General features: G+C 45.6%; 41 protein-coding genes (2 of these 41 cut by a window edge). 16 read left to right on the top strand and 25 right to left on the bottom strand.

Annotated features, from left to right (window positions below; genetic code table 11):
- The 8 genes from ACKI5J_RS05765 to ACKI5J_RS05730 form a co-directional block, all read left to right on the top strand.
- Window positions 1–80, top strand: the end of a protein-coding gene (locus ACKI5J_RS05765; RefSeq protein WP_407427430.1) for a family 78 glycoside hydrolase catalytic domain. 2,692 nt of this gene lie to the left of the window's left edge; only the last 80 of its 2,772 coding nucleotides appear in the window; the start codon falls outside the window, past its left edge; the stop codon is at window positions 78–80.
- Between the two features lie 14 nt (window positions 81–94).
- The gene (locus ACKI5J_RS05760) at window positions 95–1,210 is read left to right on the top strand and encodes a glycosylase (RefSeq protein ID WP_407427428.1); all 1,116 of its coding nucleotides are present in this window, start codon (window positions 95–97) and stop codon (window positions 1,208–1,210) included.
- An 85-nt stretch (window positions 1,211–1,295) separates the two neighbouring features.
- Window positions 1,296–3,476 (top strand): alpha-L-rhamnosidase C-terminal domain-containing protein, encoded by a 2,181-nt coding sequence (locus ACKI5J_RS05755; protein ID WP_407427426.1) that lies wholly within the window; start codon window positions 1,296–1,298, stop codon window positions 3,474–3,476.
- A gap of 1 nt (window position 3,477) precedes the next feature.
- On the top strand, window positions 3,478–6,777 hold the full coding sequence (locus tag ACKI5J_RS05750; RefSeq protein WP_407427424.1) for a glycoside hydrolase family 2 TIM barrel-domain containing protein: 3,300 nt from the start codon (window positions 3,478–3,480) through the stop codon (window positions 6,775–6,777).
- A 13-nt stretch (window positions 6,778–6,790) separates the two neighbouring features.
- Window positions 6,791–10,222 (top strand): glycosyl hydrolase, encoded by a 3,432-nt coding sequence (locus ACKI5J_RS05745; RefSeq protein WP_407427422.1) that lies wholly within the window; start codon window positions 6,791–6,793, stop codon window positions 10,220–10,222.
- An 11-nt stretch (window positions 10,223–10,233) separates the two neighbouring features.
- Window positions 10,234–12,270, top strand: coding sequence for a glycoside hydrolase family 127 protein (locus tag ACKI5J_RS05740; protein ID WP_407427420.1), 2,037 nt, complete (start codon window positions 10,234–10,236; stop codon window positions 12,268–12,270).
- A 7-nt stretch (window positions 12,271–12,277) separates the two neighbouring features.
- Complete coding sequence (locus ACKI5J_RS05735) at window positions 12,278–13,699, top strand: sialate O-acetylesterase (protein ID WP_407427418.1); 1,422 nt, start codon at window positions 12,278–12,280, stop codon at window positions 13,697–13,699.
- Between the two features lie 2 nt (window positions 13,700–13,701).
- Complete coding sequence (locus tag ACKI5J_RS05730) at window positions 13,702–16,005, top strand: DUF5703 domain-containing protein (protein WP_407427416.1); 2,304 nt, start codon at window positions 13,702–13,704, stop codon at window positions 16,003–16,005.
- Here ACKI5J_RS05730 and ACKI5J_RS05725 read toward each other — a convergent pair.
- The 17 genes from ACKI5J_RS05725 to ACKI5J_RS05645 all read right to left on the bottom strand — a co-directional run bounded on the left by ACKI5J_RS05725 (window position 15,998) and on the right by ACKI5J_RS05645 (window position 42,027).
- Entirely contained in the window at window positions 15,998–17,743 is a 1,746-nt protein-coding gene (locus ACKI5J_RS05725; RefSeq protein ID WP_407427414.1) for a glycoside hydrolase family 9 protein, read from the bottom strand. The two genes, ACKI5J_RS05730 and ACKI5J_RS05725, sit on opposite strands and share 8 nt — an antisense overlap.
- A gap of 26 nt (window positions 17,744–17,769) precedes the next feature.
- Window positions 17,770–18,249: an ankyrin repeat domain-containing protein gene (locus tag ACKI5J_RS05720; protein WP_407427412.1), complete on the bottom strand. Its 480-nt coding sequence runs from the start codon at window positions 18,247–18,249 to the stop codon at window positions 17,770–17,772.
- Window positions 18,250–18,320: 71 nt separating this feature from the next.
- Window positions 18,321–19,919, bottom strand: a complete 1,599-nt coding sequence (locus ACKI5J_RS05715) for a catalase (protein ID WP_407427410.1) — start codon at window positions 19,917–19,919, stop codon at window positions 18,321–18,323.
- Window positions 19,920–19,988: 69 nt separating this feature from the next.
- Complete coding sequence (locus ACKI5J_RS05710) at window positions 19,989–21,704, bottom strand: hypothetical protein (RefSeq protein WP_407427408.1); 1,716 nt, start codon at window positions 21,702–21,704, stop codon at window positions 19,989–19,991.
- A complete protein-coding gene (locus tag ACKI5J_RS05705; RefSeq protein WP_407427406.1) occupies window positions 21,697–22,962 on the bottom strand; it encodes an MFS transporter in 1,266 nt (421 codons plus the stop codon). The genes ACKI5J_RS05710 and ACKI5J_RS05705 overlap by 8 nt, the downstream gene beginning before the upstream one ends.
- Window positions 22,952–24,010, bottom strand: a complete 1,059-nt coding sequence (locus ACKI5J_RS05700; RefSeq protein WP_407427404.1) for a glycoside hydrolase family 130 protein — start codon at window positions 24,008–24,010, stop codon at window positions 22,952–22,954. The genes ACKI5J_RS05705 and ACKI5J_RS05700 overlap by 11 nt, the downstream gene beginning before the upstream one ends.
- 28 nt (window positions 24,011–24,038) lie before the next feature.
- Window positions 24,039–25,526, bottom strand: coding sequence for a RagB/SusD family nutrient uptake outer membrane protein (locus tag ACKI5J_RS05695; RefSeq protein ID WP_407427402.1), 1,488 nt, complete (start codon window positions 25,524–25,526; stop codon window positions 24,039–24,041).
- A gap of 10 nt (window positions 25,527–25,536) precedes the next feature.
- On the bottom strand, window positions 25,537–28,617 hold the full coding sequence (locus ACKI5J_RS05690) for a SusC/RagA family TonB-linked outer membrane protein (RefSeq protein ID WP_407427400.1): 3,081 nt from the start codon (window positions 28,615–28,617) through the stop codon (window positions 25,537–25,539).
- A 98-nt stretch (window positions 28,618–28,715) separates the two neighbouring features.
- Window positions 28,716–32,816: a response regulator gene (locus ACKI5J_RS05685; RefSeq protein ID WP_407427398.1), complete on the bottom strand. Its 4,101-nt coding sequence runs from the start codon at window positions 32,814–32,816 to the stop codon at window positions 28,716–28,718.
- A gap of 99 nt (window positions 32,817–32,915) precedes the next feature.
- Window positions 32,916–34,295, bottom strand: coding sequence for an aspartate kinase (locus ACKI5J_RS05680; RefSeq protein ID WP_407427396.1), 1,380 nt, complete (start codon window positions 34,293–34,295; stop codon window positions 32,916–32,918).
- A gap of 164 nt (window positions 34,296–34,459) precedes the next feature.
- Window positions 34,460–35,608 (bottom strand): PepSY-associated TM helix domain-containing protein, encoded by a 1,149-nt coding sequence (locus ACKI5J_RS05675; RefSeq protein ID WP_407427394.1) that lies wholly within the window; start codon window positions 35,606–35,608, stop codon window positions 34,460–34,462.
- Window positions 35,609–35,613: 5 nt separating this feature from the next.
- Entirely contained in the window at window positions 35,614–38,007 is a 2,394-nt protein-coding gene (locus ACKI5J_RS05670; RefSeq protein WP_407427392.1) for a TonB-dependent receptor, read from the bottom strand.
- A gap of 87 nt (window positions 38,008–38,094) precedes the next feature.
- A complete protein-coding gene (locus ACKI5J_RS05665) occupies window positions 38,095–38,406 on the bottom strand; it encodes a PLDc N-terminal domain-containing protein (RefSeq protein ID WP_407427390.1) in 312 nt (103 codons plus the stop codon).
- Between the two features lie 4 nt (window positions 38,407–38,410).
- Window positions 38,411–38,872 carry a hypothetical protein gene (locus ACKI5J_RS05660; protein ID WP_407427388.1) on the bottom strand — a complete coding sequence of 154 codons (462 nt, stop codon included), beginning with the start codon at window positions 38,870–38,872 and terminating at the stop codon, window positions 38,411–38,413.
- Window positions 38,873–38,918: 46 nt separating this feature from the next.
- Window positions 38,919–39,773, bottom strand: coding sequence for an ATP-grasp fold amidoligase family protein (locus tag ACKI5J_RS05655; RefSeq protein ID WP_407427386.1), 855 nt, complete (start codon window positions 39,771–39,773; stop codon window positions 38,919–38,921).
- A 116-nt stretch (window positions 39,774–39,889) separates the two neighbouring features.
- Window positions 39,890–40,888, bottom strand: a complete 999-nt coding sequence (locus tag ACKI5J_RS05650; protein WP_407427384.1) for an SMP-30/gluconolactonase/LRE family protein — start codon at window positions 40,886–40,888, stop codon at window positions 39,890–39,892.
- The gene (locus ACKI5J_RS05645; protein ID WP_407427382.1) at window positions 40,885–42,027 is read right to left on the bottom strand and encodes a Gfo/Idh/MocA family protein; all 1,143 of its coding nucleotides are present in this window, start codon (window positions 42,025–42,027) and stop codon (window positions 40,885–40,887) included. Before ACKI5J_RS05645 ends, ACKI5J_RS05650 begins: the two co-directional genes overlap by 4 nt.
- Before the next feature lie 202 nt (window positions 42,028–42,229).
- Here ACKI5J_RS05645 and ACKI5J_RS05640 point away from each other — a divergent pair, with 202 nt between their 5' ends.
- Window positions 42,230–42,640 carry an EVE domain-containing protein gene (locus ACKI5J_RS05640; protein ID WP_407427380.1) on the top strand — a complete coding sequence of 137 codons (411 nt, stop codon included), beginning with the start codon at window positions 42,230–42,232 and terminating at the stop codon, window positions 42,638–42,640.
- A 67-nt stretch (window positions 42,641–42,707) separates the two neighbouring features.
- Here the strand turns inward: ACKI5J_RS05640 and ACKI5J_RS05635 are convergent, their stop codons facing one another.
- From ACKI5J_RS05635 to ACKI5J_RS05605, 7 genes are all read right to left on the bottom strand, one after another.
- Window positions 42,708–43,232, bottom strand: coding sequence for an acyl-CoA thioesterase (locus tag ACKI5J_RS05635; RefSeq protein ID WP_407427378.1), 525 nt, complete (start codon window positions 43,230–43,232; stop codon window positions 42,708–42,710).
- A gap of 11 nt (window positions 43,233–43,243) precedes the next feature.
- Entirely contained in the window at window positions 43,244–44,542 is a 1,299-nt protein-coding gene (locus ACKI5J_RS05630) for a DUF5103 domain-containing protein (RefSeq protein WP_407427376.1), read from the bottom strand.
- Window positions 44,535–46,442 (bottom strand): ABC-F family ATP-binding cassette domain-containing protein, encoded by a 1,908-nt coding sequence (locus ACKI5J_RS05625; protein WP_407427374.1) that lies wholly within the window; start codon window positions 46,440–46,442, stop codon window positions 44,535–44,537. The genes ACKI5J_RS05630 and ACKI5J_RS05625 overlap by 8 nt, the downstream gene beginning before the upstream one ends.
- Before the next feature lie 295 nt (window positions 46,443–46,737).
- Window positions 46,738–47,940: a Na+/H+ antiporter NhaA gene (gene nhaA, locus ACKI5J_RS05620; RefSeq protein WP_407427372.1), complete on the bottom strand. Its 1,203-nt coding sequence runs from the start codon at window positions 47,938–47,940 to the stop codon at window positions 46,738–46,740.
- Window positions 47,941–47,996: 56 nt separating this feature from the next.
- A complete protein-coding gene (locus ACKI5J_RS05615) occupies window positions 47,997–48,617 on the bottom strand; it encodes an L-threonylcarbamoyladenylate synthase (protein WP_407427370.1) in 621 nt (206 codons plus the stop codon).
- 65 nt (window positions 48,618–48,682) lie between these two features.
- Window positions 48,683–50,128 (bottom strand): asparagine--tRNA ligase, encoded by a 1,446-nt coding sequence (gene asnS / locus ACKI5J_RS05610; protein ID WP_407427368.1) that lies wholly within the window; start codon window positions 50,126–50,128, stop codon window positions 48,683–48,685.
- Window positions 50,129–50,515: 387 nt separating this feature from the next.
- Window positions 50,516–50,815 (bottom strand): hypothetical protein, encoded by a 300-nt coding sequence (locus ACKI5J_RS05605; protein ID WP_407427366.1) that lies wholly within the window; start codon window positions 50,813–50,815, stop codon window positions 50,516–50,518.
- 15 nt (window positions 50,816–50,830) lie between these two features.
- On the opposite strand from ACKI5J_RS05605, the gene ACKI5J_RS05600 reads away from it, so the two are divergent.
- From ACKI5J_RS05600 to ACKI5J_RS05570, 7 genes are all read left to right on the top strand, one after another.
- Window positions 50,831–52,264: an alpha-L-fucosidase gene (locus ACKI5J_RS05600; RefSeq protein ID WP_407427364.1), complete on the top strand. Its 1,434-nt coding sequence runs from the start codon at window positions 50,831–50,833 to the stop codon at window positions 52,262–52,264.
- A 25-nt stretch (window positions 52,265–52,289) separates the two neighbouring features.
- Window positions 52,290–53,816, top strand: a complete 1,527-nt coding sequence (locus ACKI5J_RS05595) for a DUF4955 domain-containing protein (protein ID WP_407427362.1) — start codon at window positions 52,290–52,292, stop codon at window positions 53,814–53,816.
- A gap of 22 nt (window positions 53,817–53,838) precedes the next feature.
- Window positions 53,839–54,168 carry an L-rhamnose mutarotase gene (locus ACKI5J_RS05590; RefSeq protein WP_407427360.1) on the top strand — a complete coding sequence of 110 codons (330 nt, stop codon included), beginning with the start codon at window positions 53,839–53,841 and terminating at the stop codon, window positions 54,166–54,168.
- A 47-nt stretch (window positions 54,169–54,215) separates the two neighbouring features.
- The gene (locus ACKI5J_RS05585; protein WP_407427358.1) at window positions 54,216–55,469 is read left to right on the top strand and encodes a tagaturonate epimerase family protein; all 1,254 of its coding nucleotides are present in this window, start codon (window positions 54,216–54,218) and stop codon (window positions 55,467–55,469) included.
- Between the two features lie 22 nt (window positions 55,470–55,491).
- Window positions 55,492–55,728 carry a hypothetical protein gene (locus ACKI5J_RS05580; protein WP_407427356.1) on the top strand — a complete coding sequence of 79 codons (237 nt, stop codon included), beginning with the start codon at window positions 55,492–55,494 and terminating at the stop codon, window positions 55,726–55,728.
- A 111-nt stretch (window positions 55,729–55,839) separates the two neighbouring features.
- Window positions 55,840–56,160 carry a GNAT family N-acetyltransferase gene (locus ACKI5J_RS05575; RefSeq protein WP_407427354.1) on the top strand — a complete coding sequence of 107 codons (321 nt, stop codon included), beginning with the start codon at window positions 55,840–55,842 and terminating at the stop codon, window positions 56,158–56,160.
- A complete protein-coding gene (locus tag ACKI5J_RS05570) occupies window positions 56,063–56,320 on the top strand; it encodes a GNAT family N-acetyltransferase (RefSeq protein WP_407427352.1) in 258 nt (85 codons plus the stop codon). Before ACKI5J_RS05575 ends, ACKI5J_RS05570 begins: the two co-directional genes overlap by 98 nt.
- Before the next feature lie 24 nt (window positions 56,321–56,344).
- On the opposite strand, the gene ACKI5J_RS05565 is transcribed toward ACKI5J_RS05570, so the two are convergent.
- On the bottom strand, window positions 56,345–57,671 hold the 3' portion of the coding sequence (locus ACKI5J_RS05565) for a cation:proton antiporter (RefSeq protein WP_407427350.1). It continues 950 nt past the right edge of the window; only the last 1,327 of its 2,277 coding nucleotides appear in the window; the start codon falls outside the window, past its right edge; it ends in the stop codon at window positions 56,345–56,347.

Below are 57,671 nucleotides of genomic sequence, written 5' to 3'. Positions count from 1 at the left end.
AATTTCGTAATATAAGGTTTGAAAAGAACAGAGCAGCGATTTCAGTAGGCTCAGGGTCTTATTTGTTTAGTGTTCAATAATTTAGATGATATTCATGAATATTAGAAACGTATTGCTTGTTTCTCTCTGTGCATTAGGATTTACAGGTGTAGCAAATGCTCAAGGGGACAAGAAAGTCGTGTCGGATGAGCAGATGCGTGCAGTTTATAATGAAATTAAGACGCCCCATAAATACGGCCTGGTAATGGTTCCGCCGGATGATTCGGAAAAGATGGATTGCCCGAGTGTATTTAAGAAAGGAAATAAGTGGTATATGACTTATCTGATCTACGGTGGACGGGGATATGAAACCTGGCTCGCAGAAAGCAAGAATTTGCTGGATTGGAAAGTCAAAGGTAGAATAATGTCTTTTTCTGATAGTACAGACTGGGATGTGAACCAGAAGGCAGGCTATGTAGCCTTGCAAGATCCGAAGTGGGGAGGAAATTATAAATGGAAATCATTTAAAGGCAAGCACTGGATGTCTTACTTTGGTGGAAATTCCAAGGGATATGAAGCAGGTGTGCTTTCCATTGGAATAGCACATACTAAGAAAGACCCAACAACTGTTCATGAGTGGGAACGGTTGGATAAACCAGTTTTGACGCCACATGATAAGGACGTGAGATGGTGGGAGAACAGCACCATGTATAAGACTTCGGTTTTGTATGATAAATCAAAAAGTACAGGTGCTCCATTTGTTATGTATTACAATGCAAGGGGGGACAGCTTGAAGCCTCACCGGGGCAGTGAGCGTATCGGAATGGCTTTGTCTGATGATATGATCAACTGGAGACGTTTTCAAAAAGACCCCGTATTAGGGAAGTTCAATAAAGGCATCACTGGTGACGCGGTTGTTCAGAAGATGGGCGACTTGTGGGTGATGTTTTACTTCGGAGCATTTTGGGAAGGCACAAAAGGAGCGTTCAATCGCTTTGCCTGCTCGTATGATCTGGTGAACTGGACAGATTGGAAAGGCGAAAACCTGATTGAGCCATCTACGCCATATGACGAACTGTTTGCTCATAAATCGTTTGTCGTAAAACACAAAGGCGTGGTATATCACTTCTATTGCGCCGTGAATAAGAAGGACCAGCGGGGTATAGCGGTAGCAACATCCGTAGACAAGGGACTTAGCAAGTTAAATTTCGTCCAGTCTCCCAAACAATAAACGATAAGTACTTGCAGGTAGCCCTTGAGTAGCTTCATTGAAACGAACAAACCATTATATAACGCTTAATTTATTTGAATAGGTTATGAACAAATACAGAAACATCAGCAAGGCATTTTTAGTCTTCTGTTTATTCTCGTTATTATCCACAGGGAGCTTTGCTCAAAACAAGGCGACCTGGATTTGGTATCCGGGAGACTTTGAGATATGGCTGAGCAATGATATGCAGAACCGCCGTACGGAGAGGGGAACATTCTTTCCTCCTTTCTGGAGACAGGATAGTCATTACGTGCTTATAGACTTTCATAAGGTTTTTGACCTAAAAGAAGCTGAAGAGGTAGAGATCAGGGCTGAAGGACAATATAATGTAAAACTTGACGGGAAGATGATCAGCGGTTATCCGAAGAAAATTACTATTCCTGCCGGTAAGCATAAATTAAACTTAAAAGTTCATAACCAGCAGAAGGTACCTTCTATCTATGTAAAGGGGAAGACAGTTGTATCTGACTCCAGCTGGTTGGTAACGTTTGAAGACAAGGAATGGATAGATGAAACCGGAAAAGCATCCGACCAGTCGGGCACTACCTGGTTACAGGCGGGGTCATGGAATTTTGATGATTCGGCACTTCCTCCTTCTACTTTTAAGTTGAACACCCGGCCACAGTATGCTGTGTCATCAAAAAGGACAGGAAACAACCTGTTGATCGATTTCGGAAAAGAGACGTTCGGCTTCGTTAAGCTTCATGGTCTAAAGGGCAAGGGTAAAGCGAATCTTTATTACGGTGAGTCCAAAGAAGAGGCTCTGGCTACCGAGACTTGTGAAACAATGGATAACCTTGATATTAATAAGTCTGTAGCTGGGGATTCACTTATCAACCTGTCGAAAGCATTCCGTTTCGTGAATATACAACTCGATCAGGGTGTGAGTATCGACTCTGCGTCTATGCTCTATGAGTATCTTCCGGTAGCTGACCGGGGTAAGTTTAGATCTTCGGACGCGCAGTTGAACAAGATCTGGGATATATCCAAATACACCATGGAGCTGACCACGCGTGAGTTTTTTATTGATGGTATTAAGCGCGACAGATGGATATGGTCAGGGGACGCTTATCAAAGCTACCTGATGAATTATTACCTGGCATTTGATTCACGGTCTGTGACGCGTACGACCCTGGCTCTGAGAGGCAAGGAACCCGTCAGTAGCCATATTAATACCATCATGGACTATACGTTCTATTGGTTCCTGGGTGTGCATGACTATTATAAGTATACAGGGGATAAGGAGTTTGTGACTCAGCTTTATCCGCGAATGAAAAGCCTTATCGACTATTGTCTTTCACGCAGAAATGCTAATGGCATGATGGAGGGTTTAGCAGGCGACTGGGTATTCATTGACTGGGCGGAGAAATTGAGCAAGCAGGGTGAGGTAAGTTTCGAGCAGCTGTTATTCTGCAGGAGTCTGGAAACAATGGCGCTATGTGCAGATCTTGCGGATGATGCCTCAGGAGCGGCTAACTATCGGAAGATGGCAGCAGACCTGAAGACCAAAATTTTTGATGCGTACTGGAGCGACGAAAAGAAAGCGCTCGTGCACAGCCGGGTGAATGGTGTCCAATCAGATAATGTGACGCGTTATGCGAATATGTTCGGGATCTTCTTCGATTACTTCAATGAAGAGCAGAAGCAGCAGGTGAAGCAAAGTGTTCTCTTGAATGATAAAGTTCAGAAAATTGTGACGCCTTATATGCGTTTCTATGAGTTGGAAGCATTATGTGCGATGGGCGAGCAGGATTACGTATTGAAGGAGATAAAAGATTATTGGGGAGGAATGCTTGATCTGGGAGCTACCTCGTTTTGGGAGGAATATAACCCTGACAAGAAGGGTGCAGAGCATTATGCTATGTACGGACGCGAGTTCGGAAAGAGTTTATGCCATGCCTGGGGCGCAAGTCCGATTTACCTGATGGGTAAGTATTACTTAGGCGTACAACCCTTGACAGCAGGTTATGAAACTTACTCTATCCAACCCGTCTTAGGTGGGTTGAAGTGGATGGAGGGATCAGTGCCGACTCCTGGAGGCGATATCAAGATCTATTGCAGTACTAATGAGATAAAAGTAAATTCTCCTGTAGGAACAGGGGTTCTAAAGATAAAAAGCCGTACCAAACCTGTGTGTAAAAATGCAGCTGTGGTATCAAAAGGAAATGGACTTTATGAGATAACTCTCAAAAAAGGCCAGGATTATAAAATTGCGTATAAACTTTAACATGGATATTAAGAGTCTTCGTTCCTATTTTCTGACATTGGCATGTATGTTTGCAGGCGCCGCTTCTGCACAAACAGTGGATGGTTTGCCCGCAGTTGTTCCCCCTGTACCGGGAATATTTAGCCTGGAACCCTGGGAGGATCAGACGGTAACCAGTATTAACAGGGAGCCGGCAAGAGCTACAGGATATTCGTTCAAGTCGGAAAAAGAAGCCTTAGTTGGTGACCGGGATAAAAGCGGCAGAATACTTATGCTGAACGGTGATTGGGATTTTTCATTCGCATTCAAGCCGGATGATGCCCCTAAAGATTTCTATAAATCCAGGGTTTCCGGCTGGAAGAAGCTCGAAGTGCCATCAAGCTGGGAAATGAAAGGATACGATATTCCGATCTATAAGAGTGCGGTATATCCGTTTCAGCCTGTGGATCCTCCACGTGTACCGAAAGACTATAATGCGGTGGGATCCTTTCAAAAGGTGTTTAATCTGCCTGCCGACTGGAAGAATATGAACGTGACACTCCATTTTGGAGGTGTAAGCTCGGGCTTCAAAGTATGGTTGAACGGCAAGTTCCTTGGTTATGGTGAAGATAGCTGTCTGCCTTCAGAGTTTAATATCACGCCTTATCTTCAGGCAGGGGAGAACATTGTGTCTGTTCAGGTTATTCGCTGGAGTGACGGCGCCTATCTGGAAGATCAGGACCACTGGCGGATGAGCGGTATTCACCGGGAGGTGTTGCTGATGGCAGAACCTAAGGTGCGTATAGCAGATTTTCACTGGCAGGCCAAGTTAGATAAGGACTACAAAGATGCGGTATTCAGTATTCGTCCGCGTATTGATAATTTTAGTGGCAAAGCCATCCCGGGCTATAGCCTGAAGGCCCAGTTATATGACAAACAAGGCAAGCCCGTTTTGAGTAAGCCACTGGAACGTTCTGCGGAGTCGATAGTGAATGAGATCTACCCAAGGCTGGACAACGTCAAATTCGGACTTCTGGAAACGACGATAAAGAATCCGGATAAATGGAGTGACGAAACTCCGAACCTGTATACTTTGGTGCTGACATTGACCGACTCATTGGGTAATGTACAGGAATCCAAGAGCTGTAAAGTTGGCTTCCGTTCAATTGAGTTTTCAAAGGAAAACGGGAAGCTGCTCATCAATGGAAAAGTAACGTACTTATATGGCGTAAATCGTCACGATCAGCATCCTTCAAAGGGAAAAGCTTTGTCACGGGAAGACATCCGCAAAGATGTGGAGATGATCAAGCAGTTTAATTTCAACTGTATCCGCACAAGTCACTATCCGAACGATCCGTATTTTTATGATTTGTGTGATGAGTATGGCATCCTGGTAATGAATGAGGCTAATCATGAAACACATGGGTTGGGTGGTAAGTTAAGCAACGATCCGACATGGACGCACGCTTTTATGGAACGGGTCACGAGGATGGCCATGCGCGACAAGAACCATCCGAGTGTGATCATCTGGAGTCTTGGAAATGAGGCAGGGCGCGGTCCGAACCATGCAGCAATGGCGGAATGGTTACGCGACTTTGATATTACCCGTCCCATTCACTATGAGCCGGCCCAGGGCAATCACCGTGCGGAAGGCTACATGGACCCTTCTGATCCACGCTATCTGAAGTCAAACGATCACTCGCACCGTATTGGCAACATGACCGATCAGCCGTATGTAGATATGATCAGCCGGTTTTACCCAGGCGTTTTTACTCCGAAGCTGTTGCTTGATCAAAAAAACAACGATAACAGGCCGATCATCTTTGTGGAATACTCTCATGCGATGGGGAACTCCAATGGTAATATGAAGGAGTTCTGGGATATATTCCGTTCCAATCCGCGCATGATCGGCGGCTGTATCTGGGAGTTCAGAGATCACGGACTCATTAAAAGAGATTCGACAGGGAAAGAATTCTTTGCTTACGGGGGTGATTTCGGTGAAAAGAGACATGATTCGAACTTTTGTATAGATGGTATTGTATCTTCGGATGGCCGTCCTAAAGCAGCGATGTATGAATGCAAACGGGTTTATCAACCTGTTGAGACAACGATGAGACCTGGCAATATTCTTCATGTTGAAAACAGGCATGCTGCGAAATCATTGAGCGGCTATGAGGTTACACTTATTATCCGCGAAGACGGAAAACCAGTTATAACTAAGGTACTTCCGCGTATTCACCTGGCGGCAGGGAAGGACACTTTGATCAATATCAGTCGCTATCTCCCAAAACTGAAGAGTGGATCTGAATATCTGGCGGATATTCACTTTACACTTCCTCAGGCTGAACCTTGGGCACCTAAAGGTCATGAAATTGCATCCAATCAATTTGCTGTTACGGGAGTGGCTGAAAAAAACAACGTCACAGGGAAATATGCAAATATTCAGTTAGACGAAACGCCAAACGCTTTCAATCTAAGCGGACCGTCTTTTAAGGTTAGAATCAGCAAGGAAAACGGAGCCCTGGTATCGTATGTGAACGCAGGAGAAGAACAGGTATTCAGTCCGCTTTTACCTCATTTCACCAGGCCTCAGACCGATAATGACAGAAGAGGATGGAAGCCGAACAGGAAATTGAAAGAGTGGTATGAAGCGAAGCTGACACTAACAGATGTGAAGGCAGAAAAGGTTGGCACGGGAGTGGTCCGCATAAGTAGTAACTACTCGCTGATAGAAGGGAAGGCGACAGCGAAAGTTGTGTATACGCTAAACGGGGATGGTGTGTTGAAAGTGGACTATTCCTTGAGCCCTTCTACTGACCTGCCCAATATACCTAAGGTTGGTATGCAAATGGGGATCCGCAGAAATTATGAGCAGATATCGTGGTATGGCAGAGGTCCGGTTGAAAACTACCTCGACAAGCGCTATGGTTTCGATGCGGCGATTTACTCACAACCTATCCAGAGCTTTATGGAGCCCTACGTTTATCCACAGGAAAACGGTAACCGTACGGATGTGAGATGGATGCAGCTGGCCGATGCAAAAAATGGCAAAGGTTTGCTGGTAGCAGCTGATAGCCTGTTAAGCATGAGTGCATGGCCGTATACCGAAGAGGAAATAGTAAGAGCGAAGCACTGGCACCTGTTGAAGGATGCAGGATATCTAACGCTGAATATTGACCTGATTCAAATGGGTATTGGAGGGAATGATACCTGGACAGACGTGTCTGCACCGATCGAGAAGTATCAGATTCCATCAAAGCCATACCAGTATACGTTCTACATGTTGCCGGTAAAGTCCAGACAGACAGACCCAGGGGCTATTGCCAAAAAAATAAGATTTTAATCGGGAAGGATAAATGATGATCAAGCGATATTTCATGCTGCTGACAGCACTACTATGTACTTTTACAAATGCCGTAGCGCAGCCGGACAAACACCTGGCAGAGCCTGCAAAGCCCTGGGTGTTGTGGTATTGGATGCACTCCAGTTCTTCGAAGGAAGGAATAACAAAAGACCTGGAGGCGATGAAAGAAGCTGGCATCGCCGGTGCATATATTGCGACCATCAAAGGGACGACAAATCCCCCTCTGTTCCGGCCTGTAACCGAACAGCTGACTCCGGAATGGTGGGAAATGATCAGGTTTGCCATAGAGGAGGCAGACCGTATGGGACTTAAAATTGGCTTGTTGCCTGGTGATGGTTTTGCGACGGCAGCCGGGCCATGGATAACGCCTGAACTGTCCATGCAAAAGGTGGTTTGGAGCAAGACAGAGATAAGAGGAGGGAAGCTTTTTAATGATACTCTGAGCCGTCCTCCTTCTTACAAGGGCTATTATAAAGAACTTGCTGTCGTGGCGTACCCAACGCCTGGCGGTTTTGTGCAGAATACGTATAACACGATTCCGAAAATAACGACAAGTATTCCGGAAAAGGATGCGTCTTTCCTTATAAAAAAGGGAAATAAGGTAAACTTTTCCAGTAATGATCCCTGCTGGATTCAATATGAATTCAGTAAGCCTTTTACCGCCAGAAATGTTACTATTCATGTCAATAATTTTAACACACAGTCTCAACGTTTAGCTATCGAAGTAAGTGATAACGGCAGAGATTTTCGGCGAATAACACAAATGCAAGCGCCACGTTCAGGATGGCTCGACTGGGATTCTGATGTAACGCACGCGATTCCGCCAGTTACCGCCCGTTATTTTCGGTTTGTGTACAACCGCGAAGGTTCTGAACCGGGTGGAGAAGATCTGGATGGTGCCAAATGGAAACAAAGCCTGAAGATTGCCGGTATTGAGCTTTCTTCAGAGGCGAAGATTCATCAGTTCGAAGGCAAGACCGGGGAGGTATGGCGAGTAAGTCCGCGTACCACCAGGGAACAGCTTGCTGACGAACTTTGCGTACCTCTCCGCAAAATTCAGGACATCACCAGATATGTTGATTCTAATGGGAAGCTGAAATGGAAACCAACGGCAGGAAACTGGACCGTTTTGCGGATTGGACATACTTCAACGGGACATATGAATGAAACGGCAGGAGCGGGCAAAGGCCTAGAGTCTGATAAGCTTAATCCGGAGGCTGTAACGCTGCAATTTAACAGCTGGTTTGGCAAAGCGGTGCGCACAGCGGGACCGGAGCTTGCTAACCGTGCTTTGAAAGTTTTTTACATTGATAGCTGGGAATGCGGCAGTCAGAACTGGACTCCTGCATTTCAGAAGGAATTCAAAACCCGCAGGGGATATGACATGAAACCATATCTACTGGTTATGGCCGGTGTCCCGGTTGAGAGTGCCGATGTATCGGAGCGGTTTCTTTACGATGTGCGTTTAACCCTTGCGGAATTGTTGAATGACAATTTCTACAAAGTGACGAGAGACCTGGCCCACAGGAGCAATGCTCAGTTTGGATCGGAGACAACGGCACCTGTGATACTCTCCGATGGACTCCTGCATTACAAAGAGGTTGACATTCCTATGGGCGAATTCTGGTTAAGAAGCCCGTCTCATGATAAGCCGAATGACATGGTCGACGCGATCAGTGGAGCGCATATATACGGAAAACCCATTATTCAGGCAGAGGCATTCACGCAGTTAAGAATGGCTTGGGATGAACATCCGGGGATGCTAAAATCGTTACAGGATAGAAATTATGCCATGGGAGTTAACAGGCTCGTCTACCATGTGTTTACACACAATCCCTGGGTAGACCGGAAGCCGGGGATGACGCTGGATGGAGTTGGTTTACTGTTTCAAAGAGACCAAACCTGGTGGAAACCGGGAAAAGCTTGGGTTGATTACGCAGAAAGAGCTCAACAGCAGCTGCAGAAAGGTACTTTCGTAGCAGATATCGCAGTATTTACCGGGGAAGAGATTCCGAGGAGGGCAATTCTGCCTGACCGCCTGGTTCATACACTTCCTGGGATTTTTGGCAGGGAACGCGTTGAAAACGAAAAAGCGAGGGTAGAGAATAAAGGATTGCCCATGAAACAAATGCCCGAAGGTGTTAATGTTTCTGCTAATTTGTATGAGCCGGAAAATTGGAACGATCCGCTAAGAGGTTATGCCTATGACTCTTTCAATCCGGATGCTCTATTGAGACTGGCCCGTGTCGAGAATGGGCGGGTGACTTTTCCTGGAGGGGCAAGCTATGGAGTCATGGTCTTCCCTGGCAAACATCAGATGCAGCCTAATAGCCGGATTATGTCTGTTGATGTTGCGGAAAAAATTCTTCAATTAACAAAGGAGGGTGCAACAGTTCTCCTTTCCGAACGGCCTATAAGTACTCCCGGACTCGCCCGGGCAAGTGAACAGGATCAGAAATTGAAAGAAATTGCCGAAGAGTTGTGGGGAGGAACCTTTGAAAATGTTCAGGACGGAACCGAGAGTTTCCAGATGAAGCATTTAGGAAAAGGAAGAGTGATTTTAGGGCCATTCCATGCCTCTTCGTTTGCGAAATTAGGGATAGCAAGAGATGTGGAGATATTCGATTCATCATCCAAGGCGGCATCAGGGTTCGTTTGGACGCATAGAAAGGATAATGATTCAGACATATACTTTGTTGCTAATCAGGATTCCGTTAAGAAAGAAGTAACTGTTTCACTAAGAGCAACCGGACGTATTCCTGAGCTTTATGATGCTGTAAGCGGGGAAGGTTTTGCAGCCAGGAGCTATATGTCGGAAAACGGAGTAACTAAATTAAGCTACCTCTTTGAACCGAACGCCTCGGTGTTTATCACCTTTACCAAGCCTGTAGCCGAAGCTGTAAGGGCGGAAGGAAAAAACTGGATAGAAACAGAAGATATGCAGACCCTGTCGGAACCCTGGTTCGTTAGCTTTGATCCGGATTTAGGCGGACCTGGAAAGCCTGTTCGCTTTAACAACCTCAGCAGTTGGAACATTCATCCTGATACACTTATTCGTAATTATTCAGGGACCGCGAGCTATGCGAGCAGCTTCAATGTGAAATCACTTAAGGAGAGTGAAAAAATATATCTCGATCTTGGCGAGATCGCTAATATCGCTGAAGTAATTGTTAATGGAAAGAATTGCGGAGTAATATGGACTGCGCCTTACAGGGCAGATATTACCACAGCGATCAGGAAAGGAGCTAACTCAGTGGAAATACGTGTCACCAATACATGGGCGAATCGTTTGATGGCTGATCAGCGTCTGCCTCAAGATCAGCGTATCACTTACACAACCGCACCTTTCCGTCTACAAGGAAAGCAGCCATTAAAAGGAGGCCTCCTTGGCCCGGTAAAACTTATTAAATCGAAAAATAATTGAAAGGAACCCATATGAAAAAGATTTGTACAGGTCTTGCTGCAGCGGGAATGCTGCTCATGGCAAACGCCACCGGCTTCGCCCAGCAAAGAAGCTTGGTAAATACCTCCAACAGCCCATATGCGAAGTTAAAGGGTGTTGATATGAATGCAGTCAAATTAACCAACGGCTTTTGGGCAGACCGCTTCAAGGTATGCGAAGAGGCGATGGTTCCCTATATGTGGGAACTCTATAAAGATCCCAACAGGGCTCATGCATTTACTAATTTTGAGATTGCAGCAGGGTTGAGGGAAGGAAAGCACACTGGACCTCCGTTCCATGATGGTGACTTCTACAAACTGATAGAAGCGCTAGCTTCCGTTTACGCCTCCAATAAGGATCCCAAGATTGACAAGCTGATGGATGAAGTGATCCCCGTCATTGCTAAATGTCAGCGTGAAGACGGATACATACACACCCCAACAATGATTGAGGAAAGGAATCGTGCAGCAGGTGCAAAAGAATTTAAGGACCGTCTTCATTTTGAAACTTACAACCTGGGCCATTTGATGACTGCCGCCTGCGTTCATTATCGTGCTACGGGCAAAACCACCCTTTTAGAGATTGCAAAAAAGGCAACAGATTATCTTTATAATTTCCATGAAAAAGCATCACCTGAATTAGCACGGAATGCAATTTGCCCTTCGCACTATATGGGAGTGGTGGAAATGTACCGTACAACGAAGGATCCGAGATATCTCGAATTATCCAAGAACCTTATAGACATCCGCGGTTTGGTAGAAAACGGTACGGATGATAACCAGGACCGTATTCCATTCAGACAGCAAACGAAGGCGATGGGTCATGCCGTTAGAGCAAACTACCTTTATGCTGGGGTGGCTGATGTATATGCTGAAACCGGTGATACTTCACTTATATCCCGTTTGAACCTGATGTGGGATGATGTTACTGAACGTAAGATGTATATAACCGGTGCCTGTGGCGCATTGTACGACGGAGTATCACCAGATGGAACATCCTATGAGCCTTCTGACGTACAGAAAACGCATCAGTCTTACGGGCGTGATTACCAGCTTCCTAACCATACTGCTCATGGTGAGACCTGTGCAAATATCGGTAATGTATTATGGAACTGGCGGATGCTACAGCTGACCGGTGACGCCCGATACACTGACGTGATGGAGTTGGCTCTTTATAACAGTGTGCTGTCCGGTATCAGTTTGGATGGAAAGAAGTTCCTCTACACTAACCCGCTAAGCGTCTCTGATGATCTGCCTTTCCAGCAACGTTGGTCTAAAGACCGGGTTGGTTATATCGCATTGTCAAACTGTTGTCCTCCTAACGTGGTGAGAACTGTGGCAGAGGTTGGTAACTATTTGTATAATGTCTCAGAAAAAGGTCTTTGGTTTAATCTTTATGGAGGCAGCGACCTTGCAACTACGCTTGCGGACGGGTCGAAAATAAAGCTAAGTCAGGTTACCAGCTATCCTTGGGATGAAACGGTGAGCGTGAGCTTGAAAGAAGCACCTCGCAAAGCCTTTTCCATGTTCTTCAGAATACCCGGATGGTGTAAAGATGCAAAGCTGACCATCAATGGTAAGCCTGCTGATGTGGAGCTTACTGCCGGTAACTATGTCGAGTTGAACCGTAAATGGTCTAAGAACGATAAGATTGAACTGACTCTTCCTATGCCTGCTACCCTAATGGAATCTAATCCGTTGGTGGAGGAAACAAGAAATCAAATTGCGGTTAAAAGGGGACCTGTTGTTTACTGTCTGGAGTCTACTGATCTTCCTAAGGGAGAAAACCTTTTTGATATCACTATCCCATCAAACATCGCTTTCACACCTGTGAAAACAACTATCGAAAATAGTCCGATAACGGTATTGGAAGGTAAAGCGATCAGCACTGGGAAAGGTAGCTGGAAGAATACGCTGTACCGTGAGATATCAACTGCTCAGAAGCCTGTACAAGTACGTTTGGTTCCTTACTACGCATGGGGAAACCGCGGACATAATGAAATGTCAGTTTGGTTGCCATTAAGTCGATAATACATAAATGAAACGTTTATTTTCAGTACTTTTTCTTCTAGTAGCTTATTCGAGTATCCGCGCTGAGATCAGAATGGCCTCTATATTCACAGATAATATGGTTCTCCAGCAGCAATCCAATACACCCATATGGGGTTGGGCAAAAGCAGGACAGACGGTTACAGTCGTTCCATCCTGGGATAATAAGTCGTACTCTGTTAAAGTGGCTTCCTCGGGAAAGTGGAAGATCGAGATTGCTACGCCGGCTGCCGGCGGGCCCTATGAGATTACGATAAGCGATGGGGCCCCATTGAAATTAAGTAACGTGCTTATCGGAGAAGTATGGTTATGTTCAGGACAATCCAATATGGAAATGCCCATGAAAGGTTTCAAGGCGCAGCCTGTTTTAGGTTCCAACGATGCGATACTGAAATCAAGAAACAAGAATATCCGTATCTACACTGTGCCGAGGTCTTCATTCACTGAGCCGCAGGAAGACAGCAAACCGTCTGCGTGGAAGCAGGCAGAACCCGAGGCCGTATCTAACTTCAGTGCCACTGCTTACTATTTCGCACGGCTGTTGAATGAGATGCTTGACGTGCCAGTTGGGGTAATTAATTCCAGCTATGGCGGATCATCGATAGAAGCCTGGATGAATCCGGAAACATTAAAGCCCTTCAAGGATATTAAGGTTCCGGCAAAGAACGATCCGATAGTTCAAAAAAGCCGTACGCCGACTACCTTGTACAACGGAATGATCGATCCGATTATCGGCTATGGCATAAAAGGTTGCATCTGGTACCAGGGAGAATCAAATTATGAACGGCCTGATCAGTATGAGCAATTGTTCCCAGCTTTGGTAGCGCAGTGGCGTAAACAATGGAACATAGGCGAATTTCCATTCTACTATGCTCAAATTGCACCATTCGCCTATACGCAGCTTCCGCCGTACCATATGGGAGGAAAGTATAACTCTGCTTACCTCAGAGATGCCCAGAGGAAATCAGCATCCGTTATTCCGAATTCGGCTATGGCGGTGTTAATGGATATAGGTGAGGAGAATTGTATCCACCCCATGAATAAAGAAGTGGGCGCCAAAAGGCTTGCACTATTAGCACTCGCTAAAACATACGGAATGAAAGGCTTTGGCTTTTCCAGTCCCGAGTATGTTTCTTCGGAAGTAAAAGGTAGTGTAATGGTGCTAAAGTTCAACCATGCATCTAATGGCTTTACATCTTACGGAAAGAAACTTAGCCTGTTCGAGATAGCAGGTGCGGATAAGGTCTTCCATCCTGCAGAGGCAATAATCGGAGGGTCGAGCATATCAGTTTCCTCGCCGTACGTGAGTCAACCAGTACACGTGCGCTATGCATTTAAAGACTTCGTGATTGGCGACCTTTACAGTACGGAAGGATTGCCGGTATCTTCATTTCGTTCAGATAATTGGTAAAAATGTTTAAAGGAGTAGTCTTAGTTTTCTTAGCAAGTTTCACTGCTTTATATGCAAGTGCACAAACAGGCATTGAGCAGTATAATCTGGTTTGGGATAAGCAAAGCGTTAACTCGGGTGAGTCGATGCCTTGTGGAGGAGGGGATATAGGACTCAATGTCTGGGTAGAAGGCGATGAACTGCTCTTCTACGTATCGCGAAGCGGAACTTTCGATGAGAACAATACACTTCTTAAACTCGGAAGGGTCAGGTTAAAACTTAGTCCCAACCCGTTTAGTCAGGACGACTTCGAACAAGCTCTGATATTAAAAGACGGACATGTAGATATTCGGACGAAGAAAGGTTCTGCAAATACGCATATCAGGGTCTGGGTTGATGTTTTTCGACCTGTGGTACATGTCGATGTGAACAGCACGATTCCCTTGATCGCTGAAGCTTCTTACGAGAGCTGGCGACATATAGATCGCTTTCCGAAAGGCAAAGAAAATAATGCCAACTCATATAAATGGGCTCCTCCAGTACCTGTGATTACCTTTAAAGATTCGGTTATGTTTAATGGGAAAGGAGTCATGTTTTATCACCAAAACAGAAAGAATACAGCATTCGACGTGGTGGTGAAGCAACAGGGTATGGAAAGCGTGAAAGATCAGATGATGAACCCAATAGCAGGACTTTGTTTTGGTGGATTGATGCAGGGATCAAATATGACATCAGCAGGCACATACATGGGTAAATACCATGATACGGAGTTTAAGGGCTGGAAACTTAGAAGCCATAAGCCTGCTAAAAGTCATCAGGTGCGAGTCTTTCTTCCGATGGCCAGGGCAGATGAGGTTTGGAGCTCGAAGTTAGAGTCTCTGATAAGGGATAGCCAAAAGTCTGCAAAAACCGCAAAAAGACAGTCCCAGAACTGGTGGAAAAACTATTGGGAACGGAGTTATATTTTTCTTGATTCCGCAAGTTCAAACAAGTCATCAGAGGCTTGGCAGGTGGGCCGGAACTATCAGTTGTTCAGGTATATGCTGGGTTGTAACGCCTACGGTGAGTATCCTACTAAGTTTAATGGCGGCTTGTTTACGGTCGATCCGTCGTTTACGGATTCTACATTGAAATTCAGCCCTGATTTTCGCAATTGGGGCGGAGGTACCCACACCGCTCAAAACCAACGATTGGTATATTGGCCGATGCTCAGGAGTGGCGACATTGATATGATGAAGCCTCAATTTGACTTTTATAGCAATATGTTGAGGAATGCAGAGTTACGTTCTGAGTTATATTGGAATCATAAAGGTGCGAGCTTTACTGAACAGATTGAGAATTTCGGACTACCCAATCCAGCAGAGTATAATTGGAAGAGACCTGCGGATTACGACAAGGGAATGGAGCACAATGCCTGGCTCGAATATCAATGGGATACTGTTCTGGAGTTCTGTCAGATGATTATAGAAACGCATCGCTACCAGGGTAAAGATATTAAGGAGTATATGCCCTTGATCGAGAGTTCCCTCACATTCTTTAACGAACACTATCAGTATCTTGCTAAAAAGCGCGGAAGTAAAACGTTTGATGCAAATGGACATTTGGTACTTTATCCGGGCTCCTCTGCTGAAACGTATAAAATGGCCTATAACGCAACTTCTACCATAGCGGCGCTCAAGGTGGTGTTGCAAAGCTTACTTGAACTGCCCGATCACTATTTAACATCTGAGAAGCGGGATGTGTGGACAACGATGCTAAAACGTATTCCCCCGATCAGTTTCAGAGAACAAGGGGGACATCCAACAATCTCTCCGGCCAAACTTTGGGAACGTATTAATAATACAGAAACGCCACAGCTTTATCCTGTATTCCCCTGGGGAATCTATGGAGTGGGCCGATCTGGTTTGGACACTGCCATAAATACTTATAAGTATGATGCTGACGCTCTGAAATTTAGAAGCCATGTAGGTTGGAAGCAAGACAATATCTTCGCCGCGCGTCTTGGTCTAAGGAAGGAAGCTCAAAGGTTGACATCTCTTAAACTGAAGGATTCTGGTAGAAGGTTTCCTGCCTTCTGGGGGCCTGGTTTTGACTGGACTCCTGATCATAATTGGGGGGGATCAGGCATGATTGGATTACAGGAGATGCTCATGCAGACAGATGGAAGGAAGATTTACCTGTTACCTGGCTGGCCATCCGATTGGAATGCTAGTTTCAAACTACATGCACCATATCAAACAACCATCGAGGCAACAGTTACCAACGGTAAAATTACCTCTTTGAAGGTGAGTCCCGTGAGCCGAATGAAGGATGTTGTGGTCATTTAATTGAGCTTTGCAGAGCTTCCATCGCATTAGATAAATAGACCAGTGGAGCGTTCCAGTTGATGGCGATTTCGTTTGATGCATAAGAGCAATCATGATCAACAAAAGCGACTTCTGGATCGGTTTCAAGATAGCTGCATCCATCGTTTGCATCCTGCATTCCATAGTTCGGGCCTCCTGATAGGAGACCGGGGACCGGCTCCGCGACTCCATCAGCTACTGAGGGACGGTGATGCGGATGCATTACCCGCCTGCTACCCAAGCCTGTGACGAAGCAATATCCTGTAGCGTTACGTCCCAGGATGTAATCGAGGTTGCTCAGCGCTGCGTTTATATAGGCGGCATTGCCCGTCAAATGATATGCGTATAAAAGCAGTATCCCCTGATTGGCTGCATTTCCGTTGCTGCCCCAGTTGAAATCCTGTTTGGAAAGTCCCATAATGGTACTGAAGGCATTGGTCTTACTTTTAGTAATGTATAAGTTCGCCTTTTTGATGAGGGAGTTTTTTAGCCCATCGATGTATGGTTTGAACGATTTTGACAGATCCTTTTTATGCCTTAAAAGAGAATAGATACCTAAAGACTCAACGTTTGACCAGGAGGGAAGCTGTAAATCACCGCCCGGCTTTCTGCTGAGTCTGTCACTAAACCTTTTTTCGCCGGTTGTAATCAGCAATTCTGTTGCAGCCCAAAACCACTCATCTTCAAAATTATGATCACCATAAGTACCGGTATTTATCTGAGGTTCAAATCGTTCATTGATAATCGATTGATCATATTGCACATCCGGATTCTTCAGTGCCCAGTTCCATGCATTCCGCGCGGCCAAGAGGCAGCTATCACTAAGGCCTGGAAGCTGCTTATTAAAATTACGTAGGACTCTCGAAGCTTGAGAGGTAACTGCTGCAAAGTTAAGACTAGCAGCAGTGCTCTTTTGCACCACATACCGGGGCAATGTAGTGACGCCAGGCATGACCATTCCGTCGAACGAAGCATTGGTGCATTTGTGATAAACTCCGCCATCAAAGGGATCCTGCATGGTCATCATCCACCGTAAGTTTACGATCGCTTCGTCCAGTATATCTGGCACTTGATTGTAGCTCTCGGGGATATTCGTTTCTAACGTATCGAAGTAAGCGGAGAAATCTTCGTAAGCAGAAAGCAACGTTCCCATCGTGATGCCTGAGTTGACAATATACTTATTGTAGTCCCCCGCATCATACCAGCCTCCTGGGCTCGCTATCTTTGTGTCAGCAGGCCTTGCATCAGAGGCAGCGGATGCATGTATTAAAATAGCAGTGTCAGGATGACCGGGCCCACGAGCCCACTTGTGTGCAAACTGTTTTTCGAGTGCACCGGATACTCGCTGATAATAGAATCCTTTCAAAGACGATACAGCAACCGGCCGGTGTACATTGTCGCCTATTTTAAACGGAAAAGATTCTGGAAGTCCTTCAACGTAAAGCACATAGTTGCCAGCCGTTTGAAACGAGCTGAAGTCTGCTGTCCTTGTAGAAGTTCTGGAATAATCCGATTGTCTCTCTACGCCCAGCTTACCCCTGAAAACCGTATCCCTGCTAGCTGAATTGATGAGTAGAAATGTACTTTCCTCCGTCTTAACTACTACCGCTATTTTGGGTCCTGATTTATAAAATCCTATCTGATTCAATCGAATAGGATTCTGTTGTGCGAACGTGAACAAAGAAAATAATGCAGCGCATAGAGAAAAAGCGACTCTCATATTGTAACATCTGGATTAGCTGGTCTTTAACCAGCCTCTTCCAGAAACCGGATGGCTTCCAGATTTCCTTGTTGGACGGCAAGGTCAAGGGCTGTGAGGCCTCTTTTTTCTCTAACAGTCGTGTCGGCCCCGTGTCGCAACATAATCTCTGCCAGGTGGTTCCTTCCAAATAACACGGCAAACATAAGAGCCGTACCGCCGTTTCCATGCTGTGCATTGAGATCTGCACCATTAGCAATAAGCAGTTCCGCGATATCAGGGTAACCTTTAAAGCAAACGCCCATCAGTGCGGTATTTCCACCGAAATCAGGCTTATTAACATCAGCACCCGCTTCTATCAACAATTTTGACACGGCCAACTGGTCATTATAGCTGGCAATAATAAGCGGCGTATATCCCCGGGAATCCTGTGCATTAACATCTGCACCCCGTTCAATTAGAGATTTAATTAGACCAACGTCACCGGTGCGAGCGGTATTAATTAAATCGTCGTTTAGAGCTTTCATGGTAGTAATATTGACACTATAAGCGGTTAGCCAGAATATTTCGGTCTGGCCAACCGCTTATAATGTGGTAATTAATAGGGCTTAGCTTCTCTGCCTTCCTCCTCAGCCTGTTGTACTGCCTCGTGAGAAGTTGTAGTGCCAATCGGTCCCTTATTGCTCTTGTCAACGTCAGTGCTTGCCAGCCCTTCAGCAACACGCCTGCCGTAGTCTTCATCGCACTGTGTGAAAAGTTCTACCATTTTATCTTGTATACTCTTATTTGCGGTTGCAAGTGTGTTTACCAGATTGAGAATCAATTCATCTTTTTCCCAGTCTTCGAAATTCCGGTATGTATCACCAGCTTGTCCGAAATTATTCTGTTTTTCTATCTTCTGACGTACCAACGCACCATGGTACATTGGTGTGTGGTCTTTACCTGGCTTTGGTGCTTCTTTTGGCCCTCCCAGAGAAGACGGCTCATAGTTTACGTGTGGATTGTTAACGATGTCGCCACCTTGGTTATAAGCCATCTGACCATCTCTCTGATTGGTTGAAACTTTGCACTTAGGGGCGTTTATTGGAAGTTGTAAATAGTTGGTGCCCACGCGATAACGCTGGGTGTCGGAGTAGGAAAACGTTCTTCCCTGCAACATCTTATCATCTGAAAAGTCAAGACCGTCAACAAGCACACCCGTTCCGAAAGCACTTTGCTCGACCTCTGCAAAGTAATTTTCCGGATTCCGGTTTAAGGTCATTTTACCAACCGGATACCATGGAAATTGTTCCTTAGGCCACAGTTTCGTATCGTCCAGAGGGTCGAAATCAAGCTCGGGATGTTCGCCATCTTCCATAATCTGCACGCAAAGCTCCCATTCCGGAAAGTTTCCGCTTTCGATCGCCTCGTAGAGATCCTGAGTCGCGTGATTAAAGTTCTTGCCTTGAATCTCCTGTGCCTGTGCCGTGGTAAGGTTCTTTATTCCCTGAAGCGGTTCCCAGTGATATTTGACAAGTACACCGACACCCTCCTTATTTACCCATTTGTAAGTATTAACGCCCGAACCCTGCATCTGGCGGTAATTAGCTGGGATGCCCCAGGGCGAAAATAGGAAGGTGATCATATGAAGTGCCTCAGGTGTATGGCTGATAAAGTCAAACTGCCTCTCACCATCCTGACGGTTGGTTACCGGATCCGGCTTGAAAGAGTGAATGAAATCAGGAAACTTCAGCGCATCCCTGATAAAAAAGATCTTCAGGTTGTTTCCCACGAGGTCCCAGTTGCCATCTTCCGTGTACATCTTCACAGCAAAGCCGCGTGGGTCACGCAATGTCTCAGGTGAATGTCCTCCGTGAATTACAGTTGAAAAGCGAACAAAACATGCTGTCTGCTTTCCTTTTTCCTGCAAGAATTTTGCTCTGGTATATTTTGAGATCGGCTCGTTTCCAACCATTCCATATGATTCAAATACACCGTGAGCCCCAGCTCCGCGGGCATGAACCACGCGCTCGGGAACACGTTCCCTGTCGAAGTGCGACATCTTCTCTAAGAACTGGTAATTCTCCAGTGTTGCTGGTCCCCGGCTTCCAACAGTTCGAAGGCTCTGGTTATCGTAAACGGGATGTCCGTTTCTGGTTGTTAAGATTGGTTCAGTGCCGTTCTCGCTGGGTTTTCCATTGGTTTCGTGCAAATCCATAGTCAATAGTTTTTTATAGGTTTCCTATAAAGTTACTTGTTTCAATCGAAAAAGACAGTTACAACCCGATTAATTTTTCCGTTTTTTGAAATCTACTATCACATTGTTTATAAGCATCTTATTGTTTCTGTAGACAGGTTTGGCAACGGATGGAAGACAAACTAAAACCACTGATTGATTTGCAGGAATATCTACTGCGTGTGTCTTCTTTGACTGCGACGAAAGGGTCTTCTGTGATACCAGATCATAGATCAAGCCAGTCTCTTTTAGCTCGAAGCGAATGGTTTTCTTCGTAGGATAGGGGTTATAGCACAAATAGGTGGGATACGCATTCTGCCGGAAAAAATCTGTCGCCAGAAGATCAAGCTTCAGGATACCTTCCACATTTGTTCGCTCAACTGTAGCTCCGAATAAACCGACATGGGCGCTTCCATATACACTGAACTGTGATACCGCTGGGTTTTTTCCCGGTACCCATTTTGGGCCGTCCCCCTGTGCTACAGGAGCCTTGAGGTCTTTGTAAAGCGTGTCGAATGTCGAAGCCATAGCGATCCCTTCGTAAGCGATCACACCTTTCGTCACATCAGACGAGTCAGGTAAGGTCTGATGCTCTCTCGGAATATGCTGAGGATAGAACAACCGTGAAGCATTCACAGCGTTCAACATCCATTTGCCGATAGCATTTGCATAGGCGGGCTCATATCTCACCAGGGGAAGGAGGGGCCAGGCCGCGTCGAAGGTATTCATCAGGAAACCATAGCCTCCATGATCGACGGTACTGCCTACTGTTCCCGAAATGTCATAACCATTCCAGTTTCCTACAAGTACTCCCCATCCTTCTCTGCATATGGCAGTTCCGTCAAATGTCCAGTCAAGCATCTTTTCTAAATCAAAACTTGTGTCCTGCTCGGCATTCAATACTGCAGCCATATAGGCACCAAATGGCATCAGCAGCTCATAGGTAGGATTGATCTGATTACTTTGGAGCGCCCGGGTTGCACTTATGGCGCCCTTCAAGTACCGCTTATCGCCAAACTTTTTATATGCCGAGTATAAAACCCATGCGTGTCCTGCAGCAGCATCCGGCTGTGCGCATATATTGTTCCTCATAGGTTTCATGCGCCCATAATCGAAATACGAGTAATCATAATTTCCGTTGAGAATCGAATCGGCAGAGTAAAATTTCTCGGCAATGCTTCGTGCTATTTCCTCGAAGTCGGGTTCTGAAGGATACTGGTCATATATGGCGTAGAAAAGAAGATTCGGGTAAACATCGTACCACCAGTCGCGGCCATAACCCCCACCCAGTAATGCAACTTCCGGAGCAGTATTGTTCATCATAATATTCCACCCTGTTTCTTTATTGAAATAGTTTTTCAGCATGCCTACATAGTTCCTGTTGGCCTGATTACTTTTGTCGATTCCCATCAAGCTCGCACCGAGCACGGAGCCCATATTCGCCATAGCTTCGTGAAACATGCCCTCATGGTTGCTCAAGCCCTGTCTTACATCACCAATTGCCGTGTACATACCCAGTGTAGGCTGATCAAAATTCCGTCCGGTACTGTCAATCCAAACCATCGGCCAATATTTTTCCTGAGCATCGAAGTCATATACCAGCTTGTCAAACCGTAATGCCATATCTTTCCAATCGATAATCATCAACGGTTTCGGTAGGTTAGGCATCTCGTCCACCCTGGAGATGGGTTTTTGCTGTACCTGCCCATAACTACATAAAACGATGAGCAGATAAAAACAGCTAGAAAGTAGTTTTTTTTTATTCATGATGTATAACTTGATAGTGCAGGCTTTTCTCCATTTCATCTCCTTGTCTGATGATCCGTTTAGCCACCCAAAAGGAGCTTAGCTGTAATACAGCCACTATGATGATCGCATAGCGAAGTGCAACTTCGTTTGAAAAATAATAAGCCAGCAGCAGAAAGGTGCCTGCGCCGGTAAGCCGACCGAGGTAGAGACCCGCTTCATGATTCAGAATGTACGCAAACTCGCTTCTTTTTTCTTTTTTCGAGAGCAAGTCTATTACCCGGAACTGAATAGGGAAGTAGGCAAGATCGAGAAGCGGTTTGGCAAGTAACAAAAAGAGCATAAACAAGACGACTCCGGTAGCATTGTAGAGGATACCATTAATCAGCGCCGCAATAGTGAATAATAAAAGTCCGGTTCCAAAGACGTAGATCCGTTGGGAAGGCGATGTCTTCCTCCCGATGATATACATCAGAATGGCGGCGAAAATTGCGCCGATCGACTGAGCTGTGCCTAAAGCTCCTTCTTGTCCCAGAAGCAACATAATCAGCATGGCCGGGGCAGTCACCAGAAACCCCTGCACCAAACCCTTTAAACTCGCCAAAACAAGCAGCCTGTTCCAGAGAGGATCGAATTTTAAATAAAAAAACTTTTTGTTTACCGGGTTTATGAACTTTCCCCTGAAGCACATTACAGACGCCAAAATGGTGATTATAAATACAATTCCCGTTACAATCCGGTATGCCAGCTTAGCGTTTCCATCCCTTGCCGATAGCTCAATGAACCAACCTATGCCAACCGGGATTAAGACGGCTATAATGGTATAAAAGAAAGTTTCCAGGCCATAATAGTAGTTTCGATTGTTATTGTCCGTTGTCGACAACGCCAGAAAATCCCTGTTAGCCCAATAGAATCCAAACGACATACCCATCACTATCCCCGCAACTGCAACACCTGTAATATCCAACGTGTTTAGAGACATCATAATTGCCATAGATACCCCGCTGAGTACCATGCCCAGTGAGAACAGGAATTTGATGGGGAACCGGTTCAACAGCCACCCGTTGATCAGAAACGTGATCGGAATCCCCGTATAAATGGTGAGCTGATAAACCACCACCTTAGTAGGATCGTTCGAGTTTCGCATCACGTAGGCCGCCACAAAAATGTCAATAACAGGAAGGACGATGCTGTATATCAGGTTGGTGAGTGTTAATATTTTGAAGTTGTGCGACTGGCTCCTAAAGTGCCCTATTTCCTGTTTCAGTTTATTCAGCATGGTCGTAGGTTAAAAAGGCCAAAATTCCCCCAATTGAAAAGGTAGCGCCACAAACATGCTCATCTGCTGCCCCGTAATAGATGATCAGTTCATCTCCCCGGACAAGATGTCCGTTCGTAAATACTACATGTCCGAAGAACCCGCTGACCTCATACGGTTCTGTGGGCACCATAATGGGCTCGTCTGTGCGCGCGAGAACCACTGAGGGATCTTCTAAATCCATCAGGAAGGCTCCCAGACAGTATCGATGTTCTGCATCTGCGCCATGATAAATTTCCAGCCAGCCCATTTCGGTGCGGATGGGAGAGGCTCCTGCACCTACTCGGGCGCCATCCCACTTGCCAGGCCTCGTCCGCACCAGGCATTGATGTTTTCCCCAATGAATGCCATCAGGTGATTCGGCCAGCCAGATATAATTACCTCCAAGGTCAACGCTGCTGGGCCGGTGTAAAGCATAATACTTTCCGTTGATTTTCTCTTCAAAAATCGCACAGTCTTTATTATGAGGAGGGAGAATGAGACCTTCGTCCCTGAACACCTTCCAGTCGCTCGTTATTCGCAGTCCTACCGCCACTCCGTTTTCCGAAACAGCCGTAAAGGTCAGGAAATACCGGTCATCCATGTAGGTAACCCGGCAGTCTTCTATGCCGAATGCCTGATGTCTTCCCACGCCGGTCAGTAATTTGAAACCTTCCGGTTCATAGAACTCCACTCCATCATCGCTGCAAAGGAGTCTCAGATGAGACAGGGTTGTCAGATAATCGGTGCCTTTATAGCGGATAACTCGGGGATCGTCCTTATTCAGATCCGGATCGTCAGAAGCGATGCCAATCACGTCGATGCCGTCTCCATTCAATACAGGGAAAGTGATCATGCCTTCCTCTTGTGCTGGTCTTTCCGCCACTCGTACAAGAATCCAGGTTTTACCTTCGAAGCTGAACACTCCTGGATTCAGCAGGCAGGTAATCTCCAGCCCGCTTCTGCTGGGCCGCAAGTCCCCCGGAGAGAGAAGTGGGTTCTCTCTAAATCGCTTGGCTATATCAGTCATAAAAATATGCGTTTGTACTGTTTGGAACTTAATATCCCTGATTTTGTGTAATGGTTCCCCCTGATTTATCCACTTCGCCCTGAGGTATAGGATAGAGAACGTTTCTATCCTGGAAATTTTTACCAGCCGCTGTCAGGACCATTTTTGCCAGGTTCCACCTCTTCAAATCGTTAAATCGCTGGTTTTCAAACCCAAGCTCAACGCGTCGTTCCTGGATGAGCCAGTTCTTTATTTCTTCTTTATTGGCAGATGCAGGGTTCCGGTCAGCAAGTGTCCCGGCAGGTACAGGAGTTCCGTCTATGGTGGGACTGGTTCTTGCTCTCTGGCGTATAGAATTGATTATAGCTATGGACTCTGCAAACGCATTGGTTTCCAGATATGCTTCCGCTTTCCAAAGCAGTACATCAGCCAAACGGATATAGATTTTATTGGTTGGAGCATCATCATTGCCCTTATTGGTTCCATCCGTTGAGCCCAAAAGCTTATTGACGTTTTTCGCCGGAACATCCACAGTATACAAAAGACGCGGATCATTGGGTTCAAAGGCTGCAAGGAAGCTTGGAGTGGGGGCAACAAAACCCCAGTCCAACAAAGCACATAAGCCATTGCCATTTCGGGGAAGCCGGCCCGTCTGATGGTCATAAGCGAAGATTACTTCACTTTCAGCAAATTCCTTTGCTACGCTGAAATTATCGAAGTAGTTCGGGTTCAAATTGTAAAAGCCCATCCCCTGAAGCTCCGCCACCAGGCTGATCACATCCGCCCATTTCTGGTTATACAACGCCGACTTAGCCTGTAAAGCAATTACAGCTCCCTTTGATACCCTCCATTTCTCTGTCTCGCTGGCATACTTGCTATTGGTCAGGAGCGGTTTAGCTGCTGCCAGATCAGCATTGATCTGCTCCCATACCTGAGCGGCCGGAACCTTCTTTGCCACCTCGTAAGCCTCATTGAAGCTTTCAAGTGGCTTCAGGATAACAGGGATGTCTCCGAAATTATTCACCAGATCGAAATAATAGAAAGCTCTTAGAAAATAAGCTTCAGCCAGACTACGGTTCTTCAGTGTCTCCTCCATATTCAAAGTAGCCATTACCTCTGTATTGGTCAGATAGCTAATCGCCTGATTGGCTCTTGCGATACCTTCATAGTCAAAGCTCCAGATCCCATTAAAAGCACCGTTGTTTGATGTGAAGCGAAAGCCGGCGATTTCGTCCATCCAGGGTTGGTCGCCGTCCGGATTCCACTTCTTCTGAGCGTCATCAGAAGCCATGTCTTTCAGTACAAAATCCGGACGAATAACTGTTCCCTGGTTCCAGGCCCATTCTCCTATCAGGTTAAGCGTATTAGAAAGCATTTGGTAAGAGCCATCAACGGAAGAGGTAATGGTACCTACCGTTGGTGCTGAACTGATTTGGTCAGGAGTAATCAGACCTATCGGATCCTTGTATAGTTCTTTCTCGCAACTCAGCATGAAAAACAATGCACTGAGAAAAAGGGATTTATATAGTAGTTTCATCTCGGTTAATTTAAAAGTTAACATTCAAGCCAAACAGGAAGGCGCGTGATTGCGGATAGGTTCCCATATCGACGCTGCTGATTGTTTCCGGATCCAGCCCCGTATATTTGGTACTGGTATATAGATTTTGTCCCGAAACGTACAGGCGGACGTTCTGAATTTCAATCTTTTTACCTTTCAGGAAGTTACCTAAGGAATAGCCTATCTCCACATTTTTAATCCGGAAGTAGGAGGCGTCTTCTACAAATATGCTGGAGATTCTGCTGCTTCCATTGTCTGTAAAACTGACCCTTGGAACCGTATTGCTCGTACCTTCGCCGTTCCAGCTGTTCAATGCAGCGGTGGTATAATTGAAGGGACGGGTGTCATAATCCAGGATCTTCTTACCGTCATTATACTTATCCACATCCTCTACTCCCTGCAAAAGGAACGAGATGTCGAAGCCTTTGAAGCTTCCCGAAAAGTTGATACCATAGTTGATCTTCGGAATAGCATTGCCAATGAAGTTTCTGTCACCGTCATCCAGAATTCCGTTTCCGTCCAAATCGCGGAACTTAACGTCGCCTGGTTTTTCTGAGGGACTGTTTGTTCCGAACAGATGTGCTGTGATCTCGGCTGTATTCTGATAAATGCCTTCCATTTCATATCCGTAAAACGCTCCCAAAGGTCGACCTACTGCGGTGCGTGTATACGTGTCGCTGATGTTGGGATAATTAGGGTGCAGTGCCTTTACTTCGTTTTCCAGCGTCGCAAAGTTCCCGTTAATGCTGTATTTGAAGTCGCCTATCGAATTTCTATAGTTAATCCCAACTTCCAGGCCCTTATTGCTCACTTCAGCAGCATTGACATAGGTTGGATTCACATTGCCGACAAAGCCCGGAAGCTGAATAGGCAATAAGATACCACTCGTGTTTTTGGTAAAATAGTCCAGTGTAAAATACAGGCTGTTCTTGGCAAAGCCAATATCCAGACCGATGTTATTCTGCGTGGTGGTTTCCCATTTCAGATCCGGATTCCCATAGCGGTCCAATACATAACGGTCTCCATCTTTTCTAAGCAAGGTCAGATAAGCATAGTTGGGGATTTGCTGGTTTCCAAGCTTGCCTGTACTGGCACGCAGCTTCAGTTCAGATAGCCAGCTGATATCTTTCATGAAAGCCTCTTCCGAAACGGTCCAACCCGCCGAAACAGAGGGGAAGTAACCCCATTGATTGTTTTCACCGAAGCGGGACGACGCATCCGCACGAAGATTGGCTGTCAGCATATATTTGGAGTTGTATACATAGGTAGCTGAACCAAACAGCGAGAACAGCGCATATTCACTCCCGTTACCGCCATTCCACAGGTCAGTACTCGTATTGCCAAAGTCGATATATTGAAAAGTTCCTGATGTATAATCGAAGCGCGCACGCGAGGCAGAGAGTCCGGCAGCATCATTCTTGATAAACTCCGTTCCAACAAGTGCGTTGATTGCATGCTTGTCGAGAGATTTGATATAATTCAGCGTGTTCGTCCAGGTAACGTTCAGCTCCTGAGCACGTTCTTCGTTCAGTGAGTTCGGGCGGTTTTGTCTGCCAAGACCCTTGCCCTGGTCAATCGCCGAACCTCCGTTGTCATCATCGCCGAAGTTCTGCCGGAAGGCTTTATTATGCAGGAAGTTTAAATCGATGCCTACATTGGTACGCAACTTTAGTGAGTTGTCTTTCAGGAAAGCGTATTCACCATAGAAATTGCCAAAGGTTTTGTAATTAATCCGCTTATCGTTGGCATAATACGCCAAGGCTATCGGGTTAGATGTCTTCTCAAAATTTTCGTCCCATGCCCCGCGGTTCTCATCGTTAAGAAAGTAAAATGGCAGATCTGTAAAAGGATCGGTTGCCTTATATGTAGGATCGGAGGGATCCTTGTACACCGGTATCACCGGCGGCCTCAGAAGCGCATGCCGGATAATTCCCGGGGCATCTCCGCTGGAGGAAAGCCAGTCCTGCGTAGAGTGGGAGAGCTGCAGATTTGTCCCGACTTTAAGGCGATCCGTCAGGTTAGCATTCACATTCGCACGGAAGCTGAGGCGCTGATATTTATCATTGTCAAAGACCACTATCCCATTTTGAGCGTAATACCCACCCGAAAGTAAATATTGTACCTTTTCACTGCCGCCGCTTGCAGTGAGCTGTGCATTCTGAGACATGCCCGTCTCAAACAGCTCCCCCAGCCAGTCCGTATCGGCCAGATCAGTCCGTTGTTTAGCAGCGGTATAAGGGTTATTGGCATAACCGGCATTGTTCCATGCCTGCTCCAGCGTGTTCAGATACTGAGACGTATTCATCATGGTAGGCAAATTCCTGACCTGCTGTACACCATTAAAATAGTTGAGTTCTACAGATGATTTGCCAATAGCACCCTGAGCGGTAGTAATCACCACCACTCCATTTGCTGCCCGCGATCCGTAGATCGCGGCTGATGCAGCATCTTTCAAGACTGTCATCGTTCTGATGTCAGCAGGATTCAAGAAGGCGATGTCCTTCGTCGGGTTGCCGTCTACAACATAAAGCGGACTGTTATCACCAATCGTGCCTACCCCACGAATGCGCACATCTATAGGGTCACCCGGAGCACCGGTTCCCTGCGTAACCTGCACACCCGCAACCTGCCCCTGGAGCACCTGAGAAACGTTGGGTACTCTTCGCGTCTCCACGTCACCCATATTGACGGTACTCACAGCGCCTGTAATGGAACCCTTTCGCTGACTGGTATAGCCAACAACAACCACCTCATCCAAATTGGATGTGCTCGTTTTGAGCTGCACATTTATCGTCGCATTCCCCGCATACGAAACGGTTATTGGGTTGAAACCTACCGATGAAAATACAAGCGTTGATGCCGCACTCCCATTTAGTACTATCGAATAGTTTCCGTCGATATCCGTCGGTACGCGATTTTGTGTATTCGCCTGCTGCACCACTACGCCGGGGAGGGGGAGGCCGCTGTCATCAGTAACTTTACCGGTAATCCGGATCTGTGCTGATAGCGTGAAAGAATATAGCAGGAAACATGTTATAAAACCATAAAACAGGTATTTGTATCGTTTCATATAGGTAATAATTGGTTGTATCAAATGTATCAGTGTTCCCTCTTAAAACAGTTCACTATGATATCATTTTAGTGCACAACCGATATATAAACCATACTTTATGTAGTTTCATACTGCTTGGCGCGGTATTCGTTAGGAGCTAACTGATATATCTTTTTAAACTCCCTGAAGAAATAGGACTTGCTGTTAAAACCTGTTCTATAGATGATCTCCGAAACGGTGAATTGGGAAGTTAATAGCATATCGGCGGCATGCTTTAACCTGATCCGCTTGATAAACTCCGCCGGCGTCATTCCTGCTAAAGCTTTCAGCTTTCTGTACAGCTGCATTTTGCTGATGAACATGGCCTTTTCAATAGTCGTCGCGTTCAGCTCGGGGTCATCCAGATGTTTCTCAATTACTTCCAGAATCGACTCCAGGAAAATCTTGTCTGCATCCTCAATATCCGCATACATGAACTGACTGCTGATGTTTTGATCTTTCACCAGATGCTGCATCCGGGTATAGTACTCCAGCAGCTTGCGAACCCTTAAAAGCAGGTAGGTAATATGAAAGGGTTTCGGTATATACGCGTCCGCACCCACTTCATAGCCTTCATTTTTGTTTTCCTCAGTTCCCTTGGCCGAGAGCATGATAAATGGAATCTGCGCAGTAGCAGGCGTGTTTTTAATCTCCCTGCATAAGTCCATGCCATCCATCCCAGGCATCATAACATCAGATATAATCAAGCTGGGGTAACTTCTTTGCAAAAGCTGAAGGGCCTCATTTCCATTACTTGCTTCATAGACGATATACTGTTCCTGCAAAACCTGACGGATGAGATAGCGAAGCTCTATATCGTCTTCCACAATAAGAATACTATGAGACGACTTCTGATGTAGAGCATCGATTACACTATTTTTGTTCTCTTCTTCGCTGTTGGTCAAGGGTGGTTGCTCCTGATACTGTATCAGTGACTGATGTAAAAAGGAAGGTTCAGATGTAGCCACTTCGTTCTCCATTTTGATGTTTGAAGTGGAGCCTACAGGTAAAGAAAGAGAAAAGCCAATTCGCCCATCCTGCAGATCGACCCCGATTTCCGAACCCAACAGACTGGCCAGCTCCGCAGCAAAAGAAAGGCCGATTCCGGTACTTGGCTTGTCGCTCGTAGTCGGTTTGGCGTAGAACCTTTGAAACAAGGTTTTAATCTCGCCGGGGTTCAATGTACAACCTGTGTTGCTTACCGTGATCCGCAGCTTTTGCACTTGCGCATCATAACTCGCATCAAAGTAAACCTGATCTCCCGACCCCGAATGTTTGAAAGCATTAGACAGGAGATTAAAAAGAATCTTTTCCAGCTTGTCTTTATCCACAAAGCCGGCCATCCCATCCTCTATATTGCGGACATAGGGTTTTGCGCTTTTTTCGCTCTCCGGTATAAACAACGCCGAGAGGCTATTCAGCATTTTACTGATGTCGATGTAAACTTCGTTTACCTTCAGATAGCCAGCCTCTGCCTTTCTGAACTCGAGCAGTTGCTGAATAAGGTAAGTAAGCCTTATGGAGTGCTGGTGAACAAGAGATAGAAAATAGCCTTCCTTGTTTTTCCTTATAGCAGATTCACTCGTCCTGATATAATGCTCTATGGATCCCATAATCAGCGTTAACGGCGTTTGTATCTCATGAGCGATATTGGTGAAAAAGTTAAGCCTTTGCTGATGAATGCTCTCATCTTTCAAGCGAAGACGGTTTTCCATCTCCAGCTTATACCGCATCTCGATCTTATTTTTCCTGTAGCGATGAAATGCATAGCCTGCAGAAGCAAGTACCAGAACATAGAGCATAAGTGCAGGATAGCTCAGCCAGAAATAAGGTTTAACCCTGACTTCCATTACTTTGATGGGTGCGGTCCAAACTCCGTCGTCACTCGCCCAGCGTACCAGCAGACTGTATTTTCCGGGAGGGACATTATTGTAAACGATGCTTCCGTTCGCGTCCGAGTAACTCCAGCTTTTATCATTCCCTTCCAGCTTGTAGGTAAATCCATGCTTAACCGGGTCGTTGAAGCGGAGTGGTTTCAGCGTTAACCTGAAAAAGTTCATCTCCCGTTCGGTCTCGTATGTGTAGAAGTCAGCAGACTTCGCTTTTAACACCTGAATTCTGTTTTCATTCGCATTTTTACCGCCAATCTGTACATGCGATACCAGTAGATTGGGAACATCTGAATTGCCTTTGAGTGCCGAAGGAAGGAAGTAGTTAAATCCATAAATGCCGCCGAAAAAGAGCCTGCCGTCATCAGCCTTCCATACCGCCCCATCACTGAATTCGTTGCTTTGCAATCCATCTTTTTCATTATAAGTGATTATAATGCCTGATCCGGGTCGATGTCTGGCTAAACCTTTATTCGTGCTCAGCCAGATCTCTCCGGCGGCAGACTGCTCAATGGCATGTATGGTATTGTTAGGAAGACCGTTCTCCATTGTAAACCTGGTAAACGCTGGTTGTTTCTTCAGCGATTCCGGATAAGGGAGGTAATTCAGTCCAAAACTCGTTCCTATCCATAGTCCTTTCGAGCGATCGCGATACAAGGAAAGTACATCGTTATTGGACAGGCTGTTCGGGTAAGTGAATGCATTGAATGTTTTAAACTGTCCTGTCTTCTTATCCAGTACACTTAAACCGCCATATCGGCAACCGATCCATAAATACCGGTCGTCTGTAGTTGCCAGCGAATAAATGATATCATTGGCAAGCCCCTCCGTTTTATCGGACAGGTATTGGCGGAACTTTTCTACGTAGAGCCCGCCTTCTGCGTCCTTGGCAATCCGAAGATGGATCAAACCACTTCCGCTCGTACCCAGCCATAACGAACTGTCACGGTCCTGAAGAACAGCGTAAACAGAACGGAAACGGGGCAGGGGCGAGGCGCCCCGGATGTCTTTCCAGCGTATAATCTGCCCCTTTTTCGAATCATACACTTGAACACCTTCTCCATCAGTGCCGATATATACCAGAGCTTGAATTCCTTTCTTCAGCACAAACACGGAGTTGTCAGCAGGATCCTGTGAGATAGATATGAATCTGCGGTCGTTTAGATTCAGATCATTGGTTCGTACATCACCTAATTCGAGAATGCCCTTTCCCTTCGTTCCAACCCAGAGCTTACCGCCCACTTCCGTGAACGCCCTGATGGGTTTGCTGATATCGTATAAGCTCCCCTTTACCAGGCCGAAGGTGTTGATCTTCGGGTGAAGCTTTATCAGGCCGTTGCCATCTGTCCCTAGCCAGAGAATGCCATCCGCTGAAGAAGCAAGCGATGTAATTCGCAGGCCGGAGAACTTTTTTATCACCCCGGCCATTCTGCTGTTCTTTCTGAATTTCAGATCATAGACTTCTGCTCCCGCACCTTCTCTCAGAATGATATAGCCTCCCCGAAATGGTGATACAGCCCTAACCCCGGTAAAGTTGCCGGGAATTCTTTTAAATGCCGACTTTCCGAAGCTCCCAAACAGATCTCCTCCTGATTCGAGTATAACGGCTCCATTTGCAAAGAAAAAGTTGCTGATGCCCAGGGAGTGTCTGATGACGCGCCTGATCTTTAAACCTCCGGCGTGTGGCTCAGTAAGCAGTAAATTGCCGTTCCCCTCAAGTACCCATAGCGATCCATCTTCATCCAGCTTCAGTTTTTTGATAAGTCTGCTTTTCGGGAACCCCCAGACATGGGTAAAAGAATTGCTCTCGCTGTCAAACTTCTTCAGGCCACCATCGCGACTGTAAACGTAAACCTGTCCCCGCTTGTCAGCAGCAAGTTCATACTCTCTTTCCGTTATTCGGCGTTTCAGTTTCGTGCCGTAAAAATACTGGTGAATCGCGCCACTGTTCTTTTCAATGCGGGATATACCTCCAATAGTGTTGACCCATATATCGCCTGCGTATCCCTCGGTTACCTCCTGAATGACGTTATTTCCGATACTTCCCGAGTCCTGGTTGGTGTAATTGAACACTTTAAACTCCGTTCCGTCGAACATATTCAGTCCGTCCCAGGTGCCCACCCACAGAAGGTTTTCGCTATCCTGAAATATGGAGTTTATCGCACTGTTTGAAAGTCCGCTACTGTTATCCAGATACTGAAAGACATATTGTTCATCTCCGGGCTCTGCAACAAGGCGTCCAGAGGGCCACAAAGAAGCCAGCAAAGATACTATCCAGAGGTACTTCATAATTGGTCAGAGCGGGACGCACGGTCCCGCTTCTAACGTATAAAGTACGGAAAATATCTATTTGTTGCAGTAAAACCAGAAAATATCTGTTTGGCCTAACTAACTGTAAAGCACTTCGTTCAGCGAAATGATAGCCGGCTCAAAATGCTCCCTTTCGACAAGGAACTGAATGTTTACTTTCCTCAGAGAAAAGCCAGCACTCATGATATTGATTCCCTTTTTGGTAAGTGCATAAGCACTCTTTGCTAACAATCCCGGCTCGTCCATATTCGAACCGAGCAAACAAACCATAGCAGCCTTCTCCACGGTGATCTTTTCAAACTTTGCTTCCAGATCGCTGATGAGCTTTTTATCAAAATCGCGTTCCCAGATAACCAGTGAAATACAGTTGGCACTGGTCGCTTTGAAGGTATAGCTGACATTGTTATCATAGAATATTTGCATGATCTGCAGGTCGCTACCTACATTGCCGACCATGAGCGGATCATAAACATCAATGATCAGCAGCTTATCTGTACCCGTAATCACCTCCACGCGCTTCTGCTCACTGATATACTCTCTGGTGATGAGTGTTCCCGGATGCGAAGGGTCGAACGTGTTTTTCAAACGAAGGTTGATTCCATTGATCTCCAGAGGTTTAGTGGCCTTCGGGTGTATGGCTTCCATGCCCACGTCCGCCAGCTGATCAGCGATATCATAATTGGTATATCCAACCGGCATGCAATTGTCCAGCCCTACAAGTGCCGGATCTGCAGTTGAAAGGTGATACTCCTTGTGGATAATAGCCTCTTGGGGCTTCAGCAGAACCGCAATTTTGCTAAACGTAACTTCCGAGTATCCACGGTCAAACTCGCGCATGATACCCTCTTTACCTTTGGTATACCCGGTTACTATACAGATCGTCTTTTCGAAATCAATATTCTTAAACGCCCGTTTTATACGTTGGTCGATGGTGTAAGCTTTTGGATCATTAAACCCGCTCAAGTCAACGAGTGTAGTGTTAATGCCCATGTTTTGCAGGATATTGGTAAAGTTGAATGCCGAGTGGCTCTCACCAATAGACGCCAGAATTTCTCGCGCCGCCTGGAGTATCCCTGTTTTGCTCACATAGCCGGAAGCAAGAATATTTGCCAGATTGTCCAGCATCGTCTGCGCTTCCAAAACATGCTTTTCGATGAACTGATCTGCTGTTGCGAGGTCTAAGCCCAGCGGCTCATATTGCTTATTTATCGCTTTTAACTTAACAATCAGGTTCTTAATGGGCTTATGAAAATCCTGAAGATTAACAATTTTATGGTAAACTCCCGGTTCCCCGGTTTTCTTGTTTTCCAATAACAAGTTCGTTACCCCCGAAAATGCGGAAACGACAAAGATCCTGTTGTAAAGCTGATCTCCCGTACGCTCAAATAAAATGATATTATTGATGACATCCTGAAGGGCACTCATGGAAGTGCCACCTATTTTTTCTACTGTTAACATGTTTGCGTTTATACCCAATGTTTGTTGCTCATGCCCTTTTACTGAACATGGCTCTAACTATAACCAAACCTACTAAAAAAAAACATAACCGCTTATTGGATATTCTCTTTATAACAGTCGGTGCATCCGCTGATATAGCGAGTTTCTAAACTCAAACTACCGTTTTAAGCCAATCTCTTAACTGACTTTCTTCTTTTGAAATACCAAACGAAAAAACCCGTGACGGGTAGAGATGCACAAATCAGTGAAACCACAAAAGCAAGGATCTTCGTGCTCATTCCACCGATGGATCCTACATGGAGATCATAATTCATGCTGCGAAGTTTTGCGCCACCACTCAATTCATTATGCCCATACTTCAATAATAAGTCTCCGTTATTCCGGTCAAAATAATACCAGGCGAACAGGTGCGTGCGGCTTTTCTTCAGCCTTATCTGAACATCAAGCGGCGCCAGTTTATCGTCCCTGAACCTGAGAGAAAATTGGTCTGCGTCTCTATGGTCTGCTAGTAATTTTGTCATGGTCCGGTCCAATATTCCCGCATTGTAGACTTCAGCGGGAGTGGATTCCGGTATTACCTGCTTATCTGCTTTTTTGCCGCCATCAGCCATATATTGGATAGATTCATCAACCCAGTCAAACGAATAAACAAGTCCTGTTACGGCTATAATAAGAGCAGGTAATAAACTATAGAATCCCAATACATTATGCAGGTCATAGTTAAAACGCTTAACCTTTGCGTTCTTTTTAAAGGTTAACCCCTTTCTAACTGTTCGCACTTTCCACTTTCTTGGCCACCAGAGAACCAGGCCGCTGACAAGGAGTACAAAAAAGATTAAGGTCGAATACCCCACCAGAGGTTTTCCGATATGCGGCCCGAGAAGGAGGTTCATGTGGGTGCTTAGCACAAGCTGAAAGAAGTCATTTTTAGAATCCTCGATGTGAATAACCTTACCGGTGTACGGGTTTACGTATACACGAAAGTAATAGGAGTAGTAGTTCCAGTGACCAACAGCCTTATTATTCGTCTGGGACGCACGGAATATCCAGGACCGGTCCACACCTGGGAAAATCTCAGATCTTGTAATTTCATAGTCAGAGCCAAGGGCATTACGTGCATTGTCCAATAAAAGGCTAAAGGGCTGCCGGTGCCGATTTTCAGGAACCTCTATGTAAAGTCTGTCTCTATGGAAGATGTCCTTTAGCTCGTCGGTGAAAACGTATACGCAGCCTGATAGGCTGACAATTAGAACCACCATGCCCGACAATAGCCCCAGCCATTTGTGTATTTCAAAGAAGGCCTTCCTGATCATGGGGCTTAGAAGCTATAAGCAAGGTTGATATTCGCCTTCGCTCCATTTCCACGCACATATTCTGCATCGATTGCCCTGTATTGGCTTACAACAGGATAGTAAGAGGTGTTTAACAGATTTTCAATACCAAGCCCTACCGATATCTTAGGGGTAAAACGATAATTCGCTGAAAGGTTTATCAAATTAACCGGCTCAACAACACCCTCGCTGTTCGCATAAGTTCCGTTACTCCTCGGTTCGAATCTGTCTCTTTTGCCTGTATGAACCCAAAATAGTTTCACATCAAGCAGGTTAGAGGGGCGATAAGAAACATAACCGGTTGCTTTTGGTGGAGCTATACGGATACCATTCATATAAACCTTTGTTCCGTCTTCTTGCTCAGCTTTACCTTCCACAAAGGAATAGCTGCCCCCAACGGTCCATTCGGGATGTACAAAAGCGTCGGCCGTAATTTCATATCCATGGATACGTTCCGGTTCTCTTTGAGGCGTTAAATAGCCCCCAATATCGACCAGGTTAGCGCCAAGTTTTGACGTGCTGATATAATACGCCGCGGTGATGTTCAGGAAGCCCAGGCTGCTGCTGAAACCGGCCTCATAATTATTTGTAATGATCGGATCGGTTTCGATCGCTTCCAAAGTGCTCTGTGTGGCGCGTCTGAGAATTCTTCCCAGTTCGTTGATCGCAAAGCCCTGGGAGAAACTAATGAAAGGATTAAAAAGATCGTAGCGATTATAGCGGACGCCTGCGTTAAAAGTAGTTGAGCTGTACGGAATCTCACCACCTGTAACGGCGATGCTGCCTTCACCATTGGGGCCAGATGCGATAGTGTTGAAGTCTTTAACTTTGACATTCGCATTTTCATATCGAATTCCGGCCTTAACCACAACATAGTCCGAAAGGTCCATCTTTACCTGCGCATAGGGCGCGAGATTGACCATGTTCATATCCGGAATATATACTCTACCATCTGTTAACACCTGATTGGTGCGGTCGTTTAACAGGTCGATACCATAAGTGACTTCTCCGTTTATGCTATTCGAAATGCTCACCGGCGTGTTCAGCGTGAGCCTGAACCCCTTTTTAAAGGACTGAATCTTAGTCTGGCCCGGCCCATACCAGCTGGTGCTATTCTCCACATAACGGTTCATCGAGATGAACTCATTATAATAGGCTGTAGCATCCAGTGAGGTTTTTAAGGGTAGCGAATCAAGGCGGTAGTTCAGATAAGCATTGTGATTATATGGTGTTCCGGCATCTTCTCCCGGATCGTCGCCTTTAATACCGACCGAAGGACGCTCCCTGTATTTTCCGGGCACATTGATGTAATCACTGTGCTGAACGCTTCTGAATAAATTGTATGAGGCGGTTAATTGACTTTTGCTGTTTGGCTTATAACCTAACTTGACGTAGGTGTTATACAAGGAATTTTCTCCAAGACCGTCAGCCTGCGCATTGACCTCTCCGCGGGCGTCTTTTAAAACACCGGTATAGTTGTATGTTCCGCTCACTACGTAAGAGAACTTGTCCAAAGTACCGGCGAACATCTGAGATAAACGATAACCAACGGTATTGGCGGTATGTGCGAGGTTTCCGTTAGCCCCTATATTGGTCGTTCCGCCGAATCGCTTATCAGACTGCGCACTCTTCGTAATAAAGTTGATGATTCCACCTCCCGATCCATTTCCGTATATGGAAGTAGCTCCTTTAATAACTTCCACCCTTTCTATCACTGCAGGATCCAGTGTACGAATATCTCTGGCTCCATTCATAAGGGGCGTAGACTGCGGAATTCCATCGATCAATACAAGTACCTGTCTTCCGCGCAATGTTTGCCCTGAATTGGTTGCTTTGTTAGTCGATGTAGCCAATCCGGGAATGGTATTACCAAGAACTGCAGCCACTGAAGGGTTCACATTTATTTGTTCTCTTACATCTTTTACTGTCAGAATGCTGACAGAGGAAGGTACTTCATTTATGCTTTCAGGCTTTCGTCCCGCTGTGATGATAACCTCATTTAGTTTATTGCTTGCCTCCAGACGGATCTCCACATTTAAAACGCTATCGCCGGATACCTCAAAATTTTCTCTATAAGTCTTATACCCGATGAAGCTCGCTGTTATCTGATGCAAGCCCCTTGTCAGATTCTTGAATAGGAATTTTCCCTGAGCGTCTGTTTGCTGACTTGCCTTACCGTCAATCGTAACCGTCACATAGGTCATACGCTGACCTTCTGTATCTGTCACCGTTCCTGAAACTGTTGCGTTTCTACCTGCAATTTGTGCCAGAGCATGATGCGGGTTGAATAAAAAAGCGGTAAGAATGAAAACAAAGAAGTTTATATAGAAGCTTTCAAAATGAGAAGAATACCAATGAGAGCAAGAAAGATTTTTCGACATGATTATATTGCCTGACTTGTTGTTTCAAGGCAAATATAAATTATTTAGACTAATTACAAATAATTAGCCCGTCTTTCCCCGACTTATTCAAAGTGATTCGCTGGTTCTTTGGCTCCTTGTTACCCTTTTTCTTCCCATGAAAAAGTATATGATGCCTGCAAGCCAATGGAAGAAGAGAAAAGCCGTGGTCCACATGATCTTTTCAACCTGCGTGACATGTTTGGATTTATAGATTTCCATTAGTGCCATCACCATGAAAGATAGGACGGTAATCAATACGAGTACGATCAACTCCATACTAAAGTTCATGGAGGGATACATAATTTTTAGTGCCGCAAGGGCAAATTGGATCGAGTATCCAAAGTAAAATACGGCTTTGACAACGTTGCTAGGGGGCATAATCTTAATATACAGGAGTGGTTTTGAAAAAATCAAAGAAAACTACATCGGACATAGTAAACATCATTATAAAGGCAAACAGGTAACTAATCAATATGATTATCAACAGGATTCCCATATAGGCGTAGTGGAGTTTCAGATATCTCAAGGCGATAGCCAATGACTCTCCGCTGAAAGTATCTAAAGCACGCTTCGAATAATATGAAAACCTGCTGAGGAAATAGATCGGAAAAAAGTAGACAGCTCCAAGTAAGATCATCGGAAAGATTGCCATAATCTGGAAGCGAATCCCACCATAAAAGAACTGTGAAAGCATAAACACAGAAAAGAGTGCCATAGCCGTTAAAAACACAAATCCGACTATTGACAAAAACTTCGCCCATTTACGAGCCACGTCTAATTGTCTAAAACACAAATCATCAAAAATAATGAGGTTCGGAGATTCCTTTGGAGTTAGATTTTCCATATAAAAAGTCAGGTTTATGCATTAAAGGTAATAAACCTTTCCAGCTTTAAATCAATCCGTTACAATATTTATCCCAGTATTCAAGCAAAAGCTTTTTTCCTTCAGCAGTAAAGTTCTTCCCTTTGGCAGGGGTGGGCGTAAATTCTCCAAAAACCGGCCCTTTGTCTGTCGCGAAGAAATCGATACGTACAAATATTCCGTACACCTTACTGAGAGTTTTCGCTTGTTTCAGCATCTCCTGAAAACATGCAGGTTGATCAGGCTCCTTTTTACCGGGGTACAGATAATGAAGCTTTTTCAATTTGTTCCAATGTTCATCATAGAAATGGCTATATCCAACTTGCGGACTAACGCGATCTATTACCACTATCGCTGCTACCTCTCCATTAAAACACAAAAATTTAAAATCATTTGGGACGGCATATCCGCCGTCTTCAGTTCGGACAAACTCCTCAAACAGAAATTCCAGATCAGGTCGATTCGTTAGATCCTGCTTGAGGTTGTGTTTTATCATCTCCGGTGTATATCTTTTCTGATCGAATAAATTCAAGCCGTTATCCAGCACATATACTCCTTTGGAACATTTTCCGATCGTAGGTCTGATCACGTATTGATCAGGAAGAGATGCGAAGTCGATGTCGTCAATGTGCCTTCCTTTCCAATACAGATCGGGCACCCGACAGCCGTTGAGCTTGGCAAATTCCCTTGCATTGTACTTGTTACTTAGTTTCCTTTGCCAATGAGGCCCCTCCATCCACTGTTCCAACGGTAAGCCCGCGTCCATTTTGGAGTTTCTGACGTTCTCTGCCTCCGGGTCTGTCCAGAAGATTCGATGTCTTCTTCTGATCCGTGCTGGAAATTCCCCGGAATTCCTCAAAAAATTTAAAATAGGGTTATACATAGATGATGCCGGAAATATTGCTTTAACTTGCAGAAAGATAGGATAATAATATCAGCAGAGTCACTATGTTCGCGTTTTGATGCTATGTTGTAAATGTTTTCACATTTTTAAACCATTCAATTCATAAGCTTCAGCCTGAGGATGTTCATATCGTTGGTAATGTACAGGGTCTTCTCGTCACCTGAGAAAGTGCAGTTGGAGGCCGGAGCTGAGAGCCCGCTCAGTTTGCCTATTAGCTTACCAGTTCTGTTAAAGATCCAGATTCCTCCCGGAGCGCTCGAAAACACATACCCATCTTTATTGATCTTGAGCCCGTCAGGTGCGCCCTTCAGGCCTTTACCCTGTCCTTTCGCGCTATAAAAGATTTTGCCGTTGGTCAGGCCGTCCTCAGTCACATCGTAAATATACCAGTTCGGATTTGCCCCATCTGAATTAGTCACCAGCAACTGTTTTCCGCCGGGGAAGAAAGCAATACCGTTTGGCCGGCTAAGTGAGTCAATGAGCAGCACGACCTCGCCATTCTTCTTCACTTTGTAAACTCCCTGAACCGTCATTTCTTTCAGAGGGTCATTTTGCTGACGCTCCAGGCCATATGGAGGATCTGTAAAGTAAAGCTCGCCTGTAGGGGAATACGCAGCGTCGTTCGGACTATCAAATTTACGTCCGTCGTAACTGCCAGCGAGTGTAATGAATTTTGACTTTGGAGCGTCTAAAGGGGCATCCATCCTCGCCATCCGCCTGTCGCCGCACATGCAAAGTACCAGGTTGCCATCAGGATCCAACAGCAGTCCATTAGAACCCATTTCGCCCTTTCTCGGTACACTGCCGGTATATCCGGAAGGATTCAGGTATACTTCTTTACCTCGATCTTCGGTCCATTTCCAAACGGTATCCCGGGGGACGTCCGACCACAGAAGCATGTTGTGCTGTTCGACCCAAAGTGGTCCTTCACTCCAATCCATTCCTTCAGCAATTATTTCAGCTTTTGCGTCTTGCATGACAACCTTATCCAGTTCAGGGTCCAGACGCTCAATGTGCCCAATCCGCTTAGGGGAAGGCTGCATCATTCCCAATGAAATTCCAGCAAAGAGAAGCACCATAAGTTTCTTTATCATCTTAATTTTACTTTTTGTCCGCTGCGCATTGCCTGGTAGATAGCTTGCAGATAGGCGACATCCCGTCTTCCCATTTCTCCCGGAAGACGAACAGGACGTTTCTCAATCAGTGAAAGTGCAAAGTCGTCCATTTGACGAGCCTGTTGATTGACGGCCGGAAAGCTGAAGTTCCCGTCGGGGCCTTTTCCGCGAATACCATTATAATTGAAGGCAGGCGATAGTTCATAAACTCCCCGTTCAGCCTCAACCCGAAGCATGTTGCGACTATCTGCATAACTGGTAAATCCCTGCGCTTTAATTCCTCCCGGCATCTCAAATTGCCAGGTTAGCGATTGCTCCACAGTAGCAAACCTCTCCAGATCTGTTTTTTGTCCTTCCTTCGCCGTCACAGCGATTGGCGTTTCACCGGTAACATAACAGAAGGCCTGCACACAATAGATTCCAAGGTCCATTAGCGGGCCGCCACCGGCCATAGCCTTATCAAGCCGCCACATGCCCTTATGTGCATTAAATGCGAAACCTGCCGACATGCTCCTTATATTGCCATGGGCCTTTTGCTGGCCAAGCCTCATCATTTCCAGATGATAAGGGTCATAATGCAAACGGTAACCTACACCCAGCTTACGGTCTGCTTTTTTACAAGCCGCAATCATTTTATCACATTCGTCAACGGTGATGGCCATAGGCTTTTCGCAAATAACATGCTTTCCGGCTTCCGCTGCTCTGATCACATATTCGGCGTGCATCGCATTCGGAAGAACAACATATACGATGTCGATATCCGGATTGTTTTTAATCTGATCAAAGCTTTTATAATCGTAAATGTTTGATTCAGGAATTCCATATTGTCTTTTCCATTTTTCTCCCTTTTCAGGCGTTCCAGTCACAATTCCTGCCAGAAAACAATGGGATGTCTCTGACAGAGCCGGTGCAAGCTGGCCTCCGGCGTAGCTGCCCAGGCCTACCAGGGCGATGCCAAGCTTACCTGATGCTTTCTCCTTCTTTATACGTTGTATGCTGGAGTCCTCATCATCACTCGCAAAACCCGAGAAAAGAGAGAGGCCCGAGAGACTTAAAGAAGCAATACCCAGATCATGAATGAATTTTCTTCTGGAGTTAAGCTGGAGTAAACTTTCCATTCGTTTTATATTTTGGTTAGAATTAAACAAAAGTCAACCGAACTTACGAGAAGATAGAGCACCTATGTTCAGAGCTATAGCAAATATGTCAAAATCCTCAGGAGTCGCTGACTTCTTTTACTTTTCTATTACCTTCATTTCCCCTTACTTGTTTACCGTTCTTCCAAGATTTGTTAGTTTTGCCATTTAACACACAACATTCATGAACTATTGGTTAGTAAAAAGCGAACCTTTCAAATATAGCTGGGATAAATTCAATCAGGATGGCCGCACCTTCTGGGACGGCGTACGCAACTATCAGGCACGTAACAACCTGAAAGCCATGAAAGAAGGCGATCTGGTGCTTTTTTACCATAGCAACGAAGGGAAGGAAGTGGTTGGGATAGCTGAAGTAGTCAGGGAATTCTATCAGGACCCAACAACCGAAGATCCCAACTGGGTGGTAGTAGACCTTTCACCGGTAGAGACATTAAAAAACACCGTTACCCTGGAGCAGATTAAAAAAGATCCGCGCCTGGAGAACATCGGCCTTGTTAAGCAGGGACGACTATCTGTAATGGGTATGAAGCAGGAAGAGTTCGACCGTATCCTCGAATTGGCGAACGAGGGCTAGGCGAAACCTTTACCGAAGAGCGGTGCAATATCCTGAGCCTGACTGAAACGTTGCAAAGGCCGAGCCTTTACATTTCAGGGAAGAACAGGGCCTTCAACTGTGTGGCATTCTCCGGTTTCATCTTATTTGCAAGTATCAAACGAAGCTCCCTCCGGGATAACGCAGTCTCATACAATAGCTTTTCTTCATCTGTTTCGGGAATAAGCTCAGGAACAGGAACAGGATTGCCATGCTCGTCTAGCGCGACGAACGTGTAGTAGGCCTCGTTACTCTTGATCCTGCTGTTCGGCTGAATGTTTTCTGAAAATACCTCCAGTCTGATCTCCATGGACGTACTGAAAGCACGGGTAACCTTCGCATGAATTGTGATCACATCCCCAAGCTTAACCGGATGTTTGAAAGACACGTTATCTACAGAAGCGGTCACTACGATATGATTGGAATGCTTTTGAGCCGAGATCGCCGCAGCGATATCCATTAGATGAAGTAAACGCCCTCCCATCAGGTTATGCAAAGGGTTAGTGTCATTCGGAAAAACAAGCTCATTCATGATGGTAAAAGAATAGCTTGCGGGCTTGGAGGTAACTGTCATATAGTATGTAATTAATTGTTGAATTCATGAAATCCCATCAGTTGATCCCATCTGGATCCCGGACGGCGGTAATAGAAGAATGCCTGATACTTGTTTTTTGTTTCAAAGAATGAGCCTTCGAATAGGGTATGGTTCACACCATGAGGCGTATTTGCGTCTGCCCAAACATATTGATAGTCGTATAATCCCTGTTTCAAATAAATGGAACCGTAAAAGCGCGACTGCCCGGGATCATAGATCAACTTGTTCTCGTCACTAAGCCGGTAGTCGTTGAACTTGCCAACAACGTAAACTTCGCCTGCTCCCGGTGGCCGGGCCGCTTTGAACGTGAACGTTATATAAGCATAATCCGCATCTGTGGCCGGATCTTGTCCATCCTGATTCCTGATAAAGAAGTCTCCGTTTTCATCAAATGAGTAAGAATAATTGGATGAAGAATAAGGCTGGTCAGGCAATAGCTGAACGGTATTAACCGAATCTTTATATATCTGCTCCACCCGTTCACTTTGCAAACGAAGCGTCCGGAAGTCAAATTTTCTAAACTCATTGAAGCCATTGAACTCCAGTGTACGAAGGTCGTTAAAAACAAGTTGTCCTGGTCTGATCTGATTCGGACGATCGACCGTCTGCTCGGCATCCGGGCGGCCGTTTTGTCTAACCACTAACTTCACATCCGTGTAAGGGTTCTGAACAGTAAGTTGCGGATGCTCAATGGTAATATTAATCTTCTGGCTACTTTTCCTCTTAGATATCTGTGTGGGGGCAACTATTTCAGGCCGGATGATGACCAACGGATTCAAAACATAGAATCTACGCGTCAGGATAATCCTCTCCGGATAGCCATCTTCGTATACTTTCAGCACATAATTTCCGTCAATCTTAGGCCTGATAATCTGGTTAGGCAGGGATAAGCTGTAATGCGTGTATCCTTGCATGGTGTTCATCGATATCGTATAGTCGTTTATCCGGTCTTCAGCGAATCCCTCCAGATAGTCGATAGGAGAGAGCCCACTGCTTTTCCAGTTCATGTCACAGTGCTCTATCGTGTATGTGTAAGAACGGCCTCCCTGTCTCAGATCGTCGAACCGCAATAACAGCTCTTCCGAAGAGTTTAATGTGATCAATGGCAGCGACTGTTCTTTAGCAGTGTTGTAGAACTCAACCGAACGGATGGCCGAATGGTAAACGCGGTCCATAAATACAATCTCTTGCGCCCGTGCTGGAAAACCCAGGTAAAATAAAACAGCCAGGACCATCGCAAAACGCGTGGCTCCTGGCTGCTTGTCGTATATTTTTGGAAACTTATTCAAGCTCCATGATTTGCTCGGCCAGACTTTCCCAATCCGCCTGATAAGCCTGAAGTTCTGTCTTAACCGATTGATAGTGCTGATTTGCCGCCTCCAGCTTTTTCTGGTCCTGATAAGTATCTTCCTGCCCAAGAACCAATTCAGCTTGCGCCAGCTGTTTTTCCAACTCAGCTACTTTGTCTTCGACTTGTTGAAGCGTCTGGTTAAGCTTCTTGATCTGTTTGCCTTTATCTTCGGTCGGAGATGCTTTTTTAACGGGCTTCTCTTCCTTTTTAGGGGCAGCCGGCTGAGGCTTGGCTACCACAACCGGACGCTTAGACTGCCATTCTTCGTACTCAGCATAAGTGCCTGGGTACTCCTTAATCTGATGGTCTTCGATAAACCAGATCTTGTTTGCTACGTTATCCAGCAAATATCTGTCGTGGGATACCACGATAAATGTACCTTCAAACTGATTCAGGGCCTGGATCAGAATATTCACCGAGGCCATGTCAAGGTGGTTGGTCGGCTCATCAAGGATCAGGAAGTTCGCATCAGCAGTAAGTGCCTTCGCAAGGGCCACACGGGATTTTTCGCCTCCGGAAAGTACCTTTATCTTTTTGAATACATCGTCTCCTGTGAACAGGAAGCTTCCCAGGATCGACCGCAGCTCCGTATCAGTATGCTTAGGCGCAAAGGCCTGCAACTCTTCCAAAATCGCATTTTCCAGGTGCAAGGACTCCAATTGATGCTGAGCAAAAAATGTTTGAGTAACATTATGACCCGTGATGCTCTCGCCTTCAAAATCCTCCACACCGGCGATGATCCGCAGTAACGTAGATTTACCTCTGCCGTTCGCTCCGATCAGCGCAATCTTATCGCCCTTCTCAATTACAGCATTTGCATGCTCCAGAATAACATTGGAAGGGTAGGCTTTGCTGACATCCTCGATGCGGACCACATGGCGTCCAGACTGCTTGCTGAATTTAAAAGAGAAGTTAACGCTTGGGTTTTCATCGTCCACATCTTCGATGCGCTCCATCTTATCGAGCATCTTGATCCTTGATTGAGCAAGCTTTGCCTTGCTGGCCTTCGCACGGAAGCGATTGATCAACTGTTCTTCCTGCTTAATCTTCTGCTGTTGATTCTTGTACTCGTTCTTCTGAATTTCACCGCGTAACGCTTTTTCCTCCAGATAGAAACTATAGTTTCCGGCATAAGGAGTCAGCTTTCCTTTGCGGGACTCTACGATACGATTGACCACCTTATCAAGGAACCACCTGTCATGCGATACAATAACGATCGCACCTTCAAATGCCAGTAAATAAGTTTCAAGCCATTTGATGGAAGGAAGGTCAAGGTGGTTGGTAGGCTCATCGAGTAATAAGATGTCAGGTGCTTGTAAGAGGATCTTCGCAAGCATAACACGCATACGCCATCCTCCGGAAAATTCGCCAAGCTGGCGCTTCTGGTCTTCCTCGCTGAAACCAAGTCCGGCCAGAATCTCATGCGCCTTGAACTCGATATTATATCCGTCAAGCGCATCAAACTCATGCTGCTTGTCGCTCAACTTATGTAAGATTTCTTCTGAATAATCTGTCTCCAGCTTTTTCAAAAGCTCCTCGATTTCTGTATGTAACTGATTCTGCCGTGAAAAGGCTTCCATAGCGACGTGCAGAATGCTTTTATCTGATTGATAGGAAAGTAAGTCCTGATTTAAGTACCCGATCTTGATGTCCTTGGACATTGAAATGGTACCACTTGTCGGCTTAGCATCGCCAACTATTAACTTGAGTAAGGTTGTTTTCCCTGTACCATTAGCACCGATCAAACCGGTTTTGTCACCTGGTTTGATGTGCCAGTTCGCTTCATCATATAACGCCCTCGAGCCGATCTCGAAGGTAAGGTTGTTTATTGCAATCACTTTGCAAAATTACAAAATTGATTCTATCTGAGGAACTTGATTAACGCGATTGTTTATTTCCGGCCAGATATTGACAAAAAAACTAATATTCTCCTTAAAATTCCGACTGTTTTCATTTGATTAGGAAGAGCCTTAAGCCGCTTTTTAATCTTTTGATAAACACTTTCGCCAAAAACTTTATTTATTGAACCACCTTACAAGGCGGTCGAGGTGGAGGATCTGAAATAGTACGACTTCAACGATGTTATGTGAACGATGTTTCATTTAAGTAAACTACATGTTATATTACTCTAAACTAAAATGCCTCATCTTTATTGTCAGTCGGTGTAACTTTTGATTTGTTAAGGCTCTTAAGGTAGATAAAACCCAGGCTTCCAGCGAGTACAGATGCGATCAGGATAGAGAATTTAGCTTCAGATTGTAAGAAAACATCGTCAAAAGACAAAAGCGAAATAAAAATAGACATAGTGAACCCTATCCCTCCGAGAAGTCCAACGCCCACAATGTGCTTCCATTGTGCGCCCGAAGGAAGTCCCGACCATTTCAATTTTACCGATAGCCATGAAAAAGCAAAGATGCCCAATGTCTTGCCAACAATCAATCCAAAAATGATACCCATTCCCAACGAGCTCGCCAGACCTTGAATCATTCCGCTTTCAAAGCGAATAAGCGTGTTGGCCAAAGCAAAGATGGGCATGATAAGGAAGTTCACTGGTTTGGTAAGGCTATGTTCCAGCTTTTCCAACGGCGACTCCTGGTCGCTCACATTTGTAGGGATGGTAAAGGCGAGCAGGACGCCTGCAATAGTCGCATGAATCCCCGAATGGTGAACAAAGTACCACAGAAAAATGCCCGGAATCAGATAAAAAATCAGGTTCTTAACACCAAATTTATTGAAAGCGACCAGGAGCGCCATAATGCCGGCGGAGTAAAGCAACTGATCAGTATGGAGCTCGTTGGTGTAAAATATCGCAATAACGATAATGGCACCAAGGTCATCGACAATTGCCAATGCCGCCAGAAAAATCTTAAGAGAGGAGGGGACTTTGTCGCCTAACATCGATATGATCGCCAACGCGAAGGCGATGTCTGTAGCCATGGGTATTCCCCAACCGCCGGCCGTTGCGGTGCCTTGATTAAACATGGCATAAATCACCGCAGGAACAAGCATTCCACCTATAGCCGCGAAGACGGGCATGGCAGCCTGCTTAATAGAAGATAACTCGCCCTCTACAATTTCTCTTTTAATTTCCAATCCCACCAGGAGGAAAAAGATTGCCATCAGGCCGTCATTTACCCATATTTCGGTTGAATACCTCAGGTTGAAGCTTCCTAAAACAAAGCCAAACTGGTGATGGAGCAAGCTCGCAAAAGATTCATGCAGCGGACTGTTTGCGATACTTAATGATATCACAACAGAGACTAGAAGAAGTATACCACCGATTTGTCCTGATCTGAGGAAGTCTTTAAAAGCTTTGAGGTTGATTTTGCGAGTCATGCTGCGAAAATACAAAATACCGCACTATATTAAAGTGCATCCCAAGGACTTGGTCGCTATATGTAATCTTCCAGCTTACCCTTGCCCTCTCTTAGCACAGTAAACTCACCGGTAGTACAGTCTACAACCGTTGATGCTATATTGCCTCCGTATCCTCCATCGATCACGATATCCACCTGGTTTTCAAATTTTTCGTGGATAAGTTCCGGGTCTGTAGAATACTCGAGAATATCATCATCGTCCCGTATGGAGGTGGATAATATAGGATTGCCAAGCTGTTTCACAATTTCCATTGCTATGGAATTATCCGGAACACGGATACCCACCGTCTTTTTCTTGGAGCTGAGTAACTTCGGAACATTGTTGGATGCATTGAAAATAAAGGTGAAAGGGCCCGGAAGCGCCTTCTTGATCAATCGGAATACCGATGTATCTATCGGTTTAACATACTCTGAAATGTTGTGCAGATCGTGACAAATGAATGAAAAATTAGCCTTTTCCGGCTTTATCCCTCGTATCTGGCAGATCTTCTCGATGGCCTTATGATTGGTGATATCACAGCCCAGTCCGTAAATGGTGTCGGTTGGGTAGATCACTATTCCGCCGCCTCTCAATACATCAACCACTTGTTGAATCGCCCTGGGATTAGGGTTTTCAGGATAAATACGTATCAGCATAACTTCAATTCTATTAAAAAAGCCTGAATGATATAACCCAGGCCTTTTGAAAATGTTGTCAGATATTAAAATTCAGCATTATTCGGCGTACGCGGGAAGGCAATAACATCCCTGATATTGGTCATCCCTGTTACGAACAATACCAAACGCTCAAAGCCTAACCCGAAGCCGGCATGTGGCGCTGAGCCAAATCTTCTGGTATCCAGGAACCACGACATCTCTTCAACCGGAATGTGCATATCATGCATGCGTTTTTCCAGTTTCTCCAGACGCTCCTCCCGTTGAGAGCCACCCACGATCTCGCCTATTCCAGGGAAGAGAATGTCCATGGCGGCCACTGTGTTTCTGCCCAGCTCATCAGGTTCGTTCTGGCGCATATAGAACGACTTGATATCAGCCGGGTAGTCTGTTAGGATTACCGGTTTTTTAAAGTGCTTCTCTACGAGGTAGCGCTCATGTTCTGATTGCAGGTCAGCTCCCCACTCGTCTATCAGATACTTAAATTGTTTCTTCTGATTCGGCTTGGAGCTTTTCAGGATTTGAATCGCTTCGGTATAAGTGATGCGCTCAAAATCGTTTTCCAAACAGAACTGCAATTTGGAGAGCAAATCCATATCAGAACGCTCTGCCTGCGGTTTCTGCTTTTCTTCTTCCAGCAGACGGCCTTTCAGGAACTCCAGTTCCTCACCGCAATGGTCAAGCGCATACCGGATAACGTATTTTAACAGCTCTTCGGCCAGGTCCATGTTGTCATGGATATCGAAGAACGCCATTTCCGGTTCGATCATCCAGAACTCAGCCAAATGGCGTGTTGTATTGGAATTTTCTGCACGAAATGTAGGGCCGAAAGTGTAGATCTCGCCGAAAGCCATCGCTGCAAGCTCACCTTCAAGCTGTCCGGATACAGTCAGGTTAGTAGACTTTCCGAAGAAGTCTTCTTTATAATTTACCGTACCGTCTTCATTTCGGGGTACGTTATCAAAATCAATAGTAGAAACCCTGAACATCTCGCCGGCACCTTCAGCATCGGATCCCGTGATAATAGGGGTATGCATGTAAACGAAGCCCTTTTCGTTGAAGAATTGGTGAACAGCAAATGCAAGGGCATGTCTTACCTTGAAAATAGCGTTGAACGTGGTGGTACGAAAGCGCAGGTGTGCGATTTCCCGTAAAAATTCCAGGCTATGTTTCTTGGGTTGTAATGGATATTTTTCAGGATCACTGTCGCCCAGGATCTCCAGATTTTTAACTTTTAATTCTACGCGCTGACCCTTACCTAAAGATTCTACAAGATCTCCCGTTACCGAAATAGCGGCACCAGTAGTAATTCGTTTCAATATGGCCTCATCCGTATTCGTGAAGTCTACAACAGCCTGTAAATTATTGATCGACGATCCGTCATTGATAGCAATGAACTGATTGTTTCTGAACGTTCTTACCCAGCCTTGAACATTAATCTCCTGCCCAAAGTCAGTCGTATTTAAGAGGTCTTTGATTTTTGTGCGCTTCATATAGATGCAAATCTATAAAAAGAAACAAAATCAATACGTTATTTCTTTGTGAAACAGCGCTAAAGTTCAGGCCGGAAATAATAGACCAGTTATTTTCCGATCTTGACTATTTCATCGACCTTCAGAATCACTGTGTAGCCGGCGTTATTGACCTTTATGCCGCTTATATATGGTCTTGGACAGACCTCATCTGTATTAGCGATTGAGTAAGTCATTCCGTAATACCATCTCCCAATCATAGTCTGTATGCTGGCGTATATCCAGCGCCTTGCACCCCACATGAGTCCGACTTACAGGGTCAAAAGTCGGACTCATGTGGGGTTGAACATTGCTGCTATAGCGACTGATATAGACGATGATTGATGCAAGTTGTCTGGATGTCAGTAGTCAGGAATCATACGTCTTTTTAGAAATGCTATGAAATTTTGCCTGCACGATGCCCATCTGCAGGATATGGTTGTTGCAACCGATGATCGGTAAAAACCAGTTTTTTAAGATACTATGATGCAAAGCTGAAGCCAATTTAGCAGATAAATTAGCCAATAGGGTAAGCGGTTTTGCCTCTGAATTATTTCTTATTTGCACAAGCTTACCGAGACAAAAAATTATAAACCCTTTACTAGAAAATGATGAAATCAAAATCCATCCTTTTACCGAACCTGCCTGAAATGCGAATAATAGATCCATCTAATCCTTTAAGGAATGTTTAAGAAAGCCGTACTCCTCCTCTTAATTGTTGCACTTGCAAGCTCCTCACTCTACGCTCAATCCAATTTGTCCAAGGAAGAACGTATGAAATGGTGGAGAGAAGCCCGTTTTGGTATGTTCATTCATTTTGGCGTTTATGCGCAGATGGCAGGGGAGTACCGCGGGTACCAGCAGGCCAAAGGCGGCGCAGAATGGATCATGAACAGGATGAAAGTTCCGGTGGAGGAGTATAGGTCAATAGCGCGGCAGTTCAATCCTGTCAAGTTCGATGCGGATGAGTGGGTTAAAGCGGCTAAAGATGCGGGTATGAAGTACATTGTCATCACGGCTAAGCATCATGATGGCTTTGCACTGTTTGATTCGAAGGCCTCGGACTGGGATATCACCGATGCGACGCCGTATGGCAAGGACTTGCTGAAACCCCTAGCCGAAGCCTGTAAAAGGCATGGGATGAAACTGGGTTTTTATTACTCTCAGGCACAGGATTGGGTAAACCCTGGTGGGTCTGCCGCCAGGAAGGAGATGCGAGAGGGTTGGCCAAATCCGGATAGTACGAAAATTGACGCTTATACCAAAGCGAATTTGGGGCATTGGGACCCTCTGCAGGAAACAAAGTCTTTTGACCAGTACATCGATCAGGTTGCCGTACCTCAGCTGCGGGAGCTGATGACCAACTATGGCGAGATCGCTGTTCTCTGGTGGGATACTCCTACACGTATGACTGATGATGCTGCCTTGAAATTTACAGAGATTCTGAAGTTACAACCTCAAATTATAACTAACGACCGGTTGAAACGACCAAACTTCCCTGGTGATACCAGAACGCCGGAGCAAAAAATACCCGATCAGGCTGAGCTTGACGGCAAGGATTGGGAAACATGCATGACGATGAACAGGACCTGGGGGTACAGGAAGACAGATGACAATTGGAAATCCGCGGAAGCACTTGTCCGTAATTTAGTGGAGTCTGCCTCTAAGGGTGGGAATTATCTCTTAAATGTCGGACCTAAGCCGGACGGCTCTTTTCCACAGGAAAGTGTAGAGAGGCTGCAAGCAATAGGTTCATGGATGAAAGTCAACAGTGAAGCGATTTATGCTACAAAAAAAAACCCTCTAGCGGCGGTCGACTGGGGTTGTATTACCCGGAAAGATAACCAAACGAACACCGTTTTATATCTTACCGTATTTGACTGGCCCAAGGGAGAAGCTCTTATATTGCCGCAGCTGAAAAGCAAGGTTGTATCAGCAGCTGTGTTGGGGAGTCCGCTGAAGGTGAATACGAAGGCGGCAGGCGGAAACGTATATGTGAGTATCCCCGGTAAATCGGCATTAGCTATCGCACCTGTTATCAGGCTGGAGGTTGAAGGTCATATAGACAATATCGCGACAGTACCGGCAAGCCAAATGAAGACCGGCGAGCTGGACTAATTTTGCGTTATCTTTATTAAATGATATGATGAAGAAAATCAGTTCAATATCTTGTTTGTTTCTGGTGATGACCTTTCCGGTCTTTGCGCAGCAGGTTGCCCCTTTGTGGGAAGATTTTATCAATGCTAAAAAGACCGGTGCGATACCCATCCTGCCCGATTTCTCTTATGCCGGCTACCACTTTTCAGAACGGTCCATCCCGGACCAATCAAAGAAAATGCGGTTTAATGTAGTCGATTATGGAGCGAAGCCTGATGATGGACAGTACGATGATGAGGCGATCCAACGGGCTGTGGATGCCGCTGAGAAGAGCCCTTCTGGAGGCGTCGTGTTTTTTCCTCCCGGAAAATACATGCTGGCGGCCGACCATGATAGTACAAAGCATATCCGTATCTCGAAGAGCAACATCGTTCTAAAAGGAAGCGGAAGTGGCGCCGGCGGTACGGAAATATTTCAGGATAAGATGCGGATCCATGGCAGACAAATCCAGTTTAGGCCATCTTCTACAAACTCCAGGCGGCTGACAACCATTACCCGGAATGCTAGTCGTGAGAGTTTTTGGGTGGAAGTTGCCGATGCTTCATCCCTGAAAGCAGGACAAGATGTGGTGATTTATCACAGGAGCGAAGAGTTTACGAAAGCATATTTCGCACCCCTTCAACTCAAACAGCAATGGACACGATTATTCGGTCCGAATGGAGGGATGCTGATCCATGAAATTCATACCATAGAAAAAATTGAGGGTAAGCGGGTGAAATTTAAGAATCCAATTCATTTCGATCTGAAAATCGTAAGCAGCAAACCTTTTGAGCTCCGCGCATATTCCTCCATGGAAGAATGTGGAGTCGAAGACATCCTCTTTAGCAGTAACTGGAAGAATTATCCGGAAGAGTTTGTTCATCATAAAAATGCTATACACGATTACGCCTGGGAGGCTGTAGGTATGCAAAATGTAAAGAACAGCTGGGTGAGGAACTGTGTATTCAATGACTGGAACGAAGGCCTGTATATCAGCGGCGGCTACCAGATAAGTGTTCTGAATGTCGACTTCACTGGAAAAAAAGGCCATGCGTCTGTACATGCCAGAACCGGATATGGTGTGCTGATCAAGAATTGCAATTTCAATAGTGCGCAGCATCATGGTGCCGGTACCGGATACAGTGCTTCGGGTACGGTGATCACCCAATGTACGTTAGGCACGGATCAGAACATCGATATACATTCGGGACAGCCCCTGGCTACCTTGTATGACCAGATAAAAGGTGGCGTATTTTTTAATCTCGGAGGACCAGAGCCAGGATATCCGCATCACGGTAGACAGCTCGTTTTGTGGAATTTTCAGCACAGCTCTGGAAAGGATCAACATTATAATTTCTGGGATCCGGACAGACGGCGGAATTTTACCATCGCGGAACCTGTTTTGGTGGGCTTTCAGTCAGACCGCAAAGTGACCTTTGAAAACACGGGAACAAACGAGATGCAGGGAAAGATGGTCAAGCCTGAATCGCTGTTTGAAGCGCAACTCTTGTTCCGCCTGAAAGGGGAGCACTAATTATAAATTTATTAACAGAGAGATGAAGAGATACTGTATGACACTGGATCTTAAAGATGATCCTAAGCTCGTGGGCGAATATGTGCAATGGCATAAAGAAGTTTGGCATGAGGTGAAAGACAGTCTTCTCCAGTCGGGTGTATCCGCACTGGAGATCTACCTCCTTGGCAACCGTTTGTGCATGATTATGGAGACGGATGATTCTTTCAGCTTCGAACGTAAAGCGGAAATGGATGCTGCAAATATTAAGGTGCAGGAATGGGAGGCGTTGATGTGGAAATATCAGCAAGCTTTGCCGGGTGCGAAGCCGGGGGAGAAATGGATGCTGATGGAGAAGATATTTTCTTTATAGTACGTAATAATACTATAACCTTTTCGATTATAGGTTGTTGTGTTGTTATGAAGTTGGAAAAGTACTCATTCGGGATGGGTGATCGTTTTGCTCATCAGGGCGAAGCGCAGTTGAAAGCAGTTTTGAAAGCTAAGGAGAGGGGAGTGACGATTACTCCTGTCTGGAATAAATCGTATCGGGAGCATAAAACGGTGAATACCTCCCCTCCGGAGTTGCGAGCCGAGGCCGATGCGGCGGTAAAAGCCTTGGCCTGGACTGACCCTTATCGTGTAGATGCCGATCATATCACGATGGATACGGTAGGCGCTTTTATCGAATCGTCTGATTTCTTTACGATGGATGTTGCGAATTACATCGGCAAGTCAGCTCCTGAAAACGTGATCGAGGACTTTGTCGAACGGCGCAGAAAATACATAGGAGATCTATTCATTCCTGGTATAAGCGAGCAATTCAGCGTAACAGAAGATAACTTGCGCTATACAGCCGGGAAGTTCTTACTGGCAGCCATTGAAGCCGGTAAACTTTATGCTCACATAGCGAAAGCGAAAGGTGAAGATAATTTCATAGCGGAAGTGTCCATGGACGAAGTAGACGACCCTCAGACTCCGGTAGAGCTATTTTTTATTCTGAGTGCACTGGCCGACTATCATGTAAAAGCGCAAACCATTGCTCCTAAGTTCAGCGGGCGGTTTAATAAGGGAGTTGACTATGTTGGCGATTTACAGCAGTTCGAGAAAGAGTTTGAGGAAGATATCCTCGTTATCAGGCATGCGATAAAGGAGTTCGGTCTGCCGGAGAACTTAAAGCTAAGTGTACACTCTGGTAGCGACAAGTTTTCTATCTATCAGCCGATTAATCAGTTAATCACCAAGCATGATGCAGGCATACATCTGAAAACGGCCGGTACTACCTGGCTTGAAGAAGTTATTGGTCTTTCAGAAGCAGGCAATGAGGCTCTCGAGCTGGTGAAAGACATCTATAGCAGTGCTTTGGGGCGATTTGACGAACTGTGCGGACCGTATGCTGCTGTCATTGATGTGCAACGCGATAGGTTACCGAGTGCTGAAGAAGTAAGTTCATGGAGTCCGGACAAAATGGCTAATACCATTCGCCATGATCAGCAGCATCCGGATTTTAATCCAGACTTCAGGCAGCTGCTGCATGTGGCTTATAAGGTCGCCGGTGAGCATGGAGATCGTTATTATGCGGCCTTAGCGAAATACAGCGACATTGTTAGTGTGCACGTAACAGGGAATTTGTATGAAAGGCATATTGCTCCGTTGTTTTTGGGACGGGGCTAGATAGCTCTACCATTGTAGATATATGACGCTATCGTTTCTCATCGCATTCTATAATAGAAGGAGTGATGTAAATAGATATCTTTTGATAGCGACGGTATTCGGGCTATCTCTCGAGATAGCTGTGGGGATTGTCGCTGATTTAGATCGGGGGAATACTTACAACACTGCTTATTTTGCGTCAGCATCAGTCATTGCGATTGTCATCGGACGATATCTGGGCGTGAAGTTACGGGAGGCTGGAAAGCTCGTATGGAACTGATTTTGCTAACGTAGCCTCAGTTGCCCGAACTGGGAAAGCAATTTCATTATGCGATCACGTGATCAGTTACGACCTTTGCTATATGATTAATGATGTGGTAAACGCGAGAAGATGAGTGATAACGTAGAAGTGCAGATTGTAGAATATCAAGACACGTATCAAACGGCATTTCGGGCACTCAATGAGGAGTGGATATCCACTTACTTTGCGATGGAGGAAGCTGACTACAAAGCGCTGGACAATCCTAAAGCGTATATTATTGAACGAGGTGGGAAGATCTTTGTAGCGGTATACAACGGTGAGCCTGTAGGTGTCTGCGCGTTGATTAGGATGGATGATCCGGATTACGATTATGAGCTGGCGAAAATGGCCGTCTCTCCGAAAGTGCAGGGGAAAAAAGGTCGGTTGGCTGCTTGCGAATGCTGTTGTTGAAGCGGCAGGGAAAATGGGTGCCAAACGGCTTTATCTGGAGAGTAACACTTCTCTCATGCCGGCGATTAATTTGTACCGAAAGCTGGGTTTTAAGGAAGTGACGGGCCGGCCTACCCCTTATGAGCGTGCCGACATCCAGATGAGCCTTGATTTAAAATAGGAGTCCAGCGCAGCTTAGGGTTTATTACCCGCTCGTATTGAGCAACTGAATTTTCTTCTTTTCACCTACGATCCAGACAATATCACCCCATTCGAATACGGTAGTTGAATTCGGGTTGAGCATACGTTCGTTGTTTCGCTCTATGCCTACGACCAGGCCGTTCGTACGCTCTCTGATGCCGGAGTTGCGGACAGTAAGCCCTTTGAGTTTGTTATGTTCATCGACGACAATCTTCTGAACAACAATATTTTCTACAGCCTGATCAGAGAACTCCACCTGCTCTTTGGCATCGAATACCGGCTTAAACGCTTGCATTTGTTCGTCGGTGGCAATGATTCCAACCTGGTCAAACGGTAGTAGCTTGTTGAAGCGGCCGGGAGCGTAGATGAGCCTGTCGCCGCGCTTGATATAGGCGATGTTGATACCATATTTTTCGCGCCAGGATAATTCATCCAGCGTTTTTCCAATGTATTCAGCATGCTGACTTACTTCCAGATCTACCATGTGGGCATCCCAGGGCGAGAGGGAGGCGGCATCAGGGTTGAACTCGCGGTGAAGAATGTTTTCGTTCTGCGAAATGACATCTGCTTCTGCGGTTTCCCTTGCATTCAGATTGGAAAGGAACCTGCCTTCCAGGCGCTGATGGAATTTCTGGATCCGCTGCGAAAAGAGGATCAGGATGATGGAAATAACGGGAATAGCAACCATAAGTGCGATGGCCGTAGGGAATAGTTTATTGACCCAGAATCCGATGAGGAGTATCCCGAGTACAATTCGCAGGAATTCTAATACCAAAAGCGGACCGCGATTGTATCTCTTATTCAGCCACAATTCTTTGTAGGCCATATTATGTGGCCTTTTTGCCATTAGCGCCCATAGGAATGGCGTGGCTATACCGAATGAAACCACCAGGGCAATAATGCTTCGTGTGATATCGTTTGAGATGGCCTGATCTAGGAAAGGAACCAGGAAATTGATCGACAACAGCATTAATGCAAGAAGGATAATACCGTTTGTAAAGGCAATGCTTGAATACGCTTTCAACACCACTTTCCATTCATTCTCTGCCTGAATATTCTGTGTGCTGGTAGAATAAGTGTTGAGGGTCGTTACCCATTTCTCCGGCAAGGTGCGCTGCAGGAAGTTATAGAAGGGTTCCGAATACTTGATCATGTAAGGTGTGGTGAAGGTGGTGATCGCAGATGCACCAACGGCCACAGGGAAAAGGAAATCGCTGATTACACCGAGTGAAAGACCCAGGGTAGCCACGATAAAAGCGAACTCGCCGATCTGCGCCATACTCATGCCAACCTGCACAGATTGTTTTAATGGCTGTCCGGATAACAGCGCG

It is taken from the genome of Arcticibacter sp., assembly GCF_045629565.1.
Lineage (GTDB): Bacteria > Bacteroidota > Bacteroidia > Sphingobacteriales > Sphingobacteriaceae > Arcticibacter.
This window is presented reverse-complemented; position numbering and strand designations above follow the sequence as displayed.

What these genes read in the sequence shown, in the direction of transcription:
- ACKI5J_RS05760 (WP_407427428.1), top strand. Translation starts at nt 95, where the DNA reads ATGAATATTAGAAACGTATTGCTTGTTTCTCTCTGTGCATTAGGATTT.
- ACKI5J_RS05755 (WP_407427426.1), top strand. Translation starts at nt 1,296, where the DNA reads ATGAACAAATACAGAAACATCAGCAAGGCATTTTTAGTCTTCTGTTTA.
- ACKI5J_RS05750 (WP_407427424.1), top strand. Translation starts at nt 3,478, where the DNA reads ATGGATATTAAGAGTCTTCGTTCCTATTTTCTGACATTGGCATGTATG.
- ACKI5J_RS05745 (WP_407427422.1), top strand. Translation starts at nt 6,791, where the DNA reads ATGATGATCAAGCGATATTTCATGCTGCTGACAGCACTACTATGTACT.
- ACKI5J_RS05740 (WP_407427420.1), top strand. Translation starts at nt 10,234, where the DNA reads ATGAAAAAGATTTGTACAGGTCTTGCTGCAGCGGGAATGCTGCTCATG.
- ACKI5J_RS05735 (WP_407427418.1), top strand. Translation starts at nt 12,278, where the DNA reads ATGAAACGTTTATTTTCAGTACTTTTTCTTCTAGTAGCTTATTCGAGT.
- ACKI5J_RS05730 (WP_407427416.1), top strand. Translation starts at nt 13,702, where the DNA reads ATGTTTAAAGGAGTAGTCTTAGTTTTCTTAGCAAGTTTCACTGCTTTA.
- ACKI5J_RS05725 (WP_407427414.1), bottom strand. Translation starts at nt 17,743, where the DNA reads ATGAGAGTCGCTTTTTCTCTATGCGCTGCATTATTTTCTTTGTTCACG.
- ACKI5J_RS05720 (WP_407427412.1), bottom strand. Translation starts at nt 18,249, where the DNA reads ATGAAAGCTCTAAACGACGATTTAATTAATACCGCTCGCACCGGTGAC.
- ACKI5J_RS05715 (WP_407427410.1), bottom strand. Translation starts at nt 19,919, where the DNA reads ATGGATTTGCACGAAACCAATGGAAAACCCAGCGAGAACGGCACTGAA.
- ACKI5J_RS05710 (WP_407427408.1), bottom strand. Translation starts at nt 21,704, where the DNA reads ATGAATAAAAAAAAACTACTTTCTAGCTGTTTTTATCTGCTCATCGTT.
- ACKI5J_RS05705 (WP_407427406.1), bottom strand. Translation starts at nt 22,962, where the DNA reads ATGCTGAATAAACTGAAACAGGAAATAGGGCACTTTAGGAGCCAGTCG.
- ACKI5J_RS05700 (WP_407427404.1), bottom strand. Translation starts at nt 24,010, where the DNA reads ATGACTGATATAGCCAAGCGATTTAGAGAGAACCCACTTCTCTCTCCG.
- ACKI5J_RS05695 (WP_407427402.1), bottom strand. Translation starts at nt 25,526, where the DNA reads ATGAAACTACTATATAAATCCCTTTTTCTCAGTGCATTGTTTTTCATG.
- ACKI5J_RS05690 (WP_407427400.1), bottom strand. Translation starts at nt 28,617, where the DNA reads ATGAAACGATACAAATACCTGTTTTATGGTTTTATAACATGTTTCCTG.
- ACKI5J_RS05685 (WP_407427398.1), bottom strand. Translation starts at nt 32,816, where the DNA reads ATGAAGTACCTCTGGATAGTATCTTTGCTGGCTTCTTTGTGGCCCTCT.
- ACKI5J_RS05680 (WP_407427396.1), bottom strand. Translation starts at nt 34,295, where the DNA reads ATGTTAACAGTAGAAAAAATAGGTGGCACTTCCATGAGTGCCCTTCAG.
- ACKI5J_RS05675 (WP_407427394.1), bottom strand. Translation starts at nt 35,608, where the DNA reads ATGATCAGGAAGGCCTTCTTTGAAATACACAAATGGCTGGGGCTATTG.
- ACKI5J_RS05670 (WP_407427392.1), bottom strand. Translation starts at nt 38,007, where the DNA reads ATGTCGAAAAATCTTTCTTGCTCTCATTGGTATTCTTCTCATTTTGAA.
- ACKI5J_RS05665 (WP_407427390.1), bottom strand. Translation starts at nt 38,406, where the DNA reads ATGCCCCCTAGCAACGTTGTCAAAGCCGTATTTTACTTTGGATACTCG.
- ACKI5J_RS05660 (WP_407427388.1), bottom strand. Translation starts at nt 38,872, where the DNA reads ATGGAAAATCTAACTCCAAAGGAATCTCCGAACCTCATTATTTTTGAT.
- ACKI5J_RS05655 (WP_407427386.1), bottom strand. Translation starts at nt 39,773, where the DNA reads ATGTATAACCCTATTTTAAATTTTTTGAGGAATTCCGGGGAATTTCCA.
- ACKI5J_RS05650 (WP_407427384.1), bottom strand. Translation starts at nt 40,888, where the DNA reads ATGATAAAGAAACTTATGGTGCTTCTCTTTGCTGGAATTTCATTGGGA.
- ACKI5J_RS05645 (WP_407427382.1), bottom strand. Translation starts at nt 42,027, where the DNA reads ATGGAAAGTTTACTCCAGCTTAACTCCAGAAGAAAATTCATTCATGAT.
- ACKI5J_RS05640 (WP_407427380.1), top strand. Translation starts at nt 42,230, where the DNA reads ATGAACTATTGGTTAGTAAAAAGCGAACCTTTCAAATATAGCTGGGAT.
- ACKI5J_RS05635 (WP_407427378.1), bottom strand. Translation starts at nt 43,232, where the DNA reads ATGACAGTTACCTCCAAGCCCGCAAGCTATTCTTTTACCATCATGAAT.
- nhaA (WP_407427372.1), bottom strand. Translation starts at nt 47,940, where the DNA reads ATGACTCGCAAAATCAACCTCAAAGCTTTTAAAGACTTCCTCAGATCA.
- ACKI5J_RS05615 (WP_407427370.1), bottom strand. Translation starts at nt 48,617, where the DNA reads ATGCTGATACGTATTTATCCTGAAAACCCTAATCCCAGGGCGATTCAA.
- asnS (WP_407427368.1), bottom strand. Translation starts at nt 50,128, where the DNA reads ATGAAGCGCACAAAAATCAAAGACCTCTTAAATACGACTGACTTTGGG.
- ACKI5J_RS05605 (WP_407427366.1), bottom strand. Translation starts at nt 50,815, where the DNA reads ATGGATCTATTATTCGCATTTCAGGCAGGTTCGGTAAAAGGATGGATT.
- ACKI5J_RS05600 (WP_407427364.1), top strand. Translation starts at nt 50,831, where the DNA reads ATGTTTAAGAAAGCCGTACTCCTCCTCTTAATTGTTGCACTTGCAAGC.
- ACKI5J_RS05595 (WP_407427362.1), top strand. Translation starts at nt 52,290, where the DNA reads ATGATGAAGAAAATCAGTTCAATATCTTGTTTGTTTCTGGTGATGACC.
- ACKI5J_RS05590 (WP_407427360.1), top strand. Translation starts at nt 53,839, where the DNA reads ATGAAGAGATACTGTATGACACTGGATCTTAAAGATGATCCTAAGCTC.
- ACKI5J_RS05585 (WP_407427358.1), top strand. Translation starts at nt 54,216, where the DNA reads ATGAAGTTGGAAAAGTACTCATTCGGGATGGGTGATCGTTTTGCTCAT.
- ACKI5J_RS05580 (WP_407427356.1), top strand. Translation starts at nt 55,492, where the DNA reads ATGACGCTATCGTTTCTCATCGCATTCTATAATAGAAGGAGTGATGTA.
- ACKI5J_RS05575 (WP_407427354.1), top strand. Translation starts at nt 55,840, where the DNA reads ATGAGTGATAACGTAGAAGTGCAGATTGTAGAATATCAAGACACGTAT.
- ACKI5J_RS05570 (WP_407427352.1), top strand. Translation starts at nt 56,063, where the DNA reads ATGATCCGGATTACGATTATGAGCTGGCGAAAATGGCCGTCTCTCCGA.